The 57,671-nt window shown below is 43.2% G+C and carries 41 protein-coding genes and 1 tRNA gene (1 of these 42 running past the window's edge); 21 read left to right on the top strand and 21 right to left on the bottom strand.

What is annotated here, in order from left to right; translation table 11 throughout:
• Positions 1 to 423: 423 nt before the first annotated feature.
• Positions 424 to 499: transfer RNA gene (locus A2W93_05465), tRNA-Lys, on the bottom strand.
• 172 nt (positions 500 to 671) lie between these two features.
• On the opposite strand from A2W93_05465, the gene A2W93_05470 reads away from it, so the two are divergent.
• On the top strand, positions 672 to 1,478 hold the full coding sequence (locus A2W93_05470) for a short chain dehydrogenase (protein OFY55466.1): 807 nt from the start codon (positions 672 to 674) through the stop codon (positions 1,476 to 1,478).
• Between the two features lie 20 nt (positions 1,479 to 1,498).
• Entirely contained in the window at positions 1,499 to 1,933 is a 435-nt protein-coding gene (locus A2W93_05475) for a hypothetical protein (GenBank protein OFY55467.1), read from the top strand.
• Positions 1,934 to 1,984: 51 nt separating this feature from the next.
• Here A2W93_05475 and A2W93_05480 read toward each other — a convergent pair whose 3' ends face one another.
• The 4 genes from A2W93_05480 to A2W93_05495 all read right to left on the bottom strand — a co-directional run bounded on the left by A2W93_05480 (position 1,985) and on the right by A2W93_05495 (position 6,768).
• On the bottom strand, positions 1,985 to 2,899 hold the full coding sequence (locus tag A2W93_05480; protein ID OFY55468.1) for a site-specific tyrosine recombinase XerD: 915 nt from the start codon (positions 2,897 to 2,899) through the stop codon (positions 1,985 to 1,987).
• Positions 2,886 to 4,898: an excinuclease ABC subunit B gene (locus A2W93_05485; GenBank protein OFY55469.1), complete on the bottom strand. Its 2,013-nt coding sequence runs from the start codon at positions 4,896 to 4,898 to the stop codon at positions 2,886 to 2,888. Before A2W93_05485 ends, A2W93_05480 begins: the two co-directional genes overlap by 14 nt.
• Positions 4,895 to 6,019: a hypothetical protein gene (locus A2W93_05490; protein ID OFY55470.1), complete on the bottom strand. Its 1,125-nt coding sequence runs from the start codon at positions 6,017 to 6,019 to the stop codon at positions 4,895 to 4,897. Before A2W93_05490 ends, A2W93_05485 begins: the two co-directional genes overlap by 4 nt.
• A 74-nt stretch (positions 6,020 to 6,093) precedes the next feature.
• Positions 6,094 to 6,768 (bottom strand): tRNA (guanosine(37)-N1)-methyltransferase TrmD, encoded by a 675-nt coding sequence (locus A2W93_05495; GenBank protein OFY55471.1) that lies wholly within the window; start codon positions 6,766 to 6,768, stop codon positions 6,094 to 6,096.
• 892 nt (positions 6,769 to 7,660) lie between these two features.
• Here A2W93_05495 and A2W93_05500 point away from each other — a divergent pair.
• Positions 7,661 to 10,675, top strand: coding sequence for a hypothetical protein (locus A2W93_05500; GenBank protein OFY55472.1), 3,015 nt, complete (start codon positions 7,661 to 7,663; stop codon positions 10,673 to 10,675).
• A gap of 78 nt (positions 10,676 to 10,753) precedes the next feature.
• Here A2W93_05500 and A2W93_05505 read toward each other — a convergent pair whose 3' ends face one another.
• Genes A2W93_05505 through A2W93_05515 form a run of 3 tightly spaced genes read right to left on the bottom strand, consistent with a single transcriptional unit; the run spans position 10,754 to position 14,691 of the window.
• Positions 10,754 to 11,653, bottom strand: a complete 900-nt coding sequence (locus tag A2W93_05505; protein ID OFY55473.1) for a hypothetical protein — start codon at positions 11,651 to 11,653, stop codon at positions 10,754 to 10,756.
• Positions 11,654 to 11,682: 29 nt separating this feature from the next.
• A complete protein-coding gene (locus A2W93_05510; GenBank protein OFY55474.1) occupies positions 11,683 to 13,017 on the bottom strand; it encodes a hypothetical protein in 1,335 nt (444 codons plus the stop codon).
• Between the two features lie 12 nt (positions 13,018 to 13,029).
• A complete protein-coding gene (locus A2W93_05515) occupies positions 13,030 to 14,691 on the bottom strand; it encodes a hypothetical protein (GenBank protein ID OFY55475.1) in 1,662 nt (553 codons plus the stop codon).
• Between the two features lie 98 nt (positions 14,692 to 14,789).
• Here A2W93_05515 and A2W93_05520 point away from each other — a divergent pair, with 98 nt between their 5' ends.
• Complete coding sequence (locus A2W93_05520; GenBank protein OFY55476.1) at positions 14,790 to 15,509, top strand: hypothetical protein; 720 nt, start codon at positions 14,790 to 14,792, stop codon at positions 15,507 to 15,509.
• A 330-nt stretch (positions 15,510 to 15,839) separates the two neighbouring features.
• The gene (locus tag A2W93_05525; GenBank protein OFY55477.1) at positions 15,840 to 16,175 is read left to right on the top strand and encodes a diguanylate cyclase; all 336 of its coding nucleotides are present in this window, start codon (positions 15,840 to 15,842) and stop codon (positions 16,173 to 16,175) included.
• Positions 16,176 to 16,566: 391 nt separating this feature from the next.
• Here A2W93_05525 and A2W93_05530 read toward each other — a convergent pair whose 3' ends face one another.
• The 3 genes from A2W93_05530 to A2W93_05540 all read right to left on the bottom strand — a co-directional run bounded on the left by A2W93_05530 (position 16,567) and on the right by A2W93_05540 (position 21,933).
• Positions 16,567 to 17,601, bottom strand: a complete 1,035-nt coding sequence (locus A2W93_05530; protein ID OFY55478.1) for a hypothetical protein — start codon at positions 17,599 to 17,601, stop codon at positions 16,567 to 16,569.
• 27 nt (positions 17,602 to 17,628) lie between these two features.
• Complete coding sequence (locus tag A2W93_05535) at positions 17,629 to 20,103, bottom strand: hypothetical protein (GenBank protein ID OFY55479.1); 2,475 nt, start codon at positions 20,101 to 20,103, stop codon at positions 17,629 to 17,631.
• Between the two features lie 96 nt (positions 20,104 to 20,199).
• Positions 20,200 to 21,933: a hypothetical protein gene (locus A2W93_05540; protein OFY55480.1), complete on the bottom strand. Its 1,734-nt coding sequence runs from the start codon at positions 21,931 to 21,933 to the stop codon at positions 20,200 to 20,202.
• A gap of 256 nt (positions 21,934 to 22,189) precedes the next feature.
• On the opposite strand from A2W93_05540, the gene A2W93_05545 reads away from it, so the two are divergent.
• A complete protein-coding gene (locus A2W93_05545; protein OFY55481.1) occupies positions 22,190 to 23,527 on the top strand; it encodes a hypothetical protein in 1,338 nt (445 codons plus the stop codon).
• Positions 23,528 to 23,933: 406 nt separating this feature from the next.
• Here the strand turns inward: A2W93_05545 and A2W93_05550 are convergent, their stop codons facing one another.
• Genes A2W93_05550 through A2W93_05570 form a run of 5 tightly spaced genes read right to left on the bottom strand, consistent with a single transcriptional unit; the run spans position 23,934 to position 27,481 of the window.
• Positions 23,934 to 24,887 (bottom strand): hypothetical protein, encoded by a 954-nt coding sequence (locus A2W93_05550; GenBank protein ID OFY55519.1) that lies wholly within the window; start codon positions 24,885 to 24,887, stop codon positions 23,934 to 23,936.
• A 56-nt stretch (positions 24,888 to 24,943) separates the two neighbouring features.
• Entirely contained in the window at positions 24,944 to 25,342 is a 399-nt protein-coding gene (locus A2W93_05555; protein OFY55482.1) for a hypothetical protein, read from the bottom strand.
• A gap of 6 nt (positions 25,343 to 25,348) precedes the next feature.
• Entirely contained in the window at positions 25,349 to 25,774 is a 426-nt protein-coding gene (locus A2W93_05560; GenBank protein ID OFY55483.1) for a glyoxalase, read from the bottom strand.
• Positions 25,775 to 25,794: 20 nt separating this feature from the next.
• The gene (locus tag A2W93_05565; protein OFY55484.1) at positions 25,795 to 26,247 is read right to left on the bottom strand and encodes a hypothetical protein; all 453 of its coding nucleotides are present in this window, start codon (positions 26,245 to 26,247) and stop codon (positions 25,795 to 25,797) included.
• Between the two features lies 1 nt (position 26,248).
• Positions 26,249 to 27,481: a hypothetical protein gene (locus A2W93_05570; GenBank protein ID OFY55485.1), complete on the bottom strand. Its 1,233-nt coding sequence runs from the start codon at positions 27,479 to 27,481 to the stop codon at positions 26,249 to 26,251.
• 52 nt (positions 27,482 to 27,533) lie between these two features.
• Here A2W93_05570 and A2W93_05575 point away from each other — a divergent pair, with 52 nt between their 5' ends.
• The 4 genes from A2W93_05575 (at position 27,534) to A2W93_05590 (ending at position 30,598) form a co-directional block, all read left to right on the top strand.
• Positions 27,534 to 27,779, top strand: coding sequence for a hypothetical protein (locus A2W93_05575; protein ID OFY55486.1), 246 nt, complete (start codon positions 27,534 to 27,536; stop codon positions 27,777 to 27,779).
• Between the two features lie 534 nt (positions 27,780 to 28,313).
• The gene (locus tag A2W93_05580) at positions 28,314 to 29,177 is read left to right on the top strand and encodes a DNA-binding protein (protein ID OFY55520.1); all 864 of its coding nucleotides are present in this window, start codon (positions 28,314 to 28,316) and stop codon (positions 29,175 to 29,177) included.
• Positions 29,178 to 30,098, top strand: a complete 921-nt coding sequence (locus A2W93_05585; GenBank protein OFY55487.1) for a hypothetical protein — start codon at positions 29,178 to 29,180, stop codon at positions 30,096 to 30,098. It begins immediately after the preceding gene.
• A 14-nt stretch (positions 30,099 to 30,112) separates the two neighbouring features.
• Entirely contained in the window at positions 30,113 to 30,598 is a 486-nt protein-coding gene (locus A2W93_05590) for a hypothetical protein (GenBank protein ID OFY55488.1), read from the top strand.
• A gap of 656 nt (positions 30,599 to 31,254) precedes the next feature.
• On the opposite strand, the gene A2W93_05595 is transcribed toward A2W93_05590, so the two are convergent.
• A complete protein-coding gene (locus A2W93_05595; GenBank protein OFY55489.1) occupies positions 31,255 to 32,064 on the bottom strand; it encodes a hypothetical protein in 810 nt (269 codons plus the stop codon).
• A 356-nt stretch (positions 32,065 to 32,420) separates the two neighbouring features.
• Between A2W93_05595 and A2W93_05600 the strand changes: the two genes are divergently transcribed.
• Positions 32,421 to 35,588 carry a putative selenate reductase subunit YgfK gene (locus A2W93_05600; GenBank protein ID OFY55490.1) on the top strand — a complete coding sequence of 1,056 codons (3,168 nt, stop codon included), beginning with the start codon at positions 32,421 to 32,423 and terminating at the stop codon, positions 35,586 to 35,588.
• A gap of 19 nt (positions 35,589 to 35,607) precedes the next feature.
• Here A2W93_05600 and A2W93_05605 read toward each other — a convergent pair whose 3' ends face one another.
• A complete protein-coding gene (locus A2W93_05605; protein ID OFY55491.1) occupies positions 35,608 to 38,526 on the bottom strand; it encodes a hypothetical protein in 2,919 nt (972 codons plus the stop codon).
• Between the two features lie 214 nt (positions 38,527 to 38,740).
• Between A2W93_05605 and A2W93_05610 the strand changes: the two genes are divergently transcribed.
• Positions 38,741 to 39,016, top strand: a complete 276-nt coding sequence (locus A2W93_05610) for a ribosomal small subunit protein bTHX (GenBank protein ID OFY55492.1) — start codon at positions 38,741 to 38,743, stop codon at positions 39,014 to 39,016.
• 55 nt (positions 39,017 to 39,071) lie between these two features.
• Positions 39,072 to 40,007, top strand: a complete 936-nt coding sequence (locus A2W93_05615) for a hypothetical protein (GenBank protein ID OFY55493.1) — start codon at positions 39,072 to 39,074, stop codon at positions 40,005 to 40,007.
• 449 nt (positions 40,008 to 40,456) lie between these two features.
• Here A2W93_05615 and A2W93_05620 read toward each other — a convergent pair whose 3' ends face one another.
• Positions 40,457 to 41,848: a tRNA uridine-5-carboxymethylaminomethyl(34) synthesis GTPase MnmE gene (locus tag A2W93_05620; protein ID OFY55494.1), complete on the bottom strand. Its 1,392-nt coding sequence runs from the start codon at positions 41,846 to 41,848 to the stop codon at positions 40,457 to 40,459.
• Between the two features lie 1,116 nt (positions 41,849 to 42,964).
• Here A2W93_05620 and A2W93_05625 point away from each other — a divergent pair.
• The 3 genes from A2W93_05625 to A2W93_05635 all read left to right on the top strand — a co-directional run bounded on the left by A2W93_05625 (position 42,965) and on the right by A2W93_05635 (position 50,559).
• Positions 42,965 to 47,176 (top strand): hypothetical protein, encoded by a 4,212-nt coding sequence (locus A2W93_05625; protein OFY55495.1) that lies wholly within the window; start codon positions 42,965 to 42,967, stop codon positions 47,174 to 47,176.
• Between the two features lie 1,244 nt (positions 47,177 to 48,420).
• Positions 48,421 to 49,092, top strand: coding sequence for a hypothetical protein (locus A2W93_05630; protein ID OFY55496.1), 672 nt, complete (start codon positions 48,421 to 48,423; stop codon positions 49,090 to 49,092).
• 78 nt (positions 49,093 to 49,170) lie between these two features.
• Entirely contained in the window at positions 49,171 to 50,559 is a 1,389-nt protein-coding gene (locus tag A2W93_05635; GenBank protein ID OFY55497.1) for a hypothetical protein, read from the top strand.
• 491 nt (positions 50,560 to 51,050) lie between these two features.
• Here A2W93_05635 and A2W93_05640 read toward each other — a convergent pair whose 3' ends face one another.
• On the bottom strand, positions 51,051 to 52,172 hold the full coding sequence (locus A2W93_05640; GenBank protein OFY55498.1) for a hypothetical protein: 1,122 nt from the start codon (positions 52,170 to 52,172) through the stop codon (positions 51,051 to 51,053).
• A 17-nt stretch (positions 52,173 to 52,189) separates the two neighbouring features.
• On the opposite strand from A2W93_05640, the gene A2W93_05645 reads away from it, so the two are divergent.
• Together A2W93_05645 and A2W93_05650 are read left to right on the top strand one after the other, a co-directional pair.
• Positions 52,190 to 52,525 (top strand): hypothetical protein, encoded by a 336-nt coding sequence (locus tag A2W93_05645; protein ID OFY55499.1) that lies wholly within the window; start codon positions 52,190 to 52,192, stop codon positions 52,523 to 52,525.
• The gene (locus A2W93_05650) at positions 52,515 to 52,727 is read left to right on the top strand and encodes a hypothetical protein (protein ID OFY55500.1); all 213 of its coding nucleotides are present in this window, start codon (positions 52,515 to 52,517) and stop codon (positions 52,725 to 52,727) included. The genes A2W93_05645 and A2W93_05650 overlap by 11 nt, the downstream gene beginning before the upstream one ends.
• Positions 52,728 to 52,832: 105 nt before the next feature.
• On the opposite strand, the gene A2W93_05655 is transcribed toward A2W93_05650, so the two are convergent.
• Positions 52,833 to 53,045, bottom strand: coding sequence for a hypothetical protein (locus tag A2W93_05655; GenBank protein OFY55501.1), 213 nt, complete (start codon positions 53,043 to 53,045; stop codon positions 52,833 to 52,835).
• A 69-nt stretch (positions 53,046 to 53,114) separates the two neighbouring features.
• Between A2W93_05655 and A2W93_05660 the strand changes: the two genes are divergently transcribed.
• The 3 genes in view from A2W93_05660 to A2W93_05670 are tightly spaced (at most 10 nt apart) and all read left to right on the top strand, a layout consistent with a single transcriptional unit that may run on beyond the window.
• The gene (locus A2W93_05660; protein OFY55502.1) at positions 53,115 to 55,064 is read left to right on the top strand and encodes an amylo-alpha-1,6-glucosidase; all 1,950 of its coding nucleotides are present in this window, start codon (positions 53,115 to 53,117) and stop codon (positions 55,062 to 55,064) included.
• Positions 55,061 to 56,338, top strand: coding sequence for a 4-alpha-glucanotransferase (locus tag A2W93_05665; GenBank protein ID OFY55503.1), 1,278 nt, complete (start codon positions 55,061 to 55,063; stop codon positions 56,336 to 56,338). Before A2W93_05660 ends, A2W93_05665 begins: the two co-directional genes overlap by 4 nt.
• A 10-nt stretch (positions 56,339 to 56,348) precedes the next feature.
• A protein-coding gene (locus tag A2W93_05670; GenBank protein ID OFY55504.1) for an alpha-amylase crosses the window boundary here: on the top strand, positions 56,349 to 57,671 show its 5' portion. The gene runs 174 nt beyond the window's last position; the window shows 1,323 of its 1,497 coding nt (coding positions 1-1,323); it begins with the start codon at positions 56,349 to 56,351; its stop codon lies off the right edge, out of view.

The following is a 57,671-nucleotide window of genomic DNA, read 5'->3' on the forward strand; positions in this document are numbered from 1 at the left end:
CTGCCGGCGCAATTGAAACAGAAATAAGCAAAATCAAGGAACGAATCAGCAGTTTGCAGGATAAGCTGGCCGATAATCAGATTGGTATTTCAGATTACAGTTCAGCGAAACAAAGGTATGATGCGCAGTTGAGAGAATTACAGCAGAAATTGGGCAATATGGTTCAACTGAACAAGAATATTTATGATCAATTGACAAGCAGTTTTTCATTTCTGAAAGATTTACCGTCCCGATTTCGGGATGCAGGACTGGAAGCGCAACAGCGAATAATAGGTTCGATATTTCCCGGAAAGTTGTTTTTTTCAGAAAATAAAGTTCGAACCTCCAAAGTGAACGAAGTAGTGACTCTGTTTGCCAGTATCGGCGCACCATTCGGGAGAAATAAAAAAGGACGTTTCTGCGAAAAAGCAGAAACGTCCTTTGAGGTGATCCAGCTGGGATTCGAACCCAGGACCCCATCCTTAAAAGGGATGTGCTCTACCTGCTGAGCTACTGAATCCTTTCGTTTTGGGAGTGCAAAGATATAAAAAATTTTAATCGACCAAAATATTTTTGAAAAAGACGCAAAAAATGTTGGATTTATTTTTCAACACGCTATGTTTATGAACTTTCATCGGCTGATCACTGTTCACTTAAATATAAATTGTATAATTGCAGAAATTTGAGACCGGATGAGTTTGAAAGGTAAAGTAGTGATTGTTACTGGTGCTTCTTCAGGAATAGGGGAGGCTTTGAGCCGTCAGCTGATGAAAGGCGGGGCCAGACTTGTTATGGCGGCGCGCAATGATGAGAAAATGAAAGCCATTGCGGCTGAATTTCCTGATGCCGACGTATTGGTGGTGAAAGCCGATGTGAGTCGCCGTGAAGATTGCGCAAGAATGATTTCTGAGACCGTGAGCCGATTTGGAGGCATTGATGTGTTGATCAACAATGCTGGCATGAGTATGCGGGCTATTTTCGAAGATCTGGACTTGAATGTGATTGATCAGCTTATGAATGTAAATTTCTGGGGAACAGTCTTTTGCACACGCGAAGCCATTCCGCATTTGTTGAAATCAAAAGGCAGTGTGGTGGGAGTCTCTTCCATTGCCGGATTTCAGGGATTGCCCGCGCGAACTGGTTATTCGTCATCAAAATTTGCCATGCATGGCTTTCTGAATACGCTCCGTGTTGAAACGCTGAATCAGGGTTTGCATGTTATGATTGCCTGTCCGGGATTTACCGAGTCGAATATCCGAAATACCGCGCTGACAGCCGATGGAAGTCCGCAAGGCACAACACCGCTCGACGAAAAGCATCTGATGAGTGCTCAAGATGTCGCTAACAGAATTATTCGCGGCATCGAAAAAAGAAAACGCACTTTGGTTATGACAACTCAGGGAAAACTCGTAGTTTTGTTGGGGAAATTTTTCCCCAAGTGGGTTGATAAGATGACTTACAAGACCATGAAAAAAGAAAAAAATTCACCGCTGAAATAAAACCAATAAAATAGATCACTATGGCAACTGAAAAAATCAAAATTCTTCCAATGGAAGGATGCAGTCTGATAAGATTTGGCGCTTCTGAGAATGATGTAATCAATGTCATTGGCGAGCCCGATGAGCGCGAAAATATCGACGACGAGGATTACAACAGCGAAATCTGGTATTACGATGAAAAAGGCGTAACACTCTTTCTCGACGAGATGGAAGATGACGGATTGCTTGTGTCGGGCATCGAATTGGAAAATGACAATTTTGAACTCGAAGGTGTGTCCCTCATTGGAAAAACAATTGATGAGATTAAGGCGCTCGCCGAAAAACTCAAATACGGCGAAGCCGATGTCGAAAAAGAAGAGTGGGGCGAATTCCGTCTTTCATACGAAGACAAGCTGCTCGACTTCTACTTCGATGAGAGCAAAAAGCTCATCAGTGTGAGTCTGGGTATGGAATAACAGTTGTGCGAAGTATACAGCGCTGTGCGAAGTTTTAAAACTTCGCACAACTTACATATACATCGGATGGTGCTTCAGCACAACGTCGCGCAGAAATTCGCGACTTAGATGTGTGTAAATTTCTGTTGTAGTAATGCTCGCGTGTCCAAGCAATTCCTGTACAGCGCGCAGATCGGCACCGTTTTCAACCAGATGCGTTGCAAATGAATGTCTGAATGTATGTGGGCTGATGTTCTTTTTTATTCCTGCTGCTTCGGCCAGTATTTTCACCAGATTGAAGACCGATGCTCGTGTAAGCTGCTTTCCGCGCTGATTTAGGAAAATGAAATGTTCATGACTCCGTACAACAGGAAAAAATACACGACTTTTTTCAATATATAATTTCAATGCTTTTATTGCCTCTTGTCCGATGGGGACCAATCTTTCCTTGTTTCCTTTTCCGATCACACGAATGAATTCATCATCAAAATAAAGGTCGGCAAATGAAAGATTCACCAGTTCCGTCACTCGAAGACCGCATGCATACAAGGTTTCAATGATGGCTTTGTTGCGGTGCCCGTCAGCTTTTGAAAGATCAATGCATGTAAGCATTTTTTCAATTTCTTCAAGCGAAAGCACTGTCGGCAAATGTTTTCCAAGGCGCGGCAGCTCAATCAATTCTGTTGGATTTCCATTGGTGATGCCATCCATAAAACAGAAAGCAAAATACGATTTGAGTCCTGAAATAATGCGCGCCTGTGAACTTGGTGCCAGCGAAATATCACTCAGCCATTGCACAAAGGAATGAATATCATTTTTATTGATGTCGCGCAGTGGTTTATTCGAAGCTATTTGCTCGTTCCAGCGCATGAACAGGCCGACATCGTGAATATAAGCTTCTATCGAATGCTCAGACAGCGACTTTTCAAGCATCAGAAAAGTGGAGAAACTTCTCAGTACCGGATCAGTAATATTACGCGTTTTCATGCAGCAGTTTCTGTAATGCAAGCATCTCGTCGCGATGATGAGCCGCAGTGATGAAATCTAAATCCTTCGCGGCTTTTTCCATCTCTTTCTTTACTACAACAATTCGTTTCTTTAGTGCATCCTTCGACATGTAGGGCACAAGCGGATCTGCAGCGAGTTTCATGTCTTCCGGCTCAACATAATATTTCATTCCGACTTTGCGCGTTCCTTCGAAACCATCTCCCAGAGCTTTATGGACAGTGACCGGCGTAATGTTGTTTACCTTATTGTACTCAAGTTGTTTGGCCCTTCGTCTGTCTGTCTCCGCAATCATTTTCTGCATCGAATTCGTGGTTTTCATTGCATATAGAATCACACGACTTTTAATGTTGCGGGCCGCACGGCCTGCTGTCTGAATGAGACTTCGTTCATTGCGGAGAAACCCTTCTTTGTCTGCATCAAGAATGGCTACCAGTGTGACTTCCGGAAGATCAAGTCCTTCACGTAAAAGATTTACACCTACTACAACTTTAATATCTCCTCGCCGCAATTCCTGCAAAATGTCAATCCGGTCAAAAGTATCAACATCGCTGTGAATATATTTGCAGGGAATATTCAGCTCGAACATATATTTTGTAAGCTCTTCGGCCATACGCTTGGTCAGCGTTGTCACAAGTGTACGTTCATCATTTTCGATCTGAATCTTCACTTCATTGAGCAAATCATCCACCTGATTCACCGAAGGCCGCACCAACACTCTGGGATCAGGAATTCCGGTCGGACGGATAACCTGTTCGATGTAGGCGCCTTCGCATTTCATAAACTCATAATCAGCGGGCGTTGCCGAAACAAAAATAGTTTGATTCAGCAAAGCCTCAAACTCATCAAATTTCAATGGTCGGTTGTCCATGGCCGATGCCAGGCGAAATCCGAAATCAACGAGAACTTGTTTACGAGAGCGGTCACCACCATACATACCACGCACCTGCGGGATGGTTGCATGACTTTCATCAACAACCAGAAGAAAATCATCCGGAAAGTAATCCATCAGACAATAAGGTCTGGAGCCGGGTTTACGGCCATCGAAGTAACGCGAATAATTTTCAATCCCGGAACAATAGCCAAGTTCCTTCATCATCTCAAGATCATAATTCACGCGATCTTCAAGACGCTTGGCTTCAATATCTTTTCCTATTTGTCGCAGAAAATCGCACTGACCGCCAAGATCAACATATATCTCGTTCAGCGCAGAAGCAAGTTTATCCCGGGTAGTCATAAAAATGCTGGCTGGGAAAATTCGCAGCGCATCCATTTTTTCTCCACTTCGGCCGGTTACAGGATCAAACGATGAAATGGTCTCTATTTCATTATCGAAAAAAATGATGCGATAAGCAGTGTCGGCATAAGCAGGATAAACATCCAGAGTGTCGCCTTTAAGCCTGAAATTTCCTCGTTTCAACTCAATGTCATTGCGCGAATACAAAGCTTCTACGAGCGCATTGATAACAAATTTCACCGACTTCTTTTCACCGGTTTCAATCTCCAGTACATGCGTTGAAAAGTCTTGTGGATTACCGATACCGTAAATGCACGAAACCGATGAAACCACAATTACATCTCGTCTTCCGCTCAGCAAAGAGGATGTGGCGCTCAGTCGAAATTTCTCAATTTCCTCGTTTATACTAAGATCTTTTTCAATATAAGTATCCGAAATCGGAAGATATGCTTCAGGCTGATAATAATCGTAGTAGGAAACAAAATATTCAACGGCGTTCTCCGGAAAGAATTGCTTGAACTCAGAATATAACTGGGCTGCGAGCGTTTTGTTATGACTAAGCACGAGTGTTGGCCTGTTCACATTGGCCACCACATTGGCGATGGTGAAAGTTTTCCCCGATCCGGTCACGCCCAGTAAGGTCTGAAATGGCTCTCCGTCATTAAGTCCATTGGTCAGCTGACGAATGGCTTCGGGTTGGTCGCCAGTCGGGACAAAGTCGCTTATGAGTTCAAAATTTTTCATTTCTGATTTCTTCTGAATCTGCCACTGATGGGAAAATGATCACTGTAATGTCTTCCAAAGACTTTAAATTCGGCTGATTCAAAGCCATCTGGATAGAAAATATAATCAATCCGATACGAAGGAAATGGGCCGTTGTATGTTTTGCCCATGCCTCGGCTGCCACTCTCGAGAAAGGCATCTTTTAATTCACCACGCAATTTTCGATATGAATAAGAAACAGGTGTGTCATTAAAATCACCGGCCAGAAATACCGGATAATTACAGGAATCGATGTGGGCAGCGAGTATTTCAACCTGCTTCGAACGGGCTACAAATGCGCGTTTCAGCTTGCGGGCTGTTGATTTCGATTTCACCTGGATTTCGCCATTGTCATCTCCATTTTCATCAAAAAGACTCTCTTCATTTTCGGTAAAACCAATCGATTGCAAGTGAACATTATAAACTCTTACAGTATCATCATTCACTTTCAGGTCGCACCACAGTGCAAAAATATTACGTGCAGTATTATCCGGTGTGCGCACTACGCCTTGATTGAGCAGCGGAAACTTTGTAAATGTAATCAGACTCAGGTAAGTGTCGGTGGTTGAATCAGCATACAACGAAGTCGCGTAATTGTTGAATTGGCCAGCTTGCATGAATGGTTCGCAATTTTTCCCCGTGTATTTTTCACGCAGATAAAATTCCTGAAAGCAGGCTACATCAGGGCTTTCGGATTGTATTACATCAAGCAGCGAATCAATTGTAATGATACCGGTTGTATCGTAAATACCCATCAAATGGACGTTCTGGGATAGCAGCGTGATGTCCGTTTCATTTTTAGAGAATGCATTGGAAGTTGGAGTAACTTTCAAGGTATGTTTACATGGGCCGATTCCACAAATAAAAACCAGCACCGGAAACATTGCTTTTTTAAAGCTGAATAAAAGCATGATACCAGCCATTATCAGTGTCAGCAGCGCGATGTAGGGGTAGGCGAGTCCGAAGAATGACGGAATCCAGAGGTTGGATGGATTGAATAAAGGCGAAATGATGGCAATGAGTAAAATGAAAGACATTGCAAGCGTTGCTATCCAGAGGATACGCTCAAAAATGCCGGTTCGTTTTGTTGCTGCCTGTGCCATTTATTTTTATATAGTACAAAAATAGTAATATTTCATACCCCTCGAAGGGTTTCAAACCCTTCGAGGGGTAATTATTAATCCAGCAAATCCGGCCGGCGTTTCCTGGTGCGCTCAAGCGATTGTTGCTGGCGCCATTCGCGAATGTTTTTTTCATGGCCCGACATTAAAACATCCGGCACTTTCAAACCGCGGAATTCCGAAGGGCGTGTATAGACTGGTGCTGAGAGCAGTCCGTCCTGAAACGAATCGCTGAGTGCTGAAGTTTCATCGTTAAGTGCGCCCGGAATCAGACGAATGATTGCATCAGCTACAACACAGGCTGCAAGCTCACCGCCGCTCAGTACATAGTCGCCGATGGAGATTTCGCTGGTAATAAAATGTTCGCGCACCCGTTCGTCAAGCCCTTTGTAGTGGCCGCAAAGCAGAATAATATTCTCATTCATGCTCAGTCGGTTGGCTATGGATTGCGAAAATTTTTCTCCGTCAGGAGTCATAAAAATAATTTCATCATATTTTCTGACAGCAGTCAATGATTCAATGGCATCTACCACTGGTTCAGCCATCATGACCATTCCGGCGCCGCCCCCAAACTGATAGTCATCGACCCGCAGATGTTTGTCTTTCGAAAAATCGCGGATGTTGTGAATATGAATTTCGACCAGACCTTTTGCAACCGCCCTTTTTACAATGGACTCGGCAAAAGGTCCGGTGAACATTTCGGGGAATAATGTGAGAATATCGATGCGCATAATCAGGACAAAAGATAATAGTAAAAAGACAAAAGTCGAAAGACAAGATAAAAGACAAAAGTAGGAAGATAAAAGGAGAATGGCAAAAAAAGCACAAGGTTCAACCCGCAACGCATACGGCATGGCCAAGCTTTGCTCTCACCCTCGCCTTGTCCGCCGCGGCGGATTTGTTTCCGACCTTCCAGAGTGACGACTGCGTCACGTTTCACGTGAAGTCTCCTGGAAGAGTCGGAGAAATGAAGCACAAGCCTTAACCCCGCTGTCATTCAGAGACCACCAGCAAAACGCGTTTTGCAACCTGTCACGATAGCTATCGTGAAAAAAATGACACAAAAGCTGCTGTCACGCTGAGCCCCGCCGCTGTCATGCTGAGCGGAGTCGAAGCACGAACAGCGGGATAAACTCCGTCGAAGTGTCGGCAGCGAAAATCAACAAAAAATAAGTCTGTAGTATAGGATCAGATCCCGGCTCGGAGACCGGGAACTTCAGTAGACTTGTTTGTTGATTTTCAGAATTTTAAGCACTTGTGTCATTAGCAGTGTTTGAAGAACAGACTTTTAAACATCAGACTTCAAATGTATCGAAGAACGACAGCGGGGTTTAACAAGTCGCACTTTCCTGCCCGCTGCGAAGCTGGCGGGGATACGATGAAAACTCCTGAAGCATAATGCTGAATAGTTCATCACTCAGTGTGACAGATGTTTTTTGGGCCTGCTGTCTCCTTCGATATGTCGCATGCTGTTTTTTGTAAAGCGCTATGGGAGCGACTTCCGATAGCTATCGGAACAGAATGACAGCAGGTTATGATCGGACGCTAAAATGTCGGGAAAGATATTGCCACTAACAATCCAACGCAGAGAGATTGCTTCACGTGAAACGTGACACAGTCGCAATGCACTCAGGTTGGATTGACGCCTGTAACGAAAAAGAACACAAGTTTCAGAAAATCACGATAATAATCGGATATTGTTTATATTTGAACCTCAATATTATGAAGTCAGGAATATTTATATTATTACAACTCATATTTTTTACTTGTTTTGCACAGCAATACAGCTATCGCCATTACACCATATTTGACGGATTGCCGCAGAATCAGGTGACACGTGTTTATCAACGAGGCGACGGCATACTATTTTATTCCACAAAAGGTGAAGCTGGTGGATTTGATGGAAACAGGTTCCGTAATTACAAGGATAAATATATTTCTGAATCCGCTCTTCAGGGTTTTTTGGGCGTTGGGAAGAGTATTTATTGGTACACTCAGAAAGCACTTGTCAGGTTTGAAAGCAAGCAGTCATATTTGATTGCCTCTTTTGATTCAATCCCGATTCACAGCATAAAGCTCAATGTAAGACTAAAAGAAGTTTATGTCATTTTCGAATCGGCATTCATGGTTTTTAAGCCTGGGTGCAAAACTTTTATTTACAAAAATGATAGTTTGAAATGGCTCTCCGACGTTGACCGGATTCCAGGAAGCAGCGACTTTTTATTATCTACCTTTAGTGGCATTCATCGCCTCAATAAAAGGAAGGAGCTGACAAAACTTATTGAAGGACAAGGAGCCCAAATACTTTCATTCAGGAACAAATTAATTTTTCAATTCATAAGAGAAGAGGGTAAATACCCGGAGTTTGGCGGAATTTATTCCTATGATGGAGAAGAATTGCAAAAGATTTACGCTTTCGGAAATAATGTTCCGGGAGGAGTTCTGACTAAAACTGCAAACGATCAGATGATTTTTGTCCAGAATAATTCAACGTGGATCCGCATTGATACCAGCGGGCACGTTGTTGACAGCGATTCTATTCCGGATGTAATCCTCACCGATATCATTGAAGACAGCAACGGCCATTTATTTATTGGGTCAGAAAACGGCTTGTGGCATCAGCAATCATATGCTTTCCGTAATTACGACTGGCGTTCCACCATGCCCCGATATGTATGGAGTATATTTGAAGACAAGGATTCCTCACTGGTTTTTGCAACCTATCACGGACAGCTTTTTAAAATGAAAAACAACATTCTTTCCGAAGTGAAAGGATATCGTGAATCGATGGCAGCCAACGAAGTTTTTTATATGCAGGGGTTTTGCAATTCGCTTGGACAATGGATGATTCCTACCAACTACCGAATCTTCGTTTACGACCACGGGAAAGTAAAATTTCTGCCGCTGTTGCATGAAGGAAATTTCAGCACTTGTCTGGCCACCTACGAAGATGCTGCAAATCACACCGTGTATTTCGGCACTACAAATGGCTTATTTATATATGACCTTATTTCAGAAGTGCTAAAACGAATCGATACAAAAGGCGGCAATACGCTGGCCATTGAAAAAGACAAGCACGGGCATTTATGGATTTGCACGAATAAAAATGTGCTGTTGCTGAAAAATGATTCTTCATTTAATGTCGATGAGAGTCCGGTAAACACTGGAGTTATATCATGTCGTAAAGACCCGCAAGGTAACATGTGGTATGCAAAAAAGGACGGTTTGTATTTTTATAACTACAAACGTCATTTAAAAATATGCGACGGTCATTTTTATTTTATTTCACTGTGGAAGAACAGTAAAATTATTGCCGGCGGAATTGAAGGAATTACCGTAATTGATCTTAAAAAACTCTATAATCACAATCGCTCAGCCCTTCAAACATTCGACAGATTCAATGGATTCATTGGAATTGAATGTGGTCAGAATGGAACATTGATCGATTCGCGCGGCAATGTGTGGATACCAACATCGGAAAGCGTGGTGCAATTTAAGCCTGAGCGTGCGATGTACGATACGAATGCGCCCATGCCCTATTTTGTATCGTTTGAGTATAGTTCAATAGATCTGCTTTGGAAAGAAATAAGCATTCCCTGGCTGCGCGATGATATATTGTTTGAGTTGGAGCCTAAACGAAACAACATCCGGATTGTTTTCGATGGGCTTGATTATATCAGCAGGGAGCGCATCACTTTTCGCTATCGCTTACTTGGATACAGCGATATTTGGAAAGAGTCCAAAAGTAATGAAGCTGTTTTTACAAATCTTAGCCCGGGAAATTACAAATTTGAATTGTTAGTGGCCAACGAAAACGGCTACTGGAGCAAAACTCCAAGGGTGCTGTTATTCCGGATTAAACCCGCATTGGTTCAGACAATTGGTTTTAAAATTTTTATTATTCTGCTGAACCTTGCAATTATAGTTGGAATCGTTTTTCTCATAATGCGAAAAAAGCAAATCAGGAAAGACAAGGAAAAAGAAGTCGAGCGGGAACTGGTTGCCATGCAGGTAAAGACCATCAATGCGCAGCTTGATCCTCATTTCATTTTCAACACCATCACCGCCATTGGCAGCGAAGTGCAGGAAAAAAATCACGACAAAGCCTATGCTTACTTTGTAAAAGTATCGCAATTATTACGGAATTCATTAAAAAACTCTGATAAAATTACCCGTACGCTCGATGAAGAAATGCAATTTGTTTCAAATTATCTAAGCTTACAGAAATTCAGATTCGAAGACAGGTTCAGCTACGACATTTTCATTGATCCTAATGTGAATCTTCAGATCACGGTCCCAAAAATGTGTGTTCAGATTTTTGTTGAGAATGCCATGAAGCATGGAATAGAGCAGCTTGCAAGTGGTGGATTACTCAAAATTTCTATCAGTAAAAATGAAAAGGGCAATATCTTTATGATCGAAGACAATGGAATTGGTCGTGAAGCTTCGGCGAGATTAGTCACACATTCCAATGGTCTTGGACTGCAGGTTTTCAAAGAGTTTTTTGAAATAATGAATCGATATAATATCGAGATTGCATCATTTGTAATTCATGATTTGTTTGATGAAAAGGGAAAAGCAATCGGCACACGCGTTGAGCTTTTTATACCCGACGATTATTCGTATGTGATTCAATAAAACTTTGGGCACGCGCCAGGACTCAAAATTGCGTTTAGCGTCAAAAACAATTTTCCATGCGAAGCTCCTTTGAAAACATCACAAAGCAACAACCTGCTTATAGACCTCCAACGTTTGGGTAAGAATTCCACGAACTGCTTTATCGTTTGTAGAATAGCCGCTGGTGCGGGTTGTGACTTGTCTCAGTACCAGGACGTCGACCCCTTGTTCTGATGAAAATTCTTTAAGCATATTCTGAGTGCGGAGTTGAATTTTTGAGAATTTATTTTTCAATTCAAACTCAGGTTTAAAAATCAACACCGTATAAAAATATGGAAAATCAGTCGCGCCGACTTTATTGATGGAAAGTTGGCCATAGCATCCAAGAAAGGCTTCAGGAGAGCCATCCATGGTGAGTTTTAGTTTCACTTCTTTTGGATACATGGCTTTTGTTTTAGCATTTTCGGCCAGCAAAGTCAGGTATCCAACTTTTATTGATTTGTTCAGTTCAGTTACTATGTCGGCAGCTTTCATGCAATTTTTTGCGTAAATTAAAACTCTTGAAGCCATGTCGTAACGTCTGAAACCAGATAAAAAATGCGGAATGAACAGTATCAGAAAATTGCCACCGAAGAAAGATACGTTCTGATCGTTTTCTTCTATGCCAATAATTACAATAAAAAAACCGACCACCAATACAACAAAAAACAGCAGCCCTCCCAAACACGAAGTCACCTCAAAACCGCTTCTGTCCCAGCGTCTGAGCTTTCGGTCCATGCTGATTATTTCTTCAATCTGTTGTCTGGTCGATGATTTCCATTCTGTGTTGTGATGAAATCGTTCTATATGAAGGCGCGAATCGACGCCTTTATTCAGCATGAGAAGCGATGCACATGCTATCAGAACGGCGCCAGCAAGGAAGTTTCCGGTGACAAGCTGAAGCACAATTCCACCCCCAAAGATGGCAATAAAAAGAATCACCCGAAGCGAATTCGACATGCGCGGAAAAAAATGGAAAAATAGTTTTTTCATAGGACAGCTTGTGTTATGTTCGATTTCCGTGGCTTTAGCAAACGACTGTCATGGTTGCAATCGACACGATAAAACAGGGGACAGGCACCCTGACAGATTGCCAGACTATCGCACTCCGTGCAGATTTCAGGTGCTGATTTTTTATTTCTTATTTCGGTTGAACGATCCGAAAACCAGATGGAATTGAAGTCGTGTGTAAGCAAATTTCCAAGTGGTTCATTCCATGAAGAGCATGGTAAAATATTTCCACCCGGATCCACCGACAGCAATCCATCGCAGGCAGCGCAACCTTTGTTGCCAAGCCCTTCCGTAATTGTATTAAAAATGCAAAGCGGAGTGGGTGAGTACCACATGAATTCAATTTTCCGCTTTGCTGCAGCAGCATTTACGGACCGGATTATTTCGCCTGCTTCCGAATACTGCAGCAGGTGCATTTCGTTTGCCAGTGCGCTTCCTGTAGGAATGATCAGATTCATGCTGAAGCGCTCTGCCTTGAGTTGTTGTTTTAGAAACTGAGGTAATTCAGCTGCTTCATGCATATTTTGTTTCGAAAGTGTGGTATTTGTATGCGTGCGGATATTGTTAGAATTCAGCACTGCAACAGCGTTTAATGCATTTGCAAAACTACCCGGAATGCCTGTAATACTTTCATGTGTACTTTGAGTGGTACCTTCCAGACTTATTTGTGCGGAGTCAAGTCCTGATCTTTTAAACTCGGCAGCCATGCTTTCATCGATTAAAAAACCATTGCTGATGAGATTTACGCGCATATCCAAACTTTTAGCATAAGCAATTAATGCCGGAAGATCTGCTCGCAAAGTGGGCTCACCACCTGTAAAGCTGATTGAAGGAACTTTGGCCTGGTAGCGGATTTTTTGAATGATTTGTTTGATTTCATCAGAACTCAAATCGTGCGAATCGGTGGTGCAATCATGATTTATACCGGCATAGCAAAACGAACAACGCAGATTGCATTTTCCGGTAACAGCAACTTCACTCAAAACCGGAAGTGACGTGAAAGGAGCTTCGAATGCGGACTTCACAACAGCCTGATTTTGTGTCCAGAGGTCAAGATTGCCTTCCAGCGATGATTTTACAGCATTCAGAAATGAAAGCAATTCAGTTAGCTGAACTTCGTTTTTCCCGATTTGAGTGAGCAACCCATCAATGCTGTATCCATTTAATAGTCTGTGCAAAATCAATGCACCCGAAGGATTGAGCTTCTGTACATGGTTGGGCTTTTTGATCAGCATATTATCATCTAGTCGTACCTCAATATAAGGCCGCACATTGGCGATGAATTCTTTAACCCAAATAAAACGCTGATCCATATTCGTCAGTTATTAATGTGAACCACCGCTTACGCAGGCGCTGTGACAAGCCGAATGACATGCACTGTGACAGGCTGAGTGACAAGCACTGTGGCACGCGCTGTGGCATGCATCGTGGCAGGCCGCATGACAAGCGTTGATATCCGGAATAATGTCCGAATGAATGCTGTTGTAAACCACATGATCGGTATTGACCGGAAAATACTGCTCATAATGCGTCGGATTCATCACTCCGCGATAAGTGAAGTATGGATGATAATACATATAATAGCGATTCCACGTGTTGTAGAGCGGATCAGATTTATCCTCCATAAAAATCTGCTGCGAAGGATTTGACTTTTCATAATCATCCGTTTTCGATTGAATGAGTTCACTGTAGTATTTTTTCGTGGCCTCGACATCGGCATCCCAGGCCTTTTCACGAATGTTGGCTATAGCTTTATTCATGATTGCATTCAGCTCTTCCTGCGAAAAAACGCCATCATCGCTGAGCGCATTGAAAAATAATTCTTCATAATCATTGTCAAACGCAAGCGGTTTATCAATGATTTGCACAGTGAGCGGATCATTTTTCAACACTTTTAAATATTGTTGTGATTCGAAAGCTGCAAGCATTGAACTGAAAATTTTCTTGATTGGAAACTCAAGATAGAAGGCGATTTCAACATAATTCAGATTGTCACAGATTTTTCCGGGAATGCTGTAAGTAGCCATTTCTATTTTGGGCGGAATCCAGTTTAGTTTGTCCCAGCCAAGACTTTCTGCATTGTCCCTTGCATTTGCAAGTCCTTTGTTTTTAAAAATGAAATACAATGCAAAAATCAGAAGCAGCACCAATGCAAGAACTCCCAGCGTTTGCGGATTGATGGCTTCAAAGCTGGGAGAATAATCATTGTAATTGTAATAACCGTCTGTATTGTCAGTTGCAGCGTCGTCTGAAACCAGTTGGTATGGCTTCACTTGCGTTGAATCGAACCAATTCGCAGGCATGTAAATTTGCACTCTTGGCGAGAAACTGTATTCAGGAGAATTTTTATTTACAAGCATCAACAAGCGACCGGCTTCTTTGATCTGGAAATCGATTTCATAACTTTCGTTCATCCACTTCTCGGTCATGATGAGACTGTCGGCATACACCCGCTCGCGCACATTTGTAGCAAAATCAGGTTTAAAAGGGGTTAAAATTTTCAGCGTGTAATGATCCATGCCGGTGGCATCGGAATCCCATTCAGTAGGCGCCCAATCAAAGAAAATAAGATTTTTTCCATCAGCAGAAGTAGTAGTTCCCAAATAACCTGCTGATGCAAAATCGGTTTCAAACCAGAAAAAGTAGGTCACAAAACCGCTTCCAACGCCCTTTCCATCTGCCAGAATGATATCGTATTTTCCGTCACCCATGTTGGTTATTGATAGACCGTAGTTATTTCCGCGGCTGTCAACCGCATAATTTTTATCGGAGAATGACGAGATTTTCAGGCGGTCGAGGCCGCTGAAATAGAAGCCATGCAATTCGCCTTCAACCACAGTGTAGCGGACGCAATAGCCAATTACAGCTTTGCCATTGGCTTGCAGGTCAACCGTACATTCAATAAAATTGACATTTCCGGTTCCGGCAAAAAGCTGAGCGGCAAATAAAAACAGCAGAAGCGAAATTTTAAATTTCCTCAGATTCATGGATTATTTCTTTGAAGCAAAAATATGATTTTTCAGGATGATATTTCAAGAATTAATATTTATATATTTGCTGTTGGCGAAAATAAATAAACAGATCGATGTTAAAGGTAATTCTGGTTGATGATGAAGCCAAAGCTCGCAGAAGTCTGGCTCTGTTGCTTGAGAAAATCGGCAACGTTCAGGTTATTGCCGAAGCATCCGATGCCCAGGAAGGAATCAGAGCTATAGCGATGAATCAACCGGACATAGTTTTTCTGGATGTGAAAATGCCCGGCATGAGCGGGTTTGACATGCTAGACTCTATTGACAAAATTGTTTTGCGCGAATTTGGAGTGATTTTTCTTACTGCCTATGATGAATTTGCCATCCGCGCAATAAAATATTCGGCATTTGACTATTTGTTGAAACCGGTTGATGAAGCAGAACTCAGAGAAACAATCGATCGGTATTTGTCCAATAATCATCCATTGCAGGATTATGATGCGTTGAAGACCGCGCTGAATCAAAATACCAAGATTAGAATCCGCACTGCTCTTGGCTTTGAATATATCAATGCGATGGATGTTATTTACATAGAAGGCGACGGAAATTACTCCAAATTTGTTCTATCGAAAGACGACATACGGACTGTGAGCCGGACATTGAAAGACATTAGCAGTGAATTGCCGGAAGAATTCCTGAGGATCCATAAAAAATACTATATTAATAAGAGTTATTTAGTTTCTTTAAACCGGTTTGATCATGAATGTTTGCTTGAAAAAGACTCAGTTCAATTTAGAGTTCCTGTTTCAGTCAGGATGATGAAGAATGTTCGCTAGTTATAGTAATACGTATTGAATAATATAGATTTTTAGATTATTGATTCAAATATAATGTTAATATTTGACGCTTACAGCTATTAAGTATACGAATACTAAAAACATGATGCGTAAGTATTGACATTTCTAAATTTCTGATTAATTTTACAGCACTGATTCTCTCACAGATCGCTATTAAAATAGTGTATTTGGAATAAGTGGAGAAATTTACTTATATCCTGATTCTGATAGTTTATAAAGTTTACACCTCCGGGGCGCAAGTTTCGGAGGTTTTATTTTGCCATATTCCGATTATAAAATCATCGTATCTTTGAAAAAAATTCAGAGACAATGATACAGTGGTACGATGAACTTCCTTTTGCAATTACAGTGTCGGACAGGGAAGGCAATATAGTTTACATGAACAACCGATCAGCTGCGACATTTGAAAAATATGGCGGCAGAAATTTACTTGGGAAATCGCTGTTTGGCTGCCATCCGCAGCAGGCATCGGATAAAATAAGGGAAATGATGCTGAGTCATGAAACCAATGCATATACAATTGAAAAAGAAGGCGTGAAAAAGATGATTTATCAGAGTCCCTGGTACGAGAACGGAGAAGTTGCCGGCTTAATAGAATTATCGCTTGTGCTGCCCGAAAAGATGCCTCATTTTGTGAGAAAATAAACGAGGACTTCTCAAAACGAAGTCTTCTCCAAAAACAACATTCCACCGTCCGATGCGACGAAGGAGCTGAAGGACATGGAACCGTTGTTTTTGCTATTGTTACGACGGTTCCGGCTTAAAAGCATGGAAGAATTCCCTATCATCGGCCGGAACGGTGGAATGTCGTAGCAAACCGTTATTTTGATATTTTATCGCTTAAAAAAAATGACGAAGCAAATCACTTCGTCATTTAAACTTTCTTGTTTAAGATTTTCTGGAAAATCTGAATGAATTTACTTCAAACTTCTTCTTTCCTTGTTTTTCTTGATCGGTCTGAATGCACGGATTGTTCATGATTTACGAATGTGTCTTCACTTCATCCTTCAAACTTCCTTGTTCCTTGTTCAATATTCTAATAGAGCGTTCTGCTCCTGGTTTTATTCTGAACAATATAGCGAACCATAATTTCAAAGCCACCTTTACCGCTGGTTGCATTGGCAAGTTTGGAAACATTGATATCGTAGCTCAAACCGAAAGCCAGATCATTAAGTTCTATTAAAGCATGAGCAATTACTGCATCACCAGTGCGAAAATGACCACCCAGCGACAGATAAGCATCGTTGATGAATCCGGTGTATTTTGATTGTTCACGCAGTGTGTAGCGCGCCATTAGTCCAGGCACAATTTCTTTCTGTGTGCCCTGTACCTGTACAAGAACGGTCGGAATGAGTGAAGTATTGGTCCCGCCAAGTCCAATCTGAGCTTTGCCATGAGCAGAAATGCGCATTCCAAGCTTTTCGTCGGAGTTTCCAAAAAATTCAAATGACGGCTGATTAACATGACTCACCGAAAAACCAGCATTCGCCTTCAGTCCATCATTCGATGACATATTTGTTGAATTGTGAATCATCGACCAATTCATTCCAAATCCAAAGTCAGCATAGGTAAATGACTGAAAAGCAAAAGTCTCATTACTTGGCAGGGCACCATCATAGCCCGAAACGCCGTCGTACTGATTGTCCCACATCATTCCACCCTGATCGATTGACCTTTGTCCAAAGCCGCCATACAAACCTGCAGAAAGCAATTGCTCGTCGCTGATGCGCAGATGATAGGCGATATTGAGATTGCCAATCAGGTTACTGAAATTGAGATCACCGGCCACATCATTAAAAACATTGACGCCCAGAGCCAGAAATCCGCTTTTACCTGCAGCGTTTGAAGTAACGGGTGCATCGTATGAAATGGCATACGTATTATATGCATTTCCAATCGAACGCCATTGATTTTTGTAGTTCAATGCAATCCGGTGTGAGCCGTCGAAAAATCCAGCCAATGACGGGTTCACCATGAGCGGTGCATCGTTGTACTGGCTGAAATGTATATCCTGAGCCGAGACTGATGCAGCGAACAGAACCATAAAAATCCAGTTGATCGTCTTTTTCATTTGGGAGAATTTGTTCAAAATTAATAATTATCTGACAAGTGTAATATTACCGTGAATCTCAGACTGCGAAGCATCGACAAAAGTTGCTTTCACATAAAAGACAAACACTCCCGGGTCGAGTTCATTTCCTTTGTAGGTTCCATCCCAGCCGTAATCCATCGATGCGCTTTCGAAAATCTTTTCTCCCCAGCGGTCATAGATTATGAATGTCAGGTATTCAACACCTTCGCCGCGAACAAAGACTGCATCGTTGTTTCCGTCACCGTTGGGTGAAAAAATGTTGGGTACCCAAACATGAGGAATAAAGCACAAATCATCTGATTCAATGATACTGGCCTGACGAATCCAGCCACAGCTGTTTGCGTCGGTCACTGTAACGCTGAAAACTCCGGGAGTCAGTGCAACAATTGAGTCTGTATTTTCGCTGTTGCTCCACAAAACTGAGTAGGGCAATGTGCCACCGGAAATTTCAACCCAGGCCGCTCCATCGTTGAGATCTATACAGGTTTCATCGGTTGAGAAAATGTTTACAACAGGCGTTTCATAAATGGAAATGCTGGTCGTATCAGCATCGCCACATGATCCCGAAATGGTGTAAATAATTTCGTGATTGCCTTCGCCTGCCGTTGCCGGATTGAAAGTTCCTGCTGCAGCATTGGTTATTCCAGTGCCGCTCCAGGAGCCACCTGCATCGACGGAGGTCAGATTAAGCGCACTTTCATTATCACAGAAAGGACCTGCAGCACTTATTGTAGCATTGGCAACAGCAATAACAGTTACCGGAATCGAGGCCGTATCGCCGCAAGCGCCAACAATTCCATAAGTGATTGAATGTGTGCCAACTCCTGCTGTAGCAGGATCAAATGTTCCTGTTGAAGTGTTCGTTATTCCGGTTCCGCTCCAAATACCACCTGCATCTGCAGCATTCATATTAATGGCAGCATCAAGTATACAGAAAGGACCTGCCGCAGCAATGGTCGCATCGGCGCTTTGTGTTACATTGATGGTGACAGTATCCGCATCGCCGCAATTGCCGGAGATATTATAAATAATTTCGTACGAACCGGCACCTGCTACTCCCGGATTGAATGTGCCATTTGTTGTATTGGTTATTCCAGTTCCGCTCCATAAGCCACCTGGATCACTTGCAGAAAGGTTTACAGCAGCATCGGCCGAACAAAAACCGGGTGCAGAAATGATGGTTGCGTCGGCCCAGGGCTGCACCGTTACCTGGATATTATCGGTTGCCGGACAAAGGCCACCATTGGTAACGGTAACTGAATAGTTTGCGCTTGAAGCAACCGTAATCGTTTGAGTGATTGCAAAATTCGACCAAAGATATCCGTTGCCGGATGTTCCGGCGTCAAGTATCAGTGATTCGCCCTGACAGATGGTAGTATCGGCTCCCAGATTGACAACCGGCACTGCAACAACATTAATATTAATGGCATCGGATGCGGTGCAGGTGCCTGCAGACACAGTGACACTGTAGGAAGCGCCGGTATTAACCGTAATTGACTGACTGCTGCTGCCCGTACTCCATGTGTAGGATGTAAAACCGGGGCCGGCATTGAGTGTGACACTTGAACCACTGCAGATGGTAGAGTCATTGCCCAGATTGATTATTGGTGCACCGCGCGTGAGTCCGTAGGGCAGCTGACTGAAATTATTCCATCCAATTATGGCGGCGTGACTAAGCGGAATGCCAGAAACAATTGAAGCGCCAGCCATATTGTACCATTCTGTTGATGGTGCTGTGTACCAGTTTCCAAGACTTTCCCAGATGCCATCAGCTGTTTGGTCATAATAAACATTCATGTTTACAGCATCTGTACCTGCGGTTCGATTAATCTGATGATAGAAAAACGGATTAACCAAACAAATGACTGCTTCTTTCATCGTGCGGTCATAGCCTTCAGAAGTTGCATCCAAATTGGCCATGCGAACAACATAGGTGTTTGCAGCTGCCGAAGCGGGGGTCAATTCAACAGGTCTGTAGCGGGTTGTTCCGGTACTGGAACCGACTGGAAATAAATAAGTAGCAGCCTGAGCTGTGTTTCGCGAAAGCAGACCGCCATTGTTGCTACTGACAAATCCCGTAGTTCGCTGAATGGCATTGGTAGCTGCATTGGTAACAAACATCGTATAAATATTGGTCGCCAGTTCCCGGTCATTCAGATTCAGCACCCCAGTTGTAGTCTGGTTTATGGTCTGTGTCTTTATCCCGGTACCAAGTAAAGTCAGATTGAAGAATGATGTAGAAACGCTTCCAGAGAGGTTTTGAGCAGCACCTTCGAGCGATACCAGACCAGTGAAAGCGTTAAAAACACTGTTGTTGATCCAGTTGCCATTGAGATGAATATTGCCATAACCATTTATTGTGGCGTTGTTCGTCAGGCTACCAGTGATGTACACATTGGCCGCAGACGCAGCAGCAACATTGATGGTTCCGGTTTGATTCTGCAAGTCGCCATTCACTTGAACAACAGCGCCTGGATTCATTTGAACCGTAGAGCCACTGTTATAGAACAGCTGTGCAGATAACAACAATGGAATAAATACTACTATTATTAAAACAATAACTGTTCTCATAACAGACTATTTATTAATGTTTTGATTAATTCTTATATTATTCCGATCAATAGATTTAAATGATTGATCAAAGTCGTAAATAGTACTATGGGTTTCAATTTGAGGACTATTCATTAGAGTTCTCATTTCTTGTTTCTTTGCTTCGTCAATTTTCAACTGATTCATGATTTCAGGACTGATTTCATAGTTTTCTTCCATTTCAGCAATTCTGCCTAAAGCCAGCCAGTTAAAATTCAATGACTGGTCTTTTGATACAATAGTAAACCCTTTATTATCCTGAGACTTGATATAATAATCAGCGTCGGGCGACAATACAGTTATCATCACAATAGGATCTGCTACGAAAGAATTGTTGCTAAATTCCGAGGAATAATTAATTCTGGTTTCTCCTGATGACACGCTAATAGTACCGAATTCATTAACTTCCATATTTTTTTTAATACTACTTACTTCATTTGCAAGATATTGAACACCTGCCAGTGTTAATGTCGACAAAGAATAAACATCAATGCCGCCGAAGGCATTATCCTGTAAATAATCTGGTGTTTCATCCAGAATTAATCCAACATGGTAATTATAACGAGTTTTCTGTTCTTCACCATCAACGATTTCATTATTTTCGTTATTAAATTTATATAGACTTGGCTTCATTTTCATGATGTCTTCCATTGCAAAACTGTAAAGATCAGAGTCAAATGAAACTATATCTCGTTTCAATTCTCTTCTAGAAACAGCAGTAGCAGTTTGATAATAAAGAGCATACCAGTAAATAGTATTGGTTCCCAAAAACCCCCACCCGCCAAAGGATGGAGCCAAGGTTGGTTCATTGGCAATATTGTTCATGTGAATACTTTTTTGAGCTGCATTACTGACGAAAAACACACTTGAGCCAGAAACATTCAAGCCTGGATTAATATTTGATGCACCATAGATTTCTGCGGCAGGATATGTAGAACCATATGTTTCAACAAGCAGGCCCGGCATGGAATTACCAACCCCCCAGACTCCAACAGCAGTGCTGCCAATTCCATTCCCGTATATACCAGCCCCTAATCCAGATGCAGTATTAGATGTGTTTTCGCCCCAAACGCCAACACCAATACCAGTCCCGTCAAAATATCCACTCACTCCTGAGGGGAAATAGCTGGAGTTTGTGTTAGTCCCTAAGTGCTGACCTGAAACAGCAGCATATAAATTGGTACTTGCAGAATTTAAACCGAAAACCCCACCTCCATATATTCCAGAATGCTCAGCATTAAGTCCAGCTGTTGGATTTGTCGATGTACCATTTGCAATACTTATTTTAATTGCATTTGGAGTTGTTGTAGCAGGCACTCCTGATGTGACATTAACAGCTACACTTCCTGCATCAGCGGTGATGCTTCTCCCAACTCCGTTACCACCACAGTCATAAGCTCCATCGAGTGTTACACAAGTCGGCGCACTGGCAGCTCCAACCTGCACCCATTGAGATCCGTCCCAGTAATAGAAACCTGCCGTCATGGCTCCACCAGTATTAAAAACCAGCAGACCTGTAGCTGGTCCGGCAACGGGTGTTGTACCGTTTGTGGCTGCAACCAGAGTTACTCTGGGGATCAGCAGACCTTTGTCGGTTGCAGTCAGATCAAGCAGTGCTGATGCGACCGGAGTGGTTGTCCCTATCCCGACATTATTCTGTGCTTTAGCAGAAATAAGCGACAAAGTGCTGAAAATCAAGCTGAGAAGGAAAATTCGTTTCATAAATTATTTTTTTTGCTAAGATAACAACTAATGAAACCCATGTCAATCTGATATTCAATAATTCATAAATTTGCCATCGAAATGGGGTTAACAATTGGTTATCTCTGTGTTTAAACAGCATGTAAGAGGAATACCTGATTTTTGAATTCATCGATTATATTTCAGAATTAAAGGGATTTCACTTTATATTGATTGACCAAATTTGATAACCGAAATAATTTTCCAGCCATTGGGCTCGTAAGCAAAGAAAAAACAAATGAAAACACTGACTTTTGTTTTTGCATTTATTCTCATACTTAATTGTCAGGCACAAACTGACAGCATTCGTCATGAAAAAAATGACACCATCAAAGGCATGCGCTGGGCATTCCTGCCAGTTGCTGCTTTCGATTCAGATCTTGGATTGAAATACGGAGCCATTGTAACTGCTTATCAGTTTGGCGATGGATTGTTGTATCCGGACTATATTTACAACATCAGTTACGAATTTGACCGCACTACCAAAGGGGCTGTTAGTAGTCAATTGTTTTTCGACAGCGGTAAATTGATGAAGCGCGGCAAGCATAGAATTGTAGCTGATTTCAGCATTATTCATGAACAAGCTACTGACTTCTACGGCTTTAACGGTTCTGCATCGACTTATACAAATGCATTTGAAGATGAAAATTCGGACCGGTACATTAGCCGTATGTATTATAAGTTCGATCGCAATTTACTGCGACTCACTGCCGACTGGCACGAACAGCTGAACGACAACTGGGTTGTTTTTGGTGGTATTCATCATTACGGTTACAAGCAAAAATCGGTTGACATTGACAAACTGAATAAGGGCAAAGATGCAGTTGATATGTTGCCGGACACAATCACCTTGTTTGATTATTATTCCGAAGTTGGCGTGATTGATTCAGTTCAGGCCGACGGGGGCAATGTCACTGCAATCCGCGCCGGCATTGTGTTTGACACGCGCGACGTACAGTTCAATCCTACAAAAGGTCATTGGCTCGAAGCATTGATTGCAGTAAGTCCGAAGCTTCCATGGGTTGAGTCGCCTTTTGTAAAAGCATCGGTGATTTTGCGGAACTATTTACCATTGTACGGCAAAAAGCTGACACTGGCTTCGCGACTGGCCTGGCAGGATGCATTGGGCAAGCAGGCCCCGTTTTATTATATGTCGTATGTCTCGCAGTCGTTTTGCAACAACACCATCGCAGAAGGACTTGGCGGTGCAAAAACATTGCGGGGCGTGTTGCGCAACCGCATCTGGGCGGATGGATTTTTTTACGGGAATGTTGAATTGCGCTGGAGCGTGGCCAATTTCAGAGCCATTAATCAGAAAATTGAAATAAAACTGAGTCCGTTCTACGATTTTGGAATGGTGACCGATCCGGTTAATTTTTCATTACCGGAATTGATGTTGAATAATTATCCACCTTTGTCACTCACAACTACAAAAGACACCTGGCATCATGGAACCGGAGCAGGTGTGCATTTCATCATGAACGACAATTTTATTCTGTCGGTTGATTATGGCTTCAGCCTGAAATCAAATGACGGCAGCAAAGGATTGTATCTGGGAACGGGATTTTTGTTTTGAAACAGCTTTCAGCTCTGGGCCTGAGCTGAGGGGGAAGCAATGTCACGGATGACATATCCGCGCCATTGCAAAGAGTGTACTTCTTCAACGCACTCAGGTCGCTTCACGTGAAACGTGACACAGTCGCGACGCAGAGAGGTTAAAGAAGGGGGCTGTTTCTCATTAGGTTAAGCAGCTTTCAGCTGAAAGTGCTGAAGTAGTTAGATGTCATATATATTGCCGCAATTATTCCCACATTCGCGAAGCGTCATATTTTCGCATCATCGTATTATCGCATCATCGCTACAGTATTTTTATTGTCACTCGTATTCACACATTATGCGACCGTGTCACGTCTCACGTGAAGCATCACATGAACGAAGTGGAATTTAATCCGCAGAAGGCGGATCATTTCCACATCTGCTTATCAGCATTCAATTGAGAAAATATCCGAAACGACTTCTTCGTACTCATCAAAAGTTTTTGTCTTTTTGATTTTTTTCAAAACCTTGTGCGGATCATTGAAAGATTTGGAAAAATAGTCCCAATATTCTTTCATAAAGCCAATTGCTGAGAGTTGGTCGTTCATTTGTTTACGATAGCTCAGATACAATTCTTCAACAAAATTGCGAAGATGTTTCTTCTGATCCACGGGCAAAGACAGTCCTTTGATTCTGGCTGGTAGAAATGGATCCGACAAAAGACCACGGCCAATCATCCAGGTATTGATATCAGGAAACTGACTTTCAGCAGCATTAAAATCGTCGGTTGTAAAAATATCGCCATTATATACAAGCGGCGTTTGGAGCTGATTTGCGACATGTCCAAACTTTTCTTTATCAACACTACCTTTATATAATTGTTTTCCTAGGCGCGGATGAATGATGAGTTCTTTCAAAGGAAACCGGTTGAAAACCGGCACCAGTTCATCGATTTCATCAGATGAAAAATATCCGAGACGACATTTAATTGAAAATGGGATATGTATTTTATTAAAAATATTTTCAAGAATTTCACTCACCATTGCCGGGTAGGGAAGCAATCCGGAGCCGCGTTTTTTGCTGGCTACCTGCGGAAAAGGACAACCCATATTCCAGTTCAGTTCGGTAAATCCAAGTTGCTCAATATGATTTGCGAAGCGAATTATTTCATCGGCATCTTTACTTAAAATCTGCGGTATGACCGGAATTCCGTTTTCGGAAACAAAGTTCAGCTCGTTGATTTTTCGCGATGGAAGTTTCTTTTCGTTATTGATGCTGGTAAAATAAGGCGTATAAAATGCATCGATTCCGGAAAAATGTTTTGCGTAGCATGACCGAAACACCTGACCGGTAATGCCCTGGAAGGGAGCGAGGTATATTTTAATTTCATTTTGAATCATACGCCTGATAATAGTTGATTTCATGTATAGGCATTACGTGTAATGCCTCTGCATAATCAATCAATATTTACATCCGCAAAAGCAATGATATAACCGTCCGGATCGGCAACATAGCCTGCGCGGTGATTCCAGTCGCGGGCGCTGACTTCGCTGATGACTGGTGCACCAATGAATTCGGCATATTTGATTGCTTCATCAGCATCATCGACCATCAGATACAATTCAGCTCCGGGAAAATTATCTTTCTGCAAACCAGCAATGGCAGGGCCGAGCAGACGTTTGATTCCCTGCACAGGCATGAGTCCGAGTTTGCAATTTTCGCCGAGGCGGAATTCGGTCATTCCCTGAACATCGAGTATTGGATCGGCCTGCAGCAATGCCTTGTAAAAATCGCGGCTTTTGTATTGGTCCTCGACATAGAGGATGATTTGGGTTTCTTTGATTTTCATAGACAACTATTTTTATTTCAATGGGAACGAAATTTTCCACTGAATGCCAAATTTGTCGGTAAAAGCGCCATACAGGTCGCCCCAGAACATGGCTTCCAGCGCTTGCTGCACTGTGCCTCCGACAGATAGTTGTTCAAAAATTCGTCTGGCTTCCGTTTCGCTGTCGGGCGAAATCATGATGGACATATTGGTTCCAATTACCACTTCTTTTCCTCCGAAAAAATGCGCAGCGTCATCGCCCATGAGCATGGTGTCGCCACCAATTGGTAGTCCGACATGCATTACTTTGTTTGCAACTTCAGCTGACAATGGTTCTTTCGCAGGCATGTCGCCGTAATGACCAAGATAATTGAATTCGCCACCGAAAACAGATTTATAAAAGGTGAAAGCGTCTTCGCAGTTTCCGTTGAACGTGAGATAGATGTTGGTTGTTGTCATAGAAAGCTGATTTTGATGGATCAGTGTTTTGATTGTTCAATTTTTGCATGATCGTCGAGATACAGTGGCAGAGCGGCAGAGCCATACCATTGAAATATTTCAGCTTCAAAAATTTCCTCCCGGATGGTTGGATCGTTCTGAAGCATTTGCAGAACCTCTTCTTCCGATGTTGTGTTGAAAATAAACAGGCCTCTGAATTTTTGATCGTTTTTAGCAAAAGGCCCGGCGACAATCAGTTTCCCTTCGGCAGAAAGCCGGTTGATGTTTTCCATGTGACCGTTGAATAATTCATTCAGACGAACAGAATCGGTAATGACAGTCGGTCCGGTTTTCAAGATCACGAAAGTGTACATTTTCATTCCGTACTCATCGGCACCCAGACTATCGGCCAGCGCTTTGTCGTATTCCTGTGCTTTTGTAAAAACAGAAGACAACAATAAGCAGAAAAGCAAAAACAGATTTTTAATTTTCATTTCAAAATTTATAAATTGCACAGAGCAATGCACGAATATTAGCTACATCATTGGTGTTGGTGACTTTTCCAGAAACCTGCGTTGTCCCATATTGTGCAACGGTATATTCAATTTCGGCGCCCAGCGTGAGTTTCTCAATTGTGCAGGAAACGCGCGGCGATACTCTGTAAAGAATATCAATATTACTGCCTCTGGCATAGATTGCACCACCATTGATGTTTTCATCAGCGCCCAGATTTTTGCTTAACCCAATCAGCACCCCATATTTCCATTTTGGGCCATTGGTGCCAAAATCGAAAAATCCGGCAGCTGTAGTCAGATTTGTGTATGCTTTATATTCGCGCAAAGTATCAGTAATTTCCGAAACAGAATAACCGCCAAGCATGAGTAAATCGGTACCATTCTGGGCATACGTGGCCATCAAACTCGTCGTAATTTTTTCCGATTTGAATTTCACCCAGCCAAAACCCGCATAACTACTAATTGTGGCATCGGTAGAATAATTGGCTGCCGTTTTAATTTCAGGGCGCAATGTTTTGAAATCGGCTCCCAGACCGAATTGCAGTTTTTCGTTCAATGTTGCAACTGTTTTTAGATTTAATCCAGGCAGACCGCTGTTGCGCATATATTTTGTGCTGGAGCCATCAGGTCCGGAGCTTGCAATATCGCGCTGCATCCAGGCTGTGGCATAGGTAGTGAATTTTCCGGTTTTGTAAGCAAAGCGAATCTGATTGTTGCGGCTGAAAGGAACAAAAGGAGAACCGGTGTTTACGCTCAGTGTCTGCGCAAATGCCTCAACCGGAAACATGGGGTGCCATGTCTGGCCAATAAGCATTTCTGATTTCTCCCAGTTCAGTTTCACATATCCGTGACGAAGGCGGAATCCGCTGATATCGGCATCGCTGGTACCATAAAATTCAGTTTCAACGAGTCCTGACGTTTTTGCACCAAAGGCATCGGGGCCAGTGATATTGCCCGTTAATCGAGTTTGAATGCTCAGAATATTAAATGATGGATTATCGTTCAGGTCGTTTGAATCGGCATCATACAAAACATTATCGGGAAAAAGAAAAAAGTGACCTTCCCGCAAACCATTGGCAGCAGAGCTTTGGCGGGTGTCGTAGAAAGCATCGGTTTTTACATAGCCGCTTAACTTGACACCGAATTTCTTTTCCTGAGCCGACGCCAGCAATGAAATGAAACTGAGTATAACAACAAATGAAATTTTATTCATGAATCATTTTTTTTTGGATTTGGGGCAAAAGTAATATTTAATAAGCAAACCGATGGTTTCTGGATGTGTTTGCTCATGTGAAATCACGCTCTATCTGACCAACAATAATCAGGAAATAGAATATTACTACAGCAATCTGCGTTTGCAACATATTGAAAATCCTCAAAACCCGAAGATGAATCTCTATTACGAATACGCATCCCTGCACCATCCAAAACATCCATCCCAAACAAAAAATTCTGTAGCTTTACGAAGTGAAAATAATGCGGAATACAAAATGCTTTGGGGTGCGGGCTGATATGTCCGCTGTCTCCTTCGAGGGAGATTCCGCCGCTGTCCGACATTTCGACGGAGTTTATCCCGCAATTTTGCACTTCGACTCCGCTCAGTGTGACAATGGCGGGGCTCAATGTGACAGCGGCGAAGCTGATCAGGCCGGCTTCAGCTGTTACTCTGAGCCCGACAACTGTCATCCTGAGCGGAGTCGAAGGATAGACAGCTCTTTGTCAGTATCATCATTTTCCGGAATTTCACCTCGCTTTAAGAGATATCCTGCAATCGGCTTCCGATCTGACTTTGGTGGTAAGGCCAGCATTTCTTCCCGCTGCCAACATGCGCGCGCATTCACATACATTTATGTCAAACAGCACCCGGCGATGGAAGCCCCGAAGCGACCAGCCCCGCACGACCTCTCTGCATCGCAGAGCGAAGCGGCGCGATCTGTCACGATAGCTATCGTGAGCGTCGTGCCTGAGAAAGATGCCTCCGGCGCGCGCACATGAGAACCGGGCAGTTTTCCATCAAATAATTATCTTTGCAAGAGTACCAATTAATAATGAAAAACGAAATCATCATATACCACAACGAAGATTCTTCAACCAAGATTGAAGTGAGGCTTGAGGATGAAACGGTATGGTTGACAATTGAGCAAATAAGTGCATTATTTGGGAGAGACAGAACGGTAATAAACAGACACATTAATAATATATTTAAAGAGGGTGAACTAGGTCGCGAAATGGTGTGTGCATTTTTTGCACTAACCACTCAACACGGCGCCATTAAAGGAAAAACACAGATTAAAAATGTTGAGCATTTTAACCTCGATGTAATTATTTCCGTTGGATATCGCGTTAAATCTAAGCGAGGCACACAATTCCGAATCTGGGCAAACAAAGTTTTAAAAGACTATTTGTTGAAAGGATATGCTGTAAACAATAGATTTGAACGTTTGGAAAGTGAGGTCAATCAAATTAAAAGCAAACTCTCTGATATTGATTTCAAAATTTCGACAAACCTCCCACCCAACGAAGGAATATTTTACGAAGGACAAGTTTTTGATGCCTATGTTTTGGCTTGCGATATTGTTAAAACTGCAAAAAAATCAATTATTCTGATTGATAATTACATTGACGAAAGCGTTTTAAACTTGCTAACGAAAAGGCAAAGCGGGGTTAGTGCAACAATTTTTACAAAATCAATTTCAAAACAGCTCGAACTCGACATTAAAAAGCATAATCAACAATATCCGGCAATAGAAGTAAAAGTATTTACAAAATCTCACGATCGTTTTTTAATTATTGATAACGAAATAGTTTATCATATTGGGGCATCCTTAAAAGATTTGGGTAAGAACTGGGTTGCTTTTTCAAAAATGAATCTTGAAAGTTTTGAAATGATAAATAAACTTGAGCTGTAAATGCGAAACGAAACTGGCAATATCGTTTTTTATGTGTATGATGAGTTTCATTATAGCGTATACACCTCCAGCTCCTTCATCACCAATGCCACCGGCTATGCCACCGAGCACCTGCAGTATCTGCCCTATGGCGAACTGTTTGTTGACCAGACTCCGCCCCACAACGACTTTGAAACCCGCTACAAATTCTCGGGAAAGGAGCTTGATCCGGAAACGAATTATTCATATTTTGGCGCAAGATATTATGACTCGGATTTGAGCGTGTGGCTGAGTGTGGATCCATTATCAGATAAGTATCCGAATACTTCGCCATTCATGTATTGTCTTGGTAATCCAGTTGTTCTTATCGATCCAAATGGGATGGATACTGCTTTTGCGGATAATCAGGTCAGAACTGACTTTCAAACAGCCCAAAGTTCAGTAAATAAAACGATTTCAGATATTTCCACAAAACTTAAAGACCCGGAAATTTCAAAAAGAAAAACAGCACAATTAGAGGAACAATTATCTGAATGGAACAAAATAAAAGATGATTTTGATTATATTTGCTCTAAAAGCACGCCAATGAATACTTATAGTTCTGACATGACTGGGTTTAGGTCTGAAGTAGTAGGCCATACAGAAACAAAATATAACGAAGAGACAAATGAAATTACATCAAATAAAGTGTATATTAGAGCAGGTCGAGTTTCAACGGTAATTCATGAAAACAGACACACACGACAAAGCCCATTATTACCTTTATGTGACAGGGAAATTGAAGCCTTTACCTATCAAAGCATTTTTTCCCCATCTGATGTGAAGAAAAGCATCGATAATGCAAGAAGTGTAAAATATCCTCCGGGTGGTGCAATCGACCCTGCACTTATGCCGAAGTGGGGGATAATAGAAATGGTTAAAGATGTATATAAATGTGAATAAATAAACTAAATGCAATGAAAAAGAACAAGATTATAATTGTTGGACTTTTATTTGTTTTATTTCTGAATAACAGTGCATGCAAAAGTCAAACAAAATGGTTTGAAAAAGACTTTATTAGAATTGAAATTGACAACGGGGCATTTCATTCAATAAAGTTATTAGAAGAAGGGTTGTTGTGTAAAACTGTAGATACAAATTTCGTTTCATTTGTGGAGTTTTTTCCAAATTCAGACCTTGATTTTAGTAAAATCGGAAAATTGGAAGAGTACTTGAATAGCGAACCTTTGTTCAATAAGAATGCTACTATTGATGACCCTTCTCTTGTAACTAGTGGTGGAAATTATGGGGGGCTGGAAATATCAATAATTAGGAATAGTAACTTGTATGCTATTTATTGGATTGATGGCGACTGTGAATATCTTGAAAAGTGTTTAGCCCTTTTAAATGACATAATTCCGACAGATAAAAGAGATATGTTCTCTATTCTTTTTAAACATTAGCATTGCACCACTGCATTGCACCATCCAAGACAAATCCTTGATAGCAATCCCAATATTGGTAAAACACAGAATATCAACAAGATACATCAAAGCCGGCCACAGCGCCGGCTTTATACATATTGGGGTATCAAATGAACAGAATTCTGATCATTTCTGAATGAGATCCAAAATAGTCATTACTTTTTTGTGGGAATTTTATTTCATTCTGTCTAAAGACCTATCATTCCGGCTTCCGTTGGCAGTCGGTGCAATTGGAATTCAGGTTTTCTGAGATTCGGGTCGTGGCAGCTATTCTGATTTGATCGGTTAGAAAAATGGATTCTGTGTTTTCGTTCATAAGCGCTTCTATTGGGGTGAGACCGATGAGTGAGCCATGTGCTGATTTTACAGGTTTTCCCAACGCCAGAATGTCACCTCCGGCGACGATTCCGGGATGGAAAAACGCGCGTTCAGAGCAGGGTTAGCATTTGCATAAAAAGTTTCTTGAGAATAGTCGTAACTCAAATATTCTGAAAATGCATGCTCAACGCACGTCTGGCTGGCTGGCGCGGATTTACATTACTAGGCTTAATCTTGTTCTCAGCCTTGTACTTTGTAACGATTGTAACGATTGTAACGACTGTAACGTTTGTAACGTTTGTAACGCGTAACGAAAATCACTTCTGCATTGGTTCTAAAACCTCAGCATTATTAATGTTTTGAAAGAATTCATGATTCATTTCCGGAGCTTTACTCTCCATAAAATTCAACATCCAGTTGTATTTCTTTTTCAGAATTCGATCAGTCGCAATCCATTCATTCAACAGAGTCCAGGTTCGTTCTGTAAAAAACCAGCAATAGGTTTCAGCCCGGTCTTCTTCTTCGCCATACATGGCATAATTGGTTATAAATCCAAGTTTGGAGTGTTCTCCATCAATATATTCGCCATCGGTGTAAGCGTCGCTCCCGCCATTACCATATTGAAATCCGGAACGATTAAATGCCTGCCAGGTTGAGCTTCGGTGATACATGGATCCAAAATGCTGCTCTTCTATCATATGCCAGAACTCGTGGTGGATCATTTCCCGGACATATTGTTTCCCATAAACCATGTATTCAATGTCGTAATACAAGGTTTCGTCGTATGGATCTGGCATGGCAAATCTTTGCTGCTCAGTTACAGTAAGGTTTTTCACAAAAGCAATTTTCTGCACACCGTTTACCTGAATCCAGGACAGGGGATACTTGTTCCATTCCTCAGCAAAAACCGTCATAAACTCATCGAAAATCAATAAATCAGCTTGTTCCGGTGTAGTCCAATATGCCCATTGCAATGCATATTCACCGCCTTGAAAGCTGTCAGCGACCAAATCAAGACCGTATTTGGCTTCAAGCTGCCTGAGGTCTTTGTTGTTTTCAAAATTGTTACCGGCATAGATGCTATGGGCAAGCAGCAGAAAACATAACCCGAAGAATAATTTACGCATAAAATCTGATTCAAAAAAGGTTCGCCGAAATTACAAAATTCGTGCTCAATTTTGTTGTTGCGAATTTAACAATTCATTAAATTATTGTTGAAAAACAGTGATATTATTTGATGTGAAAAAGCGAAATATCCATTTTTTAAATAAATGTAACACAGCGATATAAGCTTTGAATATTTATACGAAAGTGTGATATTTCTATCACACTTTCGTATAAAATAAAATGGAGAATTGTGCGAACTCCTAATACCAACATTCCATCCTTTAAATCTTTATTATCATTTTTTTTAGCATGAATTCTGCGTCAGATTTGCATTTTTATAGGTGAGTTTTGTATCTTCGGCAATTAATTTTTCATCATGTCAAAAGATTTTCATGTTATTCCTTTTGAACAGTTGCTCCAATTGACGCTGCAACAAATTGATAATGGTCATTTTATGGGAATTCCTGCTGGCACGTTTGCAGGCAAGCCCGATCCGCAGATTGGAATAAAGCGGTTTGGTCAGCAGCTTGATAGTCCCATAGGAGTTGCAGCAGGTCCACATTCGCAGCTTTCTCAGAATATTATTGCAGCCTGGCTCTGCGGTGCGCGCTATATTGAGCTGAAAACGGTGCAGACCCTTGATGAGCTCAATGTCACCAAGCCTTGCATCGACATGCAGGATGAGGGCTACAATTGCGAGTGGTCGCAGGAGTTGAAACTACAACAATCGTTCGGTCAGTATCTGGATGCATGGATTCTTGTTCATTTATTGAATCATAAGTTGAATAATTGCACGGAAGCCGGTGCTGGTACTATTTTCAATATGAGTGTCGGCTATAATATGGAAGGCATTCTGAAAGATAATGTTCAGTGGTTTTTCAGCAAGATGGAAAATTGCGAAGCTGAATTGAATGCAAAAATGGACATTGTCCGAAAGCACTATCCCGGTGCCGACCAATTGAATATTCCGGCGCGCATTTCCGATAACATCACGTTGAGTACTATGCACGGGTGTCCGTCCGATGAAATTGAAAAAATCGGATTGTATCTCATTCAGGAAAAGAAGCTGCATACGATAATTAAGCTTAATCCAACTTTACTGGGACCTGATATGCTGCGCTGGATACTGAACGGCAAACTTGGTTTTAATACCGTTGTTCCGGATGAAGCTTTTGGTCATGATCTCAAATATCAGGATGCGCTGTCTATCATCAGGAATTTGAAAGCCGCCGCGGAAGCCACTGGCGTTTTCTTCGGTTTAAAGCTGACCAATACGCTGGAAAGCATGAATACCCGCGGGGTTTTTCCTGAGAATGAGAAGATGAATTACATGAGCGGACGTGCATTGCACCCGGTTTCGGTTCATTTGGCAGCCAAGCTGCAAGCGGAATTCGATGGAATGCTCGACGTTTCTTTTTCGGCCGGAGCCGATGCCTTTAATGTTGTTGATCTGCTTCGATGCGGTCTGGGACCAATAACAATGAGCTCCGATTTGTTGAAACCAGGCGGCTATGGCCGGCTGCAGCAATATATCAAACTCACACAGTCGGCTGTAAACCGCTCAAACACCGGTAGTTTGCAGGCATTTATTTGCCCTCCCGGCAAAATGAGAGCTGTGAAACTCAAAGATTATACGTCTGAAGTACTTGAAGACCCCGCCTATCGGAAAGCGATGCGTGGCCCTGAAATTAAAACATCGCGCAAACTGGGCATGTTCGACTGCATTCATGCGCCTTGTGTGAACACATGTCCCGACAATCAGAATATTCCACAGTATTTGTATCATGTTTCCAAAGGTGACTTTCAGAAGGCGTTTGAGGTCATCATGAAAACAAATCCGTTTCCTTCCGTTACCGGAGCTGTTTGCGATCATGCCTGCCAGACGCGGTGTACAAGAATCAATTACGATGAAAACCTGGCGATTCGCGAGGTGAAACGCTGGGTTGCGGAAAAGCAGCTTGATGAAAATTTCATACAATCTCGTCCGAAAAATGGGATGAAAGCTGCTGTTATCGGCGCTGGACCTGCTGGAATGAGCTGTGCTTATTTTTTATTGCTGGCCGGATTCGAAGTGGATGTTTTCGAAGAAAAGCATTTTGGTGGCGGTATGGCTGCCGATGTGATTCCTGCATTTCGATTGAACAACGATGCCATTGAGAAAGATATTAAGCGTATCGAAAAGTTGGGTGTAAAGGTGCATTATGGCGTTAAGATTGACAAAGCGGCATTCGATCAGTTTGTTAATGAAAAGCGTTTTATTTTTATTGCAACGGGAACCCCTGAGTCAAAGAAGATGGGCGTTAAAGGTGAAGAATCGATTGGTGTTATTGACCCGCTCAAGTTTTTATCAGATTTGAAAAAGGGCACTGCCACTGTCCCCGGACGCAGAGTGCTTGTGGTTGGTGGCGGAAATACAGCCATGGATGTGGCACGTGCTGTTAAGCGCATGCAGGGTGGAAACGGGACTGTCGTTGTGGTATATCGCCGCCGAATGTCGGATATGCCTGCCGAAGCCGAAGAAATTATGGCTGCGCGCGCAGAGAATATTGAATTTGCCTGTTTGAAGGCGCCTATTGAAATTGTAGTAGCTGGGGGAAAAGTTGGCGGACTTAAAGTGACCACCATGCGAACGGCTGGAATTGGCGCTGATGGCCGTGAAAAAGTTGACCCCGTTCAGGGCAGCGAAGAAATTCTGATAGCCGATACTATTTTCCCGGCTATCGGACAGAATGCAGTGCTTGATTTCATGGATTCTTCGTTGTTGAAAAAGAGCTATGATAATTACAGTACTTTAATTGACAGAGTTTATATTGGTGGCGATGTGCGCAAAGGCCCGGCCAGCATTATTGCAGCCATTGCCGATGGACGGCGGACTGCAGAAGCCATTATTGCACAAGCTGGTATTAATGCTACAGAAGATGATATCCAGAGCCGCGGATCAGATTTGAACGAGCTGATGCTTAGAAAATCAAAGCGTGAAAAATCCATACTTGATGCTGAGATGCCAGGATTGCCCGCAAAAATTATTAAAAGCAATCAGGAGTCCATGAAGGAAGCAGCACGTTGCCTTTTGTGTGACGAACTCTGCAATATCTGTGTGACAGTCTGTCCGAATCTGGCGAATCAGTATTACGAAGCAACGCCATTTTCTTTTGTTTCGGGTGAGTTTAAATTTGAAATCACACAAAAAATTCAGACCTATAATATTGGTGAATTCTGCAACGAATGCGGAAACTGTCGCACATTCTGTCCAACATCAGGTGCGCCATACATGGATAAACCAAGGATTTGGATCACGCGCGAAGCATTTGATAAAGCCGTTTCCGGTTATCACATTGTAACAGAAAATGGTAGTAAAACACTGCTGCATAAAACGGAGCAGGGCATAAGCAAACTCGTGCAGACCGCTGATGGATTTGTTTTTGAAAAAGATTCAACGCAAATTCGTTTCGATGCGCAGTGGAATCTGATGTCTGAAATGCAACTGGATATTATTGCCGAAGCGCTTGAAATGCGGGTGCTAACAACCCTCGAAGGGTTTTGAACCCTTCGAGGGTTTGTGGCTAATCAACCACAAACCGCATTCTCTCAACTTCGCTTCCGGCGCACTCCAGAATATAGACTCCGCTCGAAATTCCGTTCAGCTGAATGATGAATTCCTTTTCAGTTGGAATGATTCTTTTCAGCTCTTGCCCCTGCATATTTATGATGCTGATGTATTTTGGAATTTCGCTGTCAAAGCTGATTTGAACAAAGCCAGTGGCCGGATTGGGCCAGAGTCTGAAATGATTGTCACTTTCTTCGATTCCGGTTGTAATGCTGACATTATAAGTCGTCATCACGGTATCGCATGAATTTATCGCATAATGATTCACTGTGTATGAGCCTGCTGTTGCGTAATAATGGGCGGGATTGGCCTGTGATGAAGTTGATCCGTCGCCGAATTCCCAGAAAAGCGATGTCGCATTACTGTTGCTGCTTGTGAATTGAATAATGTTGCCGTTGACAGTCCATGTGAAATCAACCGTAGGTAATGATGTTACAGACACAACAACGGTGTCGGTGTACACATCGCATGTGGAGCCAGTTACGAGTGCATAATAGGTTCCCGGATTGCTGACTGAAATAGATTGAGTTGTTTCGCCATTTGGATACCAGTGGTAAGAATCGGCGCTGGCTGCAGATAGCGAGAGTGATTCTCCTGCACAAATGGTCTGTGCTCCGCTAAGATTCAGTAGATCACTGGGACCATTCACAACAACCGAAGCCGTTGATCGGGCGCTGGAGCAATAAGGCTGTACTTCCCAATCATAGAAAAAATAATAATATCCTGAGCCGGCACTACTGCCTGTAATCGAAATCGGTGATATTTCATATGGAAATGCTACACCATTATCATTGCGGTACAGGTTGGGACTTGCAGGCCCAGCCAGCTGATAGCCGCTGCCGGCCGGAATATCAAAATTCAGTGTGATACGACTGACTCCTGTTGTTGTAATGTTGACGGTTGTACTTTGAATTGGCGTTCCGGCACTGTTTCTTAATGAAATAGTACGATTTCCTGTGGTGCTGGCATTCACTTCAACCGAAACCAGTTTGCATGCTTCGGCAGCGTCAAATGTCAGATAATGTATTGGTGTTGATGTAAAAATTGAACCATTGGTATTTGAATTCTGATTTCCGCCATAAACCGATGTTCCGGCAATGTGAGAATTCTGCACATAGAAATCAGTGCTGTTTGTCAGAATCGGCGTGGTAAAACTAGCTCCGGTAAACAAAAGGTTTCCGCCATACTGAGCATCGTACCATTCAATGGTTCCTGTTCCCGTGGCTGAAATTGTTGCGGTCTGACCGCTGCAGATAGCCGCACCAGAAGCGGTCGGAGCTACCGGCAATCCAATTGTTACATACGAAGTGCGTATCAGACTGTCGGTCCCGAAAATATTCCACGATTTCAGCTTCACGGTATAAGTGCCATTTGTAGTATAATAATGAACCGGATTTTGCACTGTCGATGTCTGGCCGTCGCCGAAGGTCCATACCCAGTTTGTAGGCGAATTGATGCTTTCATCATTGAAGTTTACAATGCCTGTGCAAGAGGATGTGACATCAGCTGTAAATGTTGTTGTCACTGCTCCGGCTGCAGAAGTGTAAAGATTTATACAGAGATCGTAATCGCGGGTTTCACCACTGCCGCAGGCATTCCAGGTGGTCGCATTCGAACTCACCCAGCATTTGCCGGTTTCGAGTGTTACGTTCGATGCAAAACCGGCATAGACTTCTTCTACCGGAATCGGGTAATTGTATCCGGGTGTGGTGTATTTTACTTTAATATAGATGTCGTCGCCCGACATTAACGCTACCGGCGTTGGCAATGCGAATGTGTAATATCCAGGCAAACTGCATGCTTTAATGCCGATGGTATCAATCAGATTGCTCAATGTTGTTCCGTCAAAATCGGAATAAATTTCCATACTCACTGTTGAATTACCTGAGGCGATAAATGTTCCGATGGCTTTTACAATTGAATTGCCGGTCACACTGTATTTTATCAAACCATAACCAGTCGAGCCACCAAGACCAACATCATTTACTTCGCCGAATTTTGCGTAAGTCAACACTTTATCACCCGTTGAAAAATTGCGGAATCCAGGGAAATAAGCCACTTCGGAATTAATTTTAGAGTCATTGTAACTGCAATAAAAATAACCATTTTCGCCCCAACTTGTTCCCCAGCTGTTTTTCACAATCCATGCTCCAGTGCCGCCTGCAGTCACTTTTGTATCATCCCAGCCAACTAAAGTTACCGCATGATTCGGAGCTTCCGTTCCGGAATAATAATAGGTATCGTTGGACGACAGATACGTATCGTTGCTGTAATACGAAGTATAAACCGCACCATGATCGTAAATTATCTGTTTGATGAGTGCATCATTGGCAGAAACATAACGAACATCACTGATATATTTTATTGGATTGATGGTTGTCGGACAAGTCCCGGCAAAATCGTTGTATGGATCCGACGCTTCTGTCATCATGCCGCCGCCGCGCGAAACATAGGCCGCAGAAATCATGGCGTTTCCGCCTTCGCAGGGTTCCCAATCGAAATCGTGGCAGTTATTGATATTGTCTTCAGACAGATCATAAGTGCCTTGTCCCTCGTGCAGCCAGTACGATTCGGTTGATGCACAGGTGGCAAAAGTCCAGCACGAGCCACATCCACCCTGATTTTTTACCGAGGTCACATAGCCGAGTGTGCGCAGATCATAAGTCACTGGCAATACCAGCGGGCCTTTGGTCGCTGTTGGATATTGTTTAGCCTGAAGATCGAGCACGGGAGGCAGGTAGCCGTATTGCGAAGAAGGACTTCCATCCTGAATATATTTAATATAGGCCGGATTAACCGGAGCTTTTTGTATTATTTGCGCTTGAAGCGATAAAGCCGCGATAGCTGTTGCAACAAAAAGTAAAACTGATTTCATAGGGCGGTGATTGGTGATATTAAGACAACGAAAGCAAATATACGTTGCTTTAAGATTGTAAAAGTTTAAGGCAAAGGTTGAGGCTTATCCACTTTACCTCAACCTCAACCTTAACCTTTTTTTACGGGCTGCAGAAGGTCATGGAAGCACCTATAGATGAAATAAAGTTTTGTATATTAAAAATAATCCCGTACGTTTGTAAAAAAATATAGCTATGGGAAAAGGAGATATGAAATCAAAACGCGGTAAAATTCACCGTGGCAGTTATGGTAAAACACGTCCGCGTCATGCTGAAAAGGTAGCGCCGGTTGCTAAAGAACTCGAAGAAAAAAAGAAAACTGCAAAGCCGAAAGAAAAAGCGGTTAAGCCTGTAGATGCTGTTGTCGAAGAACCCAAAGCAAAAAAAGCACCTGCAAAACCCAAAGCAAAAAAAGAAACCACGGATCAACCTGAATTGTTTGATGCTGGCGATGCTGCGAAAACAGAATAACTTTCGCATTAGTTACGAAAATTAATTTGTTGAGTCGAATCAGTATCAGTCAAATATGATTTGTCCTTTTTGCGAAATTACAAAGCCGGATGATGTTTATGTCACGTCCGGCTTTCACTTTTTTTGTTGTACCGAATGCCATTCGCTCTTCCGTTCCGATGCCGGTGTTGCGCTCGATCATCATTACGATGCAGAATATTATGGTGATAGCCCGAAGGAAAAATTCTGGCTGAAACCAGTCGTTTGGCTGCTCAACGCAGAGCGGGGAAGTCGCGCAAAATTTATTTCAAAGCGCATTTCAAAAAGTTCATCCGTAATCGACATCGGCTGCGGCAATGGCGCGCTGCTTAATCGTATTCATCAGCTATCGGGTGCAAAAGTCACCGGAGTCGAAATGGACAATGTGGCGGCCCAGCGTGCCCGCGATCGCGGCTGCATAGAAGTTTTTTCCGATTCCTTCGAAAAGGCACCGCTTGCAGAAGGTAGTTTCGATGCGGTAATCATGATCCATTCGTTTGAACATATTCCACAACCTGTTCCCACACTAACAAACGCAGTTGCTTTGCTCAAGCCCGGCGGTATTTTCTACATAGCCATTCCAAACATCAATTCCATTCAATACGCTGTTTTTCGGAAACACTGGCTGCATCTTGATCCAGAGTTTCATTTGCATTTTATTTCGCGAAGGGAACTCATAAAGCTTGCATCTGAAGCTGGTTTGAAATTTATCAAGACGAAGCATTTCAATCCAGTGCAAAATATTCCCGGCTTCATTCTCAGCGCCATGAATCTCGTCACCGGACGTCGTGATGTACTTTTCAATATGCTTCGAAATAAAAAGAAATTGCGCAATCCGCTGAACATTTTAGTGTTTATTTTCCTGATGCTTTTCGCCGCGTTTTTGCTGCCCTTTGCCATCATTGAAGAATGCATTTCCTGCCTCGCCGGCCGCGGCGCAACGGTGGATTACGTGTTTGAGAAGGGAATTTAAATAGTCCTAAATCTACATTTAATTTTTTTACACCCGATCGGGTATAATCTTGCTAACTTTCAACGAAATACTACCTGTTCGGGTATAAAAATCCACATTAACACTGGTGCGGTCCCGATAGCTCGGGATGTAACAAGTGTCAGTGGTATTCCATGGCACAGATTACAAATCCGCGCCATAGTAATAATTATTTTTGGTCTTCGTGCCATAGTTGCAAATAGAATGGCGTTAATGCTTCGAAGGTTTTCGAGGAGATCCCGGGTCGCATGAACACAGAACAGCGAACAAGGAGGTGAGACTGTTGAAGTACCTTCACTTTAAACTTCACTTCTCACTTCAAACTTCCTTGTTCCATGTTCAATATTCGTTGTGCTTGCCTGGGAACTCAGTGGTAAACAATCACTGGCGCGGATTTGTAATCCGTGACAGGGATTACCTTAGTGGCAAAACTACTTCCCAATACAAAAGTTCCGGAATATCGAATCCAGCACATCTTCGTTAGACACTTCACCGGTCACAAGCCCGATCTGATGCAGCGCCTGATGCAGAAAGGTGGCCGTGAGATCTTGCGGCAAACCTTTATCAATATGCTCCACCGCCTGATTAAGCAAGTTGGCTATTGCGCTGAAAGCCTCATAATGCCTCACATTCGTGAGTACAATATCGGGCGTATTGGCCGAAACCGCAACAACTTCGTTGAGTTTTTCCATCAGGTCCCCGATATTCTCATCACGCTTGGCTGAAATAAAAACGATATCGTATTCAAGTAGCTCGCGCAGATGTTTTGGCGCATTGACAAGCAAATCAATTTTATTGATTACAACAATCAGCTTCTTTTGATCGAAATCTTCGATACGATTTTTGAATTCCTCAATCCGGCTCTGAATGCGATCTTCTTCACAATCGACCGCATCAAAAAGCATTAAGATCACGGAAGCTTCTGATGCTTTTACAAGTGTGCGCTCTACGCCGGCCGACTCGATCGAATCAGTCGTGGTGCGCAATCCGGCGGTATCAATAAAGCGGAATGTATTATTTCCAACAGTCAAAGTATCTTCCACATAATCACGCGTGGTACCCGGAATGTCGCTCACAATCGAACGTTCCTCGCGCAGGATTTTATTCAGCAGCGTCGATTTTCCAACATTCGGTTCACCGACAATGGCCACCGGAATTCCGTGTTTGAGCACATTGCCAGCCTTGAATGACTCAGCCAGAGAGGTTACTTCAGAAACCAACGTCGTGCATATTTCACGCAGGCGGCTGCGGTCGGCAAACTCAACATCTTCTTCCGAAAAGTCGATTTCGAGCTCCATCAGCGCGGTTAAATCTACCAGTTGTTTGCGGAGCTCGCTCAGTTTTTTTGAATAATCGCCGCGCATTTGTTTCACCGCTAGTTTGTGCGCGCTGCCTGTGCGACTGCGTATAACGTCATCGACTGCTTCGGCCTGAAGCAAATCCATTTTTCCGTTCACGAATGCACGGAGCGAGAATTCGCCGGGTTCGGCCATGCGGGCACCTTTTTCGATAAGCAGCTGCAGGAGCCGGTTTTGGATAAACAGCGAGCCATGACATGAAATCTCTGCAGCATCTTCGCCGGTATAGGATTCCGGATTCTTATAAAACACCACTACGGCATCGTCGAGCACAGAGCCATTGTCCAATATTTCACCGTAATAGCTGTGACGCATTTCGGGATAATGAGTCGCTTTTTTAACCGGACAAAAAATAGTTTCCAGCAGGTCGTGCGACTTTGGTCCGCTCAGGCGAATAACAGCAATAGCGCCGGTTCCGGGTGGGGTAGCGATGGCGCAGATGGTATGGGATAGATTGGGAATCATTGAACAAAGATAAAAGATAAAAGACAAAAGATAAAAGGAAAATGATAAAAGGAAATAGCTCAAGGCATGGGGCATAGAGTATGGAGCTTCTTCTTCAACCTCTCTGCGTCGTGAAGCGACCTGTCACGATAGCTATCGTGAGCGTTGAAGAAGCATAAAGCACAACGCATCAGGTGCCGACCATGTCACGTCTTACGTGAAGGCGTAAAAGAAAGCTGCGACTTGTCACGTTTTACGTGAAGCACCATCGGATACTCCTCCGCCTCTTGCGGAGTAAACTCCGGAGTTAAACAATAATAGCCTCGGGCCCCGTCGCTGTCACATTGAGCCCTGCCTGCTGTCACACTGAGCCCCGCCGCTGTCATGCTGAGCGGAGTCGAAGTATGAACAGCGGGGTAAACTCCGTCGAAGTGTCAACTGCGGGATAAACTCCGCCCCAGGAACTAGAAGACGTGAAGCACCTTTGAAATTGTATGGTCACGCGTCAGGAGACGCGCGCCCAACGTAGGAGTTCGGCCACCATGGCAAAAAGATTAAGGATTAGAGATGGTAACGGACTCTTAAGCCCTAAACCTTTAAGCTTTTAAGCTATTATACCCGCTGAAACCATTACATTCGTCTGAAATTCCATCCTGTTCAACGAGCAAAACAAATAAAATAAACGTAATGTGAAAAATGTTTTTGGTATGCAATAAGAGCTAATTAGTATTAATAAAAACCATATACAACTTTAATTTATTTGTGTTGCGACACGATTTTGTATGCGCAGAAAGCCACAATTATGCTTTTTGTTGAATTTGCGGTTTTGACAAACTCTTTTTAATATAATCTCATGACCATTGTAAGCTCAAATGCAGTGTTGATGCGGGCTTGCAGATCGCTCTTCAAAATCACTTCAATGACATTTTTTTCGGACATAATTCAATGGTTTTCAACAAATTCAATGTAACGCGTTGATAATTAGTTGATAATTGCGTTGAAAAACCCGGGAAAATATCGATTCCAAGCGATTTTGTTCCGACGAGACCTTATATTACTTTTGATTATCTGTTCTGATTAATTGCCTGGGGGGGCAAACAATCAAGTGTAAAACGATTTAATTATAAATCTCACTGTATGAACAGAACCTTTACCTCCCAAAAACCAGCCACCGCGCTGAAATCTGTTTTTTTATTTTTTGTCTTTGCTGTCCTGATGGGGAATTTGGGGTGGGGGCAGTGTACGAATACTAGCCCTTATATTACAACTAATGCTCCTACATCAGGAACAGTAATCATTACAACTGTTCAGTATGAAAGCGAGTACAACACGATTAACAGTGTTGCAGCATCGACGGTTTACATATCCGAAATCAATAACACAGGTGATTATATTACAGTTCGTCAGGGGAGTTTTGATGGCCCTCTCATCGCATTTGGAGCAACCCCTCTTACGTGGACATCAACTACTGCAGGCACATATTTCATTCATTACAATACCAACTCTTCATGTGGAACAGCATCAGTAAACAGAACAACAACACTGACATATGTTGGCCCAGCATGCTCAGCCACCATCGCCATTGGTTCAAACTCCGTAGCTGCTTCGAATATCTGCGCTGGCACCACAAAAGTCCCTTTGCAAAGTTTCAGTCTTGCGGTGGCTGCAGGGTGCAACGGAAATCTGACCAATGTTGGATTCACTACTACCGGCACCTATGTACAAGCAGACATTTCGAAATACCAATTATGGTATAATACAAGCAACAGTCTGGCTGGCGCCACACAGCTGGGACCAGACCTGGCATCGTCAGGCGGGGCTGCGGCGCGGACATTTTCTGCATTTACAAGTCCGACACTGACTGCCGGATCGACGTATTATTTCTGGATAACAGCCGATATTGCTTCGGGCGCTGGCAATGGCAACACCATTGCAATTAATGCCATTGCTACAGGAAATCTGACTTCTACCAGTACCAAAGCCGGAAGTACAACAGCTGGTGGCACTCAGACAATTATTGCTGCTCCAACGACTGCTACGAATTCATCTACTCAAAGCATCTGTGGTGGAAGCGCCACTTTAGCAGGCAATTCACCAACTATTGGAAACGGTACATGGAGTGTTTTCAGCGGTCCAAGCACTTTATCGACGCAATTTGCAAACACAAGTGTTTATAATACAACGTTCACTCCAACCGGTGGCGATGGAAATTATGTAGTTCGCTGGACCATCAGCAACTCTTGTTCATCCACTAGTGCCGATGCAACGGTAACGGTATCTTCTGTTGCTCCATCCTGTGCAACCCAGACCTCGCCCGCAAATGGAGCAACGGGTCAGCTGGTGCCGGGAGTAACCCTTACATGGAATGCTGTTTCCGGTGCAAGTGGTTACGATGTATTTCTTCAGGCCGGTACCAATCCGCCAACTACACTTGAATCTTCCAATCAGGCCGGTACTTCATATTCAACAGGCCCTTTGAATCCGTCGACAACGTATTACTGGTATGTCGTTCCGCGCAACATCTGCGGTGCTGCATCGGGATGTAGTGCTTCTGCTTTTTCATTTATAACAGGCACATGCACCTCCGATATTTATGTAACAGCAACGGCCGGCACGCTAACAGGAAGTTATACAACACTGAAAGGCGCTTTTGATAAAATAAATGACGGCACTCATCAGGGAGTCATTACAATCAGTGTTGGCCGAAATACGACTGAAACAGCTACGGCATTACTTAACAGAAGTACCGGAACAGCGCCATATTCATCGGTGCTGATTCAGCCTTGCGGCGGGTCCTATACAATTTCCGGTTCACTTTCAGGTGTTCCGGTCATTAACCTCAATGGCGCCGATAATGTCGCCATAGATGGCATAAATAGTGGCGGAAACATGCTTGCAATTGCAAATAGCAGCGCAACCGCCGGATCCAGCGCCATTCAGTTTATCAACGATGCAACCAGCAATATTGTGCGGAATTGTAATATTTATAGTTCCAATATCAGTACTTCGTCAGGTACAATTGTGTTCAGCACTACTATTTACACCACCGGAAATGACAACAATACCATTGAGTACTGTAGTATTTACAATGGCACAACCGCACCTTACGTTGGGATTTATTCAAGCGGAACAACCACTTCCAATGCGCATTACAACAGCAATAATACGATTTCGAATTGTAATATTTACAATTTTATTAATCCTACCGGGAATGATGGATACGACACACCTCCGGATGTTTGGCCACATGAATTTACCCCTGGGACTGATTTCGGAATTCGATTGATTGATGGTACAACAGCATGGACAATAAGCAATAATAGCTTATACAGGACCAATACAACCACTTCTTATAACCACACAAATTCAGCAACCCATTACGGAATTTTCATTTCCAATACATCAGGCGGCGGGTTTACGGTATCCGGAAATTACATAGGTGGTGCGGCTGCAATGAACGGTGGTTCGTCATGGGGTCTGGGACCGACGACTAAAAACAGCAATTTCAGAGGAATTCATGTGAATACAAGTGCGACATTAGCATCCAACATTTCAAGCAATGTGGTTGATAATATTACGTTCACGACCAGTGCCGGAGGGACAAGCCAGGACTGTGTATTTGCAGGAATTATGCTTAAAGGCCTGCATATAGCAAATAGTAATATCATTGGTACAGAAACGAAAGGTATTTCTGTAACCGGAACAGCCGGATACAGTGATATAAACGGCATTTACTATTTTGATGAATCGGCATCAGTTCCCGCCACATTTACTTCGAATGACAATATAATCGGGAAAATCACCAATACCAATACAGGTGGTAATGCCTCATTCTATGGTATACGCGCATATTCCTACACACATGCTATGAACTGGACATGTACCAACAATATTGTTGGTGGTGCTGCTGCCAATTCTATAACATGCACTGGTACTTCCGGAAATTGGGTACATGGAATTTTCTTTTCATGGGGAACGTCAGCCAATGTAACAGGCAATACTATACGTAATATAACAAATGATGAGGGTTCAATGAATGGTATAAAGGCGCAGCCTGATAACCTGAGTGGTATTACGGCCACTTATTTAATCAGTGGAAACACTATTCACAACCTGACATTGACTTCCGGAACCAATTATGGCATATTACTCAATGGAAACCGATCAACCAACAATGTCCTGGAAAAGAATAAAATATATTCTTTGACGGGAACAACTGCTTATGGAATTTGCCAGGAGAATAATTATGGTGGTTTTTCAGATGTTATACGTAACAATATGATTGCAATCAATAATGGCATTGCGACCTCTACCACCGTAGGTATCCGTTACAACGCCAGTACAACCGGAAATTGCAACATATATCACAATTCTGTTTATTTGCACGGAAGCTCCACTATAGCATACTGTATTGAAAAATATTCTGCGGCCACCTCCTGTAATGTGAAAAACAATATCTTCTTTAATGCATGTTCGGGAAGCTCCAGGGCTTCACTGAATTATTATAATCAAACTGGACTTACTTCCAATTGCAACGACTTATATGCACCGGCATGCAGTACTGGCTATGTAAATCCAACAGGCTACGGAACACTCGCCAGCTGGCAGGGTACAGGTCACGATCTGAATTCTGTTTGTATTAATCCTGGATTCATAAGTTTGACAGCACCTTACGATCTTCATGTAGCTGCAGGTATTCAGATATTTTCATGCCTGGGATTGGCAACTGATGATTTTGACAGCGAAGGTCGTCTTGTTCCTCATATGGGCGCCGATGAAGCCCCAACTACTTTACTGCCGGTTTCATTGCTTGGTTTCGCAGCCATTTGTGCAAATGAAGAGGTGAATCTGGAATGGTCCACCGCTACCGAAACAAACAACAACTATTTCACCCTCGAGCGCAGCTCCGATATGAATGAATGGACATTGGTGGGCAAGGTTGTGGGTGCCGGAAATAGCAACAGCATTCTGAATTACAGCTTCACCGATAAGGAGCAATACCGGGGAATGGCCTATTACCGCCTCACACAGACCGATTACAACGGAGAGTCGGAAACTTTCGAGCCGGTGGCTGTACGATGCAATGAAATAAATTCAGACATCTCCTGCTATCCAAATCCTTTCACCGATCAGCTGGTGGTAACATTGCAAAACATCGGCGCGGAGCAGGGAAGTCTTGTGCTGCGCGATGTGACTGGCCGTGTGATCATGTATCGTGAACTGAGCTCCGATGATTTTAGTCAGCAATCGGTGGCACTGAAACTTTCGGGAATCGCATCGGGTGTGTATTCGCTCGAATTCAGGTCCGGCAGTATAGTGAAGACTGTGAGAGTTGTGAAGAATAAATAAAGCTTGCGGCATGAGGCAGGCGGCATGCGGCACAACGCTTAGGGCTCAATGCACAACGCTTAGCCCGCTGTCATCCTGAGACATCCAGCGATGCGCGCCTCGCAACCTAAATAAAAAATGACAATGGGGCAAACATAATATTCCATCGTCCGATGGCGACGAAGGAGGCAGAGGATATGGAATCGTTATGTTTGCCGCAAAACCGACGATTCCATATTCTGCGATTCTCTCCGAACGATGGAATATCGGTTTTGCTCTTTTGATTGATTTTAAATAGATTATGCGAGAGTGTCATTAGCAGTGTTTGAAGTGACGACCTGGAAATATCATCAAGCTTCAAATGTATCGAAGGGGGCAGCGGGATAAACTCCGCACATGGAACTAGAAGACGCGACTTGTCATCACGTGAAACGTGACAAGCTGTTTTACGTGAAGCACCTTTGAGTTGGATGGTCACGCGTCAGGAGACGCGCGCCCAACGTAGGGGTTCGGCCACCATGGCAAAACGCTTAAAGCTCAAGGCTTAAAATGGCCCGAATTCTTAAGCCTTAAATTTTTAAACTTTCAAGCTGTTGTACTAAGTTCCCGGTCATTGTCTGAGTCACAGCTTTTCTGACTCAGCCGGGATACTCCCTGAAGACCTTCGACTTATCACGTTTTACGTGAAGCATCGGCCTGCACTTCCCGACGACTCCATATCCACGCGGAGTTTGCGCAGCTCGGTTACGTTCGGACGGTGGAATGCCTGTAAGCATTGCATCATTCCGCCGTTCGGAGAATTTCAACTCTGCATTGGGCGCGCGTCTCATGACGCGTGACCTGGATAGTCATTCGAAGAACACGGAACCGTTGCAGCGGAGCAGGAGGCATGGTTTCTTCCCGACTGCCTGCCCGCCCACTGGCAGAGCTCCATGTCCTCGCGGAGTTTGCGCAGCTCGGCTGTGTTCGGACGGTGGGATGTTGTAACAAGGCACTGTTTAAAGACAGACTACGAAATCACATTTAAAAGATCATGTCGGTCCAGGCCTGAATCCGGCCATGCAAGCACGATTGCGATATATGTTGGCATTTAGATATGTTATGTTTGCAAAAACAATTTAATAGTATGAAATTAATTGTCATTAGTCGAAATTCAACCTATTCGAATGAAACTTAACAATGATAAATAACATACTTAATTGTAATCACTTCACATGCTTCGTAAATTTACCTGATTGTGTTTTTAAATCCAAAAATCCCCTACTATGAAAACATTTTTTACCCTCATTCTTACTTTGTATTTGTTCTCTTTTCTCAACGCACAGGAAGTCAAAATCAACAACGATTTGGTTGTGGAAGCAGACGGGACAGTGAAATATCTGAACAATGCCACTGTTTTTGATGATTTGATGGTCTTTCCTGATGCAACCGGTAAAAATGGATCCAAGTCACCAACATTGTCTCAGTTTAAAAATGACGGGTCAACCAGCCAGGGTGTGTACTTATGGATGTTCAGCGAAGCTGCAGAACAAGAGGTCTTTTTTACGGTTCAGCTTCCTCATAGTTATAAAACAGGTACTGCAATTTATCCGCATGTGCACTGGGCAACAACAACAGGTACTCCATCAGGATCGGATGTTGTATGGAGTCTTGAATACTCAGTAATAGCGATTGGTGGAACGTTTTCCAATACTTCTTCAATAAATGCTACTAATTTAAATGCATCAATATCTCCATCAGGCACCTTTCAGCATTTGATTTCCTCATTCCCGACTATCAGCGGCACAGGCCTGGAAATCAGTACAGTCATAATAGGCCGCTTGTACAGAAATGTAGGCCATGGGGCCGATACATTTGCCAATCCTGTAGGTCTGCTGGGCTTTGATATTCATTTCGAAAAAGACACCGATGGTAGCCGCACAGAATATAGCAAGTAAGAAGAGCCGCCATCAATAAATCAATACTGAAAAAGTATGAAAATCTGGAATATCAAACAATATTTGCTAGCGCTGTCTTTGCTGACATTAGCTGAGCCAGTGGTTTCGCAGGGAGTTCAGATAACTTCAGGTGGAAAAATCGAAGCAACCGGGAGCGCCACCATAGAAATCACGGATGGCAATTTCATCAACAGCGGCACCTTTACTCCTGGTGCAAGCACGGTTACTTTCAACGGCACCGCTCTTCAAACGATAACTTCGGGTGGAAGCTCATTCAATAATGCTGTTTTTAACAACCAAAAATCGGGACACAGCGATATCAATATTTCGGATCCATTGTCAATTACAGGCTCAACAACTTTTACAAATGGGATTTTGTATTACTCCGGCACCGGCACCTTAACATTCGGATTGGCAGCCACATCCACCAACGGCAATGCCGGAAGTTTTGTTGACGGCCAGGTATCGAAAATTGGCACAACTGCATTTACTTTTCCGGTTGGCGATGTAAAAAGCGGTAATGCCATATGGGCGCCGATTGCAATTGCAGCGCCGGCTGTGTCTTCTACAATTTCAACTGAATATTTTTTAGAAGCACCAGCCAACTACAACGATCCTGACTATTTCTGCGATGTTGCAGCATTCGATTTTGTCAGCAGCACAGAATACTGGACAATATCATCCACCAGTGCCACCCCCGAAGTGACGTTATTCTGGATGGATGGAACACGCAGTGGAGTTCAGAATCTGGCTGATCTTCTGGTTGCCAGCTGGGAAGATTGTTCTGTCAACAAGTGGGTGAACAAGGGTGGAACGACAACTGGCACAACAGCAGCGGGTTCAATAACGATCACAATCCCAATGACTTCATTTAATAAAGTTACGTTTGCCAGTAAAGGCGGACAAAACACCCTTCCTGTTTCACTTCTTGGCTTTTCAGCCAAATGCGCTAATGAAGGGGTGAATCTGGAATGGTCCACCGCCACCGAAATCGACAACAACTATTTCACCCTCGAGCGCAGCGCTGATCTGTATGAGTGGTCGCTGGTGGGCAAGGTTCAGGGCGCAGGCAACAGCAATACAATGTTGAACTATAGTTATTTGGATCCATATTCATATAGCGGAATTACCTACTACCGTCTCAAACAAACCGATTTCAACGGAACTTCTGAAACATTCGAGCCGGTGGCTGTACGATGCAATGAAATAAATTCAGACATTTCCTGCTATCCGAATCCATTCACCGATCAGCTGGTCATCAGCTTGCAGCATGTAGAAGGCGCTGAAGGAGAAATCAGATTGATTGATGTGACCGGCCGCATTGTTATGCACCAAGGATTGATTTCATCGGAATTAATGCAGAATACGATTGAGCTCACTATTCCCGACATCGCCGAAGGTGTGTATTCGCTCGAATTCAGGTCCGGCAGTATAGTGAAGACTGTGAGAGTTGTGAAGAGCAAGTAAAGGCACAACGCTTAGAGCACAACGCACAACGCAGGGTTTTGTAAATAAAAAAAAATACAAAGAGCCTTCCGGATTCCGGGGGGCTTTTTTTGCCCGATGCACAGTGAATAACGCGCATTGCACCCAACATTTTGTCGTCCGCCGGACATTTTTTGCGAAAAGGAGCGGACACGGAATCGTTGGGTGCTCAGTCTCTCTTCCCCTGACGATTAAGGTCAGCAGTGTCTGTTTGTTAACTTTATATAGCTGACGCTAAAATGTCGGGAAACACAGTGCACAAATCACAACGCTTAGCCTGCTGTCTCCTTCGATACGTCGCAAGCTTTTTTCTGTAAAAGCGCTATGGGAGCGACACTCAGGATGACAGCAGGTTATGCTCGAACACTAGAATGTCGGGAAAGATATAAACGGTAACAATCCAACGCAAAGAGATTGCTTTGCAATGCACTCAGGTTGGATTGACGCTAAAATGTCAGGATGCGCTAAAACAATCAATTCTTCTTAAAACCAATGCTCTTTTTATGAGCATCTCCAACCAAATCGTTTTCCTCAGCATTGTAGATGTCGGCCAGTGTCAAAGCTTCATTCAGCAATGGTTGACGATTAATTTCTGTTTGAAGTAAAACGGATTTTTCGATTTTAAGTTTATCGAAATAATAGCGAACCACCATTCTTCCTTTCCGAAGCAAGGCCTCGTCAATTTCTTTCAAATCAGCATTGAATGTGCAAATAATTTTCAGTCGTAAAGCGTCGCCCAGCAAGCCATCGCCCATATTGAGCAGATTCACCAGCGCGTTGGACGGGCCATTGCTTTTGCGCGACTGAATGAGGTTTTCACAGTCTTCGATAATCAGAATACTGTCGCGGTATTGCGTAATAAAAGGGAGAAAATCAGGCTCGTTGAGAGCGCCAACCATATTCAGCGGAACATAAATAAAATTCTTTTCAGTACTGTTTATGAGATGTCTGATGTAGGTCGTTTTACCGCTCCCATACAAGCCATGAAGCAACACAATTCCCGAAGCTTTTGGTTCGTTCAGAAACGCCTTAATCTTTTTATCGGCAGCTGTAAAATCATCATTATACTGTTTTTGAATGTCAATATCAAACGATTTAATCTCAAAATACTCGAGGTCAAATCCGAATTGATTGGTGATCATGCTGAATTTATGCAGTTTTTTGCGCTCACGTTCTTCGGTGTCGCCTTCAATTATTGAAAGTATTTTTTCGACTTCTTCTTTTTTCATTGCTGATGGATACAGCAGGGCATAAGCTGAGTCGAGTAAATGAATCATAATTCCTTCGCCAATTTTATAAATCAGCTCCTGCCCGATGTGGTTCTCCTCTACCGGATCAGGATTGAAGGCGTGTTTGCTCATGTTCATGTGAAAAATCAATTCCGTATTTTGCCAGTATTCAGAATTTTTCAATCGTTCTTCGATTTTATCATGCTCGTCAGCTCGGGTGTAACTTTGCTTAACAAAAGCAATGGCATCAAACAACCGGTAATAAAGAACCCGGCTGTTTATATTTCCGGAGTCATCATAAAAATCGATGTCCGAAGCTTTGTTATTCATTCTTCGGTTATCAATCGGACGTAAACTAAATCCCATTTTTGATTGTAAAATTAATGCTTCCATGTGTTGCAAAAGTGCTTGTTGAAAACTATTGTGTGTTCATAACCCTGCTCATGGATGCAGAATTGAAATTAATACATAAAATTTTTCTATATCATGACATGTCCTTCTTCCCCGACGGTTCCATGTCCTCACTTCTTTCGGACGGTGGAATATCGGGAAAGACACTGATGTCAACAATCCAACGCAGAGAGATTGCTTTGCAATGCACTCAGGTTGGATTGACGCTAAAATGTCACACAGGGGCTGCAACATTCCGCCGTTCTGAGAATTTCAACCTTGTATTGGGCGCACGTCTCCCGCTTGCAACGTTTTACGTTGACGCGTGACCAGGGTAATTCCGAAAGCTCATTCGCAGAACACGGAACCGTTGCAGCGGTGCGCTGGCTTGCATTTCCCGACGATTCCATGTCAGCGATATCTGTTTGTTATCCTCAGCAGGCTGACGATAGAATGTCGGGGAGGGCGGTGTGCAATGCTCAAGCCCGCTGTCATTCAGTAACAAAAGCTTTCGTGAGTTTGAAGAATTGACTTTAAAAATACCAGACTTCAAATGTATCGAAGAACGACAGCGGGTTTAAATAAGTCGCACTTCGATACGATGAAGACTCGTGAACGATAACGCTTAATGCTTCATCACTCTGTGTGACAGATGTTTTTGGCCCCGCTGTCATTCAAAGTGTCTGCCATCAGGCGAAGGTATCCCCGCCAGCTTTGCAGCGGGCAGGAAAGACCGACAACTAGCCCATGTCGGGAAGACGCTGCAATTTTCATTGACACTAATCTTGCATTCCAGACAACTTTAATATTAATATTATATGATTTTACGTGGAATAATCTAACTTTCATTGATATATTGAAAGAAATTCACTAATTTTGCAAACTAATTCGAATATTTAAGTTACGAAACTGCGACATATGGGGTACATACAGTTCGATAAAAAGCAACTAATCAACCTTGAGTACGTTCTGAACAAGGAGATTCTGCGCACCAACAGGGCCGGGGCTTATGCATCGACAACTATAATTGGATGCAACACAAGGAAATATCATGGATTGTTGGTATGTCCTCAACCGGCCATTGACAACGAATTGCACGTTTTGCTTTCCTGCATCGATGAAAGTATTATTCAACACGACAGCGAATTCAACCTTTCACTGCACCGCTATCCAGGCTCGTGGTCGCCCAAAGGGCATAAGTATCTGGTGGATTTTGATTCGGAACCCACTGTCGCCCTTTTCTATCAGGTAGGCGGCGTTTTGATGAAAAAAGAAATGCTTTTCGGGGTCGATGATCGCATTCTGATTCGATATACACTGCTCGAAGCACATAGCCCGACCAAATTACGGCTGCGGCCATTTATGGCTTATCGCCAACGTCACAACCTGAGTAAGGCCAATGAATTTGTCGACCGCAAATATTCCGTCATCAACGGCGGTATTAAAACCCGCATGTATAAAGGTTATAGCTATCTGCATTATCAGTTTTCACGCGATGCCGGCTATGTCCATGTTCCTGACTGGTATTTTAATTTCGAGTATCCCAAAGATCTCGATCGGGGTTACGATGGTCATGAAGACCTCTTTACGCCTGGATATTTCGAAGTCGATATGGTCAAGGGAACTCCATTGATCATTTCAGTAGGCACCTCGGAAATGGATCCTAAAAATCTCACAAGGACTTTTACACGGGAACTGAACAAACGCACGCCGCGCAGCAGCTATTGGAATTGTTTGAATAATTCAGCCAACCAGTTTATTGTTACCCGCGAGAAAAAGACAGAGATTGTGGCCGGCTATCCGTGGTTTGGGCGCTGGGGGCGCGATACATTAATCTCGCTTCCGGGACTCACACTCACCCGCGACATGGATCTGACTTTTAAATCGGCCATTGATTCGCTGATAATGGATATGAATGGGCCATTGCTGCCCAATGTTGGTACCGGCAAAGAAGCTGCTTTCAATTCCATCGATGCGCCGCTGTGGCTCTTTTGGGCTATGCAGCAATATGTACTGATGGCTGCCGCCAGCGAAAAAAATGTGTGGGAAGATTATGGTCCTACCATGAAAATCGTTCTCAACGGGCTCCGCAACGGGAAAGTGAATGGCATTTACATGAAGCCAAACGGACTGCTCTATGCTTTGATTCCTGGAAAAGCTCTCACATGGATGGATGCCATAGTCGACGGAAAGCCGGTTACACAACGTGGCGGGCTAGCCGTTGAAATCAATGCTCTATGGTACAATGCCATTATGTTTGCATTGCAAATGGCCGAAAAATGTGGTGATGAAAGCTTTGTTCTCAATTGGAAAGCCATTGCCGAAAAAATTCCAGTTTCGTTTAAAGATACTTTCTGGTCGAAAGACAAAGGTTATCTGGCCGATTATGTAGATGGTGATTTCAAGGATTGGAGCGTTCGTCCGAATATGGTTTTTGCTACATCACTTCCTTACAGTCCTGTCAGTGAAAAAATCAGACAGCTGGTGTTGGATAAAATTCGCCAGGAACTGCTCACCCCACGCGGATTGCGCACTTTGAGTCCAATCGATACAAAATATAAGGGTAACTACGAAGGCGCCATCAGAGACCGCGATCTGGCTTATCATCAAGGCACAGTGTGGCCCTGGCTGCTCAGTCATTATGTTGAGGGATTTCTGAAAATATATGGAAATGAAGGCGTGGAGCAGGTGAGACCATTGTACGATAATTTCGAGACAACGCTTTTCGAACATGGCATTGGTACTATCAGCGAGGTTTATAGCGGAGATCCGCCGCATCGTCCGGGTGGCGCCATTTCTCAGGCCTGGAGCGTGTCGGAGATCATGCGGATTAAATGGATGATTGACAAATACACAGGCGAATCATGAAAGTTCTGATGTTTGGGTGGGAGTTTCCTCCGCATATCACCGGAGGTCTGGGTACAGCTTGTTTAGGGCTGACGCGGTCACTCGCGCGTATGCACACCGATGTACTCTTTGTGGTGCCCCGTGCTTTTGGTGATGAGGATACCAGCATGGTGAATCTTGTGAATGCATCGGATGTTGAAGTGGATCTGGAAAAATCGGAGTACAGCGAATTCTGGAAACGCATTCAGTATATGTCGGTGGCTTCTGATATTATTCCTTATGTCGGGCCGGTTGAATATTCCAAAACTCATATCAAAAATCTCAAAAAAGAATTTCACAGCAATAGTATTTTTTCGCACCGTTACACCTTCAGTGGTTCCTACGGCAATGATCTGATGTTCGAAGTATCGCGCTATGCCTTGATTGCGAGCGGTATTGCGGCTAAGAATAATTTCGACATCATACATGCACACGACTGGCTCACATATCCGGCCGGCATTGCAGCCAAGCAGGTGAGCGGGAAACCACTTGTGATCCATGTTCATGCTACCGAATTCGATCGTTCGGGCGAGCATGTCAACCAGCGGGTGTTTGAAATTGAACGTGAAGGAATGATGCAGGCCGACCGTGTAATCACGGTTTCGAACCTGACGCGAAATATTGTGATTGAACGCTACGGCATCAATCCGGACAAGGTGTTTACAGTGTACAATGGTGCCGATGCTTTTCAGGCGCCCGCAATTGAACATATCGACAAACCGTTTCCTGAAAAAGTGGTAACTTTTTTGGGCCGCATTACTTTTCAGAAAGGTCCCGATTACTTTGTCGAAGCGGCCAAAAAAGTTCTTGAGAAAGATGAAAACGTGCGTTTCGTTATGGCAGGCTCAGGCGATATGTTGCCGCGTATTGTGCGTATGGTATCAAAACATAGAATGGGACACAAATTTCATTTTACGGGATTTCTGAAAGGCAACGATGTGGACAAAATGTTTTCGTACAGCGATGTGTATGTGATGCCCAGTGTTTCTGAGCCCTTTGGCATTTCGCCGCTCGAAGCCATGCGCAGCAGTGTGCCGGTGGTTATTTCGCGGCAGTCGGGTGTTGCAGAGGTTTTGCGTCATGCGCTGAAAGTCGATTTCTGGGATGTCGATGCTATGGCCGACAGCATTTATGGTTTATTGAATTATCCCGCATTGTCGCGTATGTTCTCGCGTTTCGGCCGCAACGAAGTCGAAGATCTGAAATGGGACAATGCAGCTGCATCTGTTCTGAGTATTTATCAGCAATTAGTATAGGAGGCGTTTTATGAGGTCAATCTGTTTTTATTTTCAGGTGCATCAGCCGTTCAGACTGCGGACCTACCGCTTTTTTGAGATCGGAAACAATCATCATTATTTCGATGATTATCAGAATCGCTATATCATGCGTCGTGTAGCTGATAAATGCTATCTGCCCATGAATAAACTGCTTCTGGATCTTATTAAAGAGTTCGGCCATCAGTTTAAAGTGTCGTTCTCGATTTCGGGAGTGGCTCTTGAGCAGTTTAAAAAATATACACCCGAAGTAATTGACAGTTACAGGGCCCTGGCCGAAACTGGCTGTGTTGAATTTATTGCAGAGACATACGGTCACTCGCTGGCTGCTTTACGCAGTGAGCCGGAATTTCGTGCGCAGGTGAAACGTCAGCAACAATTGCTCAACGATTTGATTGGATATCAGAGCACGGCTTTTCGAAATACTGAGCTTATCTATTCAAACGAAATAGGCGACATGGTTTATCGCATGGGCTTCGATGTGATGCTCACTGAAGGAGCCAAGCATGTGCTGGGCTGGAAAAGTCCGAATTACATGTACTGCAACGCTCAGAATCCACGCCTGAAATTGTTGCTGAAAAATTTTCGTCTGAGCGACGATATTGCATTTCGTTTTTCGCAGCAAAGCTGGGAAGGATGGCCGTTGACAGCCGATAAATTTGTTGATTGGCTCAATGAGGTCGATCAACGCGAAGAGGTGGTGAACCTTTTCATGGATTATGAGACTTTTGGCGAGCATCAGTGGCCGGAAACCGGCATTTTTGAATTCATGAAAGCGCTGCCGGGCCAGGTGTTTGCCAAATCCAATTTCACGTTCAATACACCTACGGAGCTTGGACAGATGATGCAGCCCGTTGCGCCGGTACATGTGCCTTTTCCGATTTCGTGGGCCGACGAAGAACGCGACCTCACTGCCTGGCTGGGCAACGATTTGCAGGACGACGCTTTTGATACATTGTACAGTCTCACCGAAAAAATGGAATACGTCATCAATTATTCACGGAGCATGGAAAACATGGCGGCTGAAAGCGGCACAGCCATGAAAGTGAGTGTTGATGAGCTTAAGAAGCTACATGATGATTGGGTGAAACTGCAGACCAGCGACCATTTTTATTACATGTGCACCAAATGGTTTGCCGATGGTGATGTGCATAAATATTTCAATCCATATGGTACGCCCTACGATGCATATATAAATTTCATGAACGTGTTGAGCGATTTCATGCTGCGTCTCAGTCAGCATTCGTTTCTGAATAGCACGCCGGAATTGGCTCCTGTAGCGGAACAACCGAAGGTGGAAACAAAAAAAGTAGTG

The organism is Bacteroidetes bacterium GWF2_43_63, assembly GCA_001769275.1.
Classification (GTDB): domain Bacteria; phylum Bacteroidota; class Bacteroidia; order Bacteroidales; family DTU049; genus GWF2-43-63.

Coding starts and splice junctions, on each gene's coding strand:
- A2W93_05470 (OFY55466.1), top strand. CDS start 672: ATGAGTTTGAAAGGTAAAGTAGTGATTGTTACTGGTGCTTCTTCAGGA.
- A2W93_05475 (OFY55467.1), top strand. CDS start 1,499: ATGGCAACTGAAAAAATCAAAATTCTTCCAATGGAAGGATGCAGTCTG.
- A2W93_05480 (OFY55468.1), bottom strand. CDS start 2,899: ATGAAAACGCGTAATATTACTGATCCGGTACTGAGAAGTTTCTCCACT.
- A2W93_05485 (OFY55469.1), bottom strand. CDS start 4,898: ATGAAAAATTTTGAACTCATAAGCGACTTTGTCCCGACTGGCGACCAA.
- A2W93_05490 (OFY55470.1), bottom strand. CDS start 6,019: ATGGCACAGGCAGCAACAAAACGAACCGGCATTTTTGAGCGTATCCTC.
- A2W93_05495 (OFY55471.1), bottom strand. CDS start 6,768: ATGCGCATCGATATTCTCACATTATTCCCCGAAATGTTCACCGGACCT.
- A2W93_05500 (OFY55472.1), top strand. CDS start 7,661: ATGCACTCAGGTTGGATTGACGCCTGTAACGAAAAAGAACACAAGTTT.
- A2W93_05505 (OFY55473.1), bottom strand. CDS start 11,653: ATGTCGAATTCGCTTCGGGTGATTCTTTTTATTGCCATCTTTGGGGGT.
- A2W93_05510 (OFY55474.1), bottom strand. CDS start 13,017: ATGGATCAGCGTTTTATTTGGGTTAAAGAATTCATCGCCAATGTGCGG.
- A2W93_05515 (OFY55475.1), bottom strand. CDS start 14,691: ATGAATCTGAGGAAATTTAAAATTTCGCTTCTGCTGTTTTTATTTGCC.
- A2W93_05520 (OFY55476.1), top strand. CDS start 14,790: ATGTTAAAGGTAATTCTGGTTGATGATGAAGCCAAAGCTCGCAGAAGT.
- A2W93_05525 (OFY55477.1), top strand. CDS start 15,840: ATGATACAGTGGTACGATGAACTTCCTTTTGCAATTACAGTGTCGGAC.
- A2W93_05530 (OFY55478.1), bottom strand. CDS start 17,601: ATGAAAAAGACGATCAACTGGATTTTTATGGTTCTGTTCGCTGCATCA.
- A2W93_05535 (OFY55479.1), bottom strand. CDS start 20,103: ATGAATCCAGGCGCTGTTGTTCAAGTGAATGGCGACTTGCAGAATCAA.
- A2W93_05540 (OFY55480.1), bottom strand. CDS start 21,933: ATGAAACGAATTTTCCTTCTCAGCTTGATTTTCAGCACTTTGTCGCTT.
- A2W93_05545 (OFY55481.1), top strand. CDS start 22,190: ATGAAAACACTGACTTTTGTTTTTGCATTTATTCTCATACTTAATTGT.
- A2W93_05550 (OFY55519.1), bottom strand. CDS start 24,887: ATGATTCAAAATGAAATTAAAATATACCTCGCTCCCTTCCAGGGCATT.
- A2W93_05560 (OFY55483.1), bottom strand. CDS start 25,774: ATGACAACAACCAACATCTATCTCACGTTCAACGGAAACTGCGAAGAC.
- A2W93_05565 (OFY55484.1), bottom strand. CDS start 26,247: ATGAAAATTAAAAATCTGTTTTTGCTTTTCTGCTTATTGTTGTCTTCT.
- A2W93_05570 (OFY55485.1), bottom strand. CDS start 27,481: ATGAATAAAATTTCATTTGTTGTTATACTCAGTTTCATTTCATTGCTG.
- A2W93_05575 (OFY55486.1), top strand. CDS start 27,534: ATGGTTTCTGGATGTGTTTGCTCATGTGAAATCACGCTCTATCTGACC.
- A2W93_05585 (OFY55487.1), top strand. CDS start 29,178: ATGCGAAACGAAACTGGCAATATCGTTTTTTATGTGTATGATGAGTTT.
- A2W93_05590 (OFY55488.1), top strand. CDS start 30,113: ATGAAAAAGAACAAGATTATAATTGTTGGACTTTTATTTGTTTTATTT.
- A2W93_05595 (OFY55489.1), bottom strand. CDS start 32,064: ATGCGTAAATTATTCTTCGGGTTATGTTTTCTGCTGCTTGCCCATAGC.
- A2W93_05600 (OFY55490.1), top strand. CDS start 32,421: ATGTCAAAAGATTTTCATGTTATTCCTTTTGAACAGTTGCTCCAATTG.
- A2W93_05605 (OFY55491.1), bottom strand. CDS start 38,526: ATGAAATCAGTTTTACTTTTTGTTGCAACAGCTATCGCGGCTTTATCG.
- A2W93_05610 (OFY55492.1), top strand. CDS start 38,741: ATGGGAAAAGGAGATATGAAATCAAAACGCGGTAAAATTCACCGTGGC.
- A2W93_05615 (OFY55493.1), top strand. CDS start 39,072: ATGATTTGTCCTTTTTGCGAAATTACAAAGCCGGATGATGTTTATGTC.
- A2W93_05620 (OFY55494.1), bottom strand. CDS start 41,848: ATGATTCCCAATCTATCCCATACCATCTGCGCCATCGCTACCCCACCC.
- A2W93_05625 (OFY55495.1), top strand. CDS start 42,965: ATGAACAGAACCTTTACCTCCCAAAAACCAGCCACCGCGCTGAAATCT.
- A2W93_05630 (OFY55496.1), top strand. CDS start 48,421: ATGAAAACATTTTTTACCCTCATTCTTACTTTGTATTTGTTCTCTTTT.
- A2W93_05640 (OFY55498.1), bottom strand. CDS start 52,172: ATGGGATTTAGTTTACGTCCGATTGATAACCGAAGAATGAATAACAAA.
- A2W93_05645 (OFY55499.1), top strand. CDS start 52,190: ATGCTTCCATGTGTTGCAAAAGTGCTTGTTGAAAACTATTGTGTGTTC.
- A2W93_05655 (OFY55501.1), bottom strand. CDS start 53,045: ATGAAAGTTAGATTATTCCACGTAAAATCATATAATATTAATATTAAA.
- A2W93_05660 (OFY55502.1), top strand. CDS start 53,115: ATGGGGTACATACAGTTCGATAAAAAGCAACTAATCAACCTTGAGTAC.
- A2W93_05665 (OFY55503.1), top strand. CDS start 55,061: ATGAAAGTTCTGATGTTTGGGTGGGAGTTTCCTCCGCATATCACCGGA.